At 71.9% G+C, this 51,568-nt stretch carries 65 protein-coding genes and 1 riboswitch (2 of these 66 only partly in view); of the genes, 36 read left to right on the top strand and 29 right to left on the bottom strand.

Going from position 1 to position 51,568, the window contains the following annotated elements; translation table 11 throughout:
* On the bottom strand, window positions 1–290 hold the 5' portion of the coding sequence (locus tag P3T35_RS17895) for a helix-turn-helix transcriptional regulator (protein ID WP_101380614.1). It extends 514 nt beyond the left edge of the window; 290 of the gene's 804 nt are visible here — the first part of the coding sequence; the start codon lies at window positions 288–290; the stop codon falls past the left edge of the window.
* Between the two features lie 86 nt (window positions 291–376).
* On the opposite strand from P3T35_RS17895, the gene P3T35_RS17890 reads away from it, so the two are divergent.
* The 3 genes from P3T35_RS17890 to P3T35_RS17880 all read left to right on the top strand — a co-directional run bounded on the left by P3T35_RS17890 (window position 377) and on the right by P3T35_RS17880 (window position 3,661).
* On the top strand, window positions 377–814 hold the full coding sequence (locus P3T35_RS17890) for a hypothetical protein (RefSeq protein ID WP_101380613.1): 438 nt from the start codon (window positions 377–379) through the stop codon (window positions 812–814).
* 73 nt (window positions 815–887) lie between these two features.
* On the top strand, window positions 888–1,919 hold the full coding sequence (locus P3T35_RS17885; RefSeq protein WP_280706683.1) for an NAD(P)-dependent alcohol dehydrogenase: 1,032 nt from the start codon (window positions 888–890) through the stop codon (window positions 1,917–1,919).
* 227 nt (window positions 1,920–2,146) lie between these two features.
* Window positions 2,147–3,661 carry a globin domain-containing protein gene (locus P3T35_RS17880; protein WP_280706681.1) on the top strand — a complete coding sequence of 505 codons (1,515 nt, stop codon included), beginning with the start codon at window positions 2,147–2,149 and terminating at the stop codon, window positions 3,659–3,661.
* Between the two features lie 18 nt (window positions 3,662–3,679).
* On the opposite strand, the gene P3T35_RS17875 is transcribed toward P3T35_RS17880, so the two are convergent.
* Window positions 3,680–4,243 carry an NUDIX hydrolase gene (locus P3T35_RS17875; protein WP_101385042.1) on the bottom strand — a complete coding sequence of 188 codons (564 nt, stop codon included), beginning with the start codon at window positions 4,241–4,243 and terminating at the stop codon, window positions 3,680–3,682.
* A gap of 179 nt (window positions 4,244–4,422) precedes the next feature.
* Between P3T35_RS17875 and P3T35_RS17870 the strand changes: the two genes are divergently transcribed.
* Window positions 4,423–4,854 carry an SsgA family sporulation/cell division regulator gene (locus P3T35_RS17870; RefSeq protein ID WP_101380611.1) on the top strand — a complete coding sequence of 144 codons (432 nt, stop codon included), beginning with the start codon at window positions 4,423–4,425 and terminating at the stop codon, window positions 4,852–4,854.
* Between the two features lie 79 nt (window positions 4,855–4,933).
* Here P3T35_RS17870 and P3T35_RS17865 read toward each other — a convergent pair whose 3' ends face one another.
* Window positions 4,934–5,314, bottom strand: coding sequence for a phage holin family protein (locus P3T35_RS17865; RefSeq protein WP_101380610.1), 381 nt, complete (start codon window positions 5,312–5,314; stop codon window positions 4,934–4,936).
* 59 nt (window positions 5,315–5,373) lie between these two features.
* Between P3T35_RS17865 and P3T35_RS17860 the strand changes: the two genes are divergently transcribed.
* The 5 genes from P3T35_RS17860 to P3T35_RS17840 all read left to right on the top strand — a co-directional run bounded on the left by P3T35_RS17860 (window position 5,374) and on the right by P3T35_RS17840 (window position 8,732).
* On the top strand, window positions 5,374–5,691 hold the full coding sequence (locus tag P3T35_RS17860) for a cupin domain-containing protein (protein ID WP_101380609.1): 318 nt from the start codon (window positions 5,374–5,376) through the stop codon (window positions 5,689–5,691).
* Window positions 5,692–5,758: 67 nt separating this feature from the next.
* The gene (gene tenA, locus P3T35_RS17855) at window positions 5,759–6,427 is read left to right on the top strand and encodes a thiaminase II (RefSeq protein ID WP_101380608.1); all 669 of its coding nucleotides are present in this window, start codon (window positions 5,759–5,761) and stop codon (window positions 6,425–6,427) included.
* A 178-nt stretch (window positions 6,428–6,605) separates the two neighbouring features.
* Window positions 6,606–6,806, top strand: a complete 201-nt coding sequence (locus P3T35_RS17850) for a DUF5326 family protein (protein ID WP_101380607.1) — start codon at window positions 6,606–6,608, stop codon at window positions 6,804–6,806.
* A 205-nt stretch (window positions 6,807–7,011) separates the two neighbouring features.
* On the top strand, window positions 7,012–7,731 hold the full coding sequence (locus P3T35_RS17845; protein ID WP_101380606.1) for a VC0807 family protein: 720 nt from the start codon (window positions 7,012–7,014) through the stop codon (window positions 7,729–7,731).
* A 5-nt stretch (window positions 7,732–7,736) separates the two neighbouring features.
* On the top strand, window positions 7,737–8,732 hold the full coding sequence (locus tag P3T35_RS17840; RefSeq protein ID WP_280706673.1) for a hypothetical protein: 996 nt from the start codon (window positions 7,737–7,739) through the stop codon (window positions 8,730–8,732).
* Window positions 8,733–8,849: 117 nt separating this feature from the next.
* On the opposite strand, the gene P3T35_RS17835 is transcribed toward P3T35_RS17840, so the two are convergent.
* Together P3T35_RS17835 and P3T35_RS17830 are read right to left on the bottom strand one after the other, a co-directional pair.
* Window positions 8,850–10,319, bottom strand: a complete 1,470-nt coding sequence (locus P3T35_RS17835; RefSeq protein ID WP_101380605.1) for a flotillin family protein — start codon at window positions 10,317–10,319, stop codon at window positions 8,850–8,852.
* A 203-nt stretch (window positions 10,320–10,522) separates the two neighbouring features.
* A complete protein-coding gene (locus P3T35_RS17830) occupies window positions 10,523–10,729 on the bottom strand; it encodes a hypothetical protein (protein ID WP_101380604.1) in 207 nt (68 codons plus the stop codon).
* A gap of 169 nt (window positions 10,730–10,898) precedes the next feature.
* Window positions 10,899–11,033: riboswitch (TPP riboswitch) on the top strand.
* Here P3T35_RS17830 and thiC point away from each other — a divergent pair.
* Window positions 11,029–12,852 (top strand): phosphomethylpyrimidine synthase ThiC, encoded by a 1,824-nt coding sequence (gene thiC, locus P3T35_RS17825; protein ID WP_101380603.1) that lies wholly within the window; start codon window positions 11,029–11,031, stop codon window positions 12,850–12,852. (Overlaps the previous riboswitch by 5 nt.)
* A gap of 120 nt (window positions 12,853–12,972) precedes the next feature.
* Here the strand turns inward: thiC and P3T35_RS17820 are convergent, their stop codons facing one another.
* On the bottom strand, window positions 12,973–13,626 hold the full coding sequence (locus P3T35_RS17820) for a GNAT family N-acetyltransferase (RefSeq protein ID WP_280706670.1): 654 nt from the start codon (window positions 13,624–13,626) through the stop codon (window positions 12,973–12,975).
* A 588-nt stretch (window positions 13,627–14,214) separates the two neighbouring features.
* On the bottom strand, window positions 14,215–14,640 hold the full coding sequence (locus tag P3T35_RS17815) for a CBS domain-containing protein (protein ID WP_101380601.1): 426 nt from the start codon (window positions 14,638–14,640) through the stop codon (window positions 14,215–14,217).
* Between the two features lie 87 nt (window positions 14,641–14,727).
* Between P3T35_RS17815 and P3T35_RS17810 the strand changes: the two genes are divergently transcribed.
* Both P3T35_RS17810 and P3T35_RS17805 read left to right on the top strand, forming a co-directional pair.
* On the top strand, window positions 14,728–15,345 hold the full coding sequence (locus P3T35_RS17810; protein ID WP_348533419.1) for a DUF5994 family protein: 618 nt from the start codon (window positions 14,728–14,730) through the stop codon (window positions 15,343–15,345).
* Between the two features lie 6 nt (window positions 15,346–15,351).
* The gene (locus P3T35_RS17805; RefSeq protein ID WP_107503353.1) at window positions 15,352–15,531 is read left to right on the top strand and encodes a BrxA/BrxB family bacilliredoxin; all 180 of its coding nucleotides are present in this window, start codon (window positions 15,352–15,354) and stop codon (window positions 15,529–15,531) included.
* A gap of 71 nt (window positions 15,532–15,602) precedes the next feature.
* On the opposite strand, the gene P3T35_RS17800 is transcribed toward P3T35_RS17805, so the two are convergent.
* Window positions 15,603–16,004 (bottom strand): SRPBCC family protein, encoded by a 402-nt coding sequence (locus P3T35_RS17800; protein WP_101380599.1) that lies wholly within the window; start codon window positions 16,002–16,004, stop codon window positions 15,603–15,605.
* Between the two features lie 16 nt (window positions 16,005–16,020).
* Window positions 16,021–16,377 carry a VOC family protein gene (locus P3T35_RS17795; RefSeq protein WP_101380598.1) on the bottom strand — a complete coding sequence of 119 codons (357 nt, stop codon included), beginning with the start codon at window positions 16,375–16,377 and terminating at the stop codon, window positions 16,021–16,023.
* A gap of 112 nt (window positions 16,378–16,489) precedes the next feature.
* Between P3T35_RS17795 and P3T35_RS17790 the strand changes: the two genes are divergently transcribed.
* The 5 genes from P3T35_RS17790 (at window position 16,490) to P3T35_RS17770 (ending at window position 18,805) form a co-directional block, all read left to right on the top strand.
* On the top strand, window positions 16,490–17,323 hold the full coding sequence (locus tag P3T35_RS17790) for a helix-turn-helix transcriptional regulator (protein ID WP_101385040.1): 834 nt from the start codon (window positions 16,490–16,492) through the stop codon (window positions 17,321–17,323).
* A gap of 166 nt (window positions 17,324–17,489) precedes the next feature.
* Complete coding sequence (locus tag P3T35_RS17785; protein ID WP_101380597.1) at window positions 17,490–17,888, top strand: carboxymuconolactone decarboxylase family protein; 399 nt, start codon at window positions 17,490–17,492, stop codon at window positions 17,886–17,888.
* Window positions 17,888–18,100: a hypothetical protein gene (locus tag P3T35_RS17780; protein WP_143676817.1), complete on the top strand. Its 213-nt coding sequence runs from the start codon at window positions 17,888–17,890 to the stop codon at window positions 18,098–18,100. Before P3T35_RS17785 ends, P3T35_RS17780 begins: the two co-directional genes overlap by 1 nt.
* Before the next feature lie 41 nt (window positions 18,101–18,141).
* The gene (locus P3T35_RS17775; RefSeq protein WP_101380595.1) at window positions 18,142–18,369 is read left to right on the top strand and encodes an AbrB/MazE/SpoVT family DNA-binding domain-containing protein; all 228 of its coding nucleotides are present in this window, start codon (window positions 18,142–18,144) and stop codon (window positions 18,367–18,369) included.
* Window positions 18,359–18,805: a type II toxin-antitoxin system VapC family toxin gene (locus P3T35_RS17770; protein WP_101380594.1), complete on the top strand. Its 447-nt coding sequence runs from the start codon at window positions 18,359–18,361 to the stop codon at window positions 18,803–18,805. The genes P3T35_RS17775 and P3T35_RS17770 overlap by 11 nt, the downstream gene beginning before the upstream one ends.
* 242 nt (window positions 18,806–19,047) lie before the next feature.
* On the opposite strand, the gene P3T35_RS17765 is transcribed toward P3T35_RS17770, so the two are convergent.
* Complete coding sequence (locus P3T35_RS17765; protein ID WP_280706664.1) at window positions 19,048–19,932, bottom strand: CoA transferase; 885 nt, start codon at window positions 19,930–19,932, stop codon at window positions 19,048–19,050.
* A 56-nt stretch (window positions 19,933–19,988) separates the two neighbouring features.
* Here P3T35_RS17765 and P3T35_RS17760 point away from each other — a divergent pair, with 56 nt between their 5' ends.
* From P3T35_RS17760 to P3T35_RS17750, 3 genes are all read left to right on the top strand, one after another.
* Window positions 19,989–20,186 carry a hypothetical protein gene (locus P3T35_RS17760; protein ID WP_180356469.1) on the top strand — a complete coding sequence of 66 codons (198 nt, stop codon included), beginning with the start codon at window positions 19,989–19,991 and terminating at the stop codon, window positions 20,184–20,186.
* A 142-nt stretch (window positions 20,187–20,328) separates the two neighbouring features.
* Entirely contained in the window at window positions 20,329–20,550 is a 222-nt protein-coding gene (locus P3T35_RS17755) for a type II toxin-antitoxin system VapB family antitoxin (RefSeq protein ID WP_101380592.1), read from the top strand.
* Window positions 20,547–20,969: a VapC toxin family PIN domain ribonuclease gene (locus P3T35_RS17750; protein ID WP_101380591.1), complete on the top strand. Its 423-nt coding sequence runs from the start codon at window positions 20,547–20,549 to the stop codon at window positions 20,967–20,969. The genes P3T35_RS17755 and P3T35_RS17750 overlap by 4 nt, the downstream gene beginning before the upstream one ends.
* 28 nt (window positions 20,970–20,997) lie before the next feature.
* Here the strand turns inward: P3T35_RS17750 and P3T35_RS17745 are convergent, their stop codons facing one another.
* Window positions 20,998–22,296, bottom strand: a complete 1,299-nt coding sequence (locus P3T35_RS17745) for an NAD(P)/FAD-dependent oxidoreductase (protein ID WP_101380590.1) — start codon at window positions 22,294–22,296, stop codon at window positions 20,998–21,000.
* Between the two features lie 80 nt (window positions 22,297–22,376).
* Here P3T35_RS17745 and P3T35_RS17740 point away from each other — a divergent pair, with 80 nt between their 5' ends.
* Window positions 22,377–22,988 carry a TetR family transcriptional regulator gene (locus tag P3T35_RS17740; RefSeq protein WP_101380589.1) on the top strand — a complete coding sequence of 204 codons (612 nt, stop codon included), beginning with the start codon at window positions 22,377–22,379 and terminating at the stop codon, window positions 22,986–22,988.
* A gap of 4 nt (window positions 22,989–22,992) precedes the next feature.
* On the opposite strand, the gene P3T35_RS17735 is transcribed toward P3T35_RS17740, so the two are convergent.
* Window positions 22,993–23,580, bottom strand: coding sequence for a helix-turn-helix domain-containing protein (locus P3T35_RS17735; protein ID WP_101380588.1), 588 nt, complete (start codon window positions 23,578–23,580; stop codon window positions 22,993–22,995).
* A gap of 147 nt (window positions 23,581–23,727) precedes the next feature.
* Here P3T35_RS17735 and P3T35_RS17730 point away from each other — a divergent pair, with 147 nt between their 5' ends.
* The gene (locus P3T35_RS17730; RefSeq protein WP_280706660.1) at window positions 23,728–24,375 is read left to right on the top strand and encodes a peroxiredoxin-like family protein; all 648 of its coding nucleotides are present in this window, start codon (window positions 23,728–23,730) and stop codon (window positions 24,373–24,375) included.
* Between the two features lie 63 nt (window positions 24,376–24,438).
* On the opposite strand, the gene P3T35_RS17725 is transcribed toward P3T35_RS17730, so the two are convergent.
* The 4 genes from P3T35_RS17725 to P3T35_RS17710 are packed head-to-tail and all read right to left on the bottom strand — an operon-like array spanning window position 24,439 to window position 28,651.
* The gene (locus tag P3T35_RS17725; RefSeq protein ID WP_101380586.1) at window positions 24,439–25,110 is read right to left on the bottom strand and encodes a response regulator transcription factor; all 672 of its coding nucleotides are present in this window, start codon (window positions 25,108–25,110) and stop codon (window positions 24,439–24,441) included.
* Window positions 25,107–26,390, bottom strand: a complete 1,284-nt coding sequence (locus tag P3T35_RS17720) for a sensor histidine kinase (protein ID WP_101380585.1) — start codon at window positions 26,388–26,390, stop codon at window positions 25,107–25,109. The genes P3T35_RS17725 and P3T35_RS17720 overlap by 4 nt, the downstream gene beginning before the upstream one ends.
* A gap of 25 nt (window positions 26,391–26,415) precedes the next feature.
* Window positions 26,416–27,672, bottom strand: coding sequence for an acyltransferase (locus tag P3T35_RS17715; protein WP_101380584.1), 1,257 nt, complete (start codon window positions 27,670–27,672; stop codon window positions 26,416–26,418).
* Window positions 27,665–28,651, bottom strand: a complete 987-nt coding sequence (locus tag P3T35_RS17710) for an alpha/beta hydrolase (RefSeq protein WP_101380583.1) — start codon at window positions 28,649–28,651, stop codon at window positions 27,665–27,667. The genes P3T35_RS17715 and P3T35_RS17710 overlap by 8 nt, the downstream gene beginning before the upstream one ends.
* A gap of 252 nt (window positions 28,652–28,903) precedes the next feature.
* Between P3T35_RS17710 and P3T35_RS17705 the strand changes: the two genes are divergently transcribed.
* Complete coding sequence (locus tag P3T35_RS17705) at window positions 28,904–29,353, top strand: hypothetical protein (RefSeq protein ID WP_143676816.1); 450 nt, start codon at window positions 28,904–28,906, stop codon at window positions 29,351–29,353.
* A gap of 18 nt (window positions 29,354–29,371) precedes the next feature.
* On the opposite strand, the gene P3T35_RS17700 is transcribed toward P3T35_RS17705, so the two are convergent.
* Both P3T35_RS17700 and P3T35_RS17695 read right to left on the bottom strand, forming a co-directional pair.
* Entirely contained in the window at window positions 29,372–29,956 is a 585-nt protein-coding gene (locus tag P3T35_RS17700; protein WP_101380581.1) for a MarR family transcriptional regulator, read from the bottom strand.
* A 75-nt stretch (window positions 29,957–30,031) separates the two neighbouring features.
* Complete coding sequence (locus tag P3T35_RS17695; protein WP_101380580.1) at window positions 30,032–30,541, bottom strand: NUDIX domain-containing protein; 510 nt, start codon at window positions 30,539–30,541, stop codon at window positions 30,032–30,034.
* A 218-nt stretch (window positions 30,542–30,759) separates the two neighbouring features.
* Here P3T35_RS17695 and P3T35_RS17690 point away from each other — a divergent pair, with 218 nt between their 5' ends.
* Window positions 30,760–32,010 carry a sensor histidine kinase gene (locus P3T35_RS17690; RefSeq protein WP_101380579.1) on the top strand — a complete coding sequence of 417 codons (1,251 nt, stop codon included), beginning with the start codon at window positions 30,760–30,762 and terminating at the stop codon, window positions 32,008–32,010.
* Complete coding sequence (locus tag P3T35_RS17685) at window positions 32,007–32,723, top strand: response regulator transcription factor (RefSeq protein WP_101380578.1); 717 nt, start codon at window positions 32,007–32,009, stop codon at window positions 32,721–32,723. Before P3T35_RS17690 ends, P3T35_RS17685 begins: the two co-directional genes overlap by 4 nt.
* Before the next feature lie 66 nt (window positions 32,724–32,789).
* Here P3T35_RS17685 and P3T35_RS17680 read toward each other — a convergent pair whose 3' ends face one another.
* From P3T35_RS17680 to P3T35_RS17670, 3 genes are all read right to left on the bottom strand, one after another.
* Complete coding sequence (locus P3T35_RS17680; protein ID WP_101380577.1) at window positions 32,790–33,557, bottom strand: GNAT family N-acetyltransferase; 768 nt, start codon at window positions 33,555–33,557, stop codon at window positions 32,790–32,792.
* Window positions 33,558–33,748: 191 nt separating this feature from the next.
* Window positions 33,749–34,930 carry a metallophosphoesterase gene (locus P3T35_RS17675; RefSeq protein WP_101380576.1) on the bottom strand — a complete coding sequence of 394 codons (1,182 nt, stop codon included), beginning with the start codon at window positions 34,928–34,930 and terminating at the stop codon, window positions 33,749–33,751.
* Window positions 34,931–35,024: 94 nt separating this feature from the next.
* Window positions 35,025–36,182 (bottom strand): LacI family DNA-binding transcriptional regulator, encoded by a 1,158-nt coding sequence (locus P3T35_RS17670; protein WP_101380575.1) that lies wholly within the window; start codon window positions 36,180–36,182, stop codon window positions 35,025–35,027.
* 350 nt (window positions 36,183–36,532) lie between these two features.
* Here P3T35_RS17670 and hisC point away from each other — a divergent pair, with 350 nt between their 5' ends.
* Window positions 36,533–37,612, top strand: coding sequence for a histidinol-phosphate transaminase (gene hisC, locus P3T35_RS17665; protein ID WP_101380574.1), 1,080 nt, complete (start codon window positions 36,533–36,535; stop codon window positions 37,610–37,612).
* 40 nt (window positions 37,613–37,652) lie between these two features.
* Here the strand turns inward: hisC and P3T35_RS17660 are convergent, their stop codons facing one another.
* Window positions 37,653–38,048, bottom strand: a complete 396-nt coding sequence (locus tag P3T35_RS17660) for a VOC family protein (protein WP_101380573.1) — start codon at window positions 38,046–38,048, stop codon at window positions 37,653–37,655.
* Window positions 38,049–38,167: 119 nt separating this feature from the next.
* On the opposite strand from P3T35_RS17660, the gene P3T35_RS17655 reads away from it, so the two are divergent.
* On the top strand, window positions 38,168–39,307 hold the full coding sequence (locus P3T35_RS17655) for a hypothetical protein (protein WP_101380572.1): 1,140 nt from the start codon (window positions 38,168–38,170) through the stop codon (window positions 39,305–39,307).
* An 18-nt stretch (window positions 39,308–39,325) separates the two neighbouring features.
* The gene (locus P3T35_RS17650) at window positions 39,326–39,877 is read left to right on the top strand and encodes a sugar O-acetyltransferase (RefSeq protein ID WP_101380571.1); all 552 of its coding nucleotides are present in this window, start codon (window positions 39,326–39,328) and stop codon (window positions 39,875–39,877) included.
* 197 nt (window positions 39,878–40,074) lie between these two features.
* On the opposite strand, the gene P3T35_RS17645 is transcribed toward P3T35_RS17650, so the two are convergent.
* Window positions 40,075–40,773: an N-acyl homoserine lactonase family protein gene (locus P3T35_RS17645; RefSeq protein WP_101380570.1), complete on the bottom strand. Its 699-nt coding sequence runs from the start codon at window positions 40,771–40,773 to the stop codon at window positions 40,075–40,077.
* 120 nt (window positions 40,774–40,893) lie between these two features.
* Between P3T35_RS17645 and P3T35_RS17640 the strand changes: the two genes are divergently transcribed.
* Entirely contained in the window at window positions 40,894–41,991 is a 1,098-nt protein-coding gene (locus P3T35_RS17640; protein WP_218976795.1) for a MerR family transcriptional regulator, read from the top strand.
* Between the two features lie 42 nt (window positions 41,992–42,033).
* Here P3T35_RS17640 and P3T35_RS17635 read toward each other — a convergent pair whose 3' ends face one another.
* Complete coding sequence (locus P3T35_RS17635; protein WP_101380568.1) at window positions 42,034–42,636, bottom strand: TetR/AcrR family transcriptional regulator; 603 nt, start codon at window positions 42,634–42,636, stop codon at window positions 42,034–42,036.
* A 51-nt stretch (window positions 42,637–42,687) separates the two neighbouring features.
* On the opposite strand from P3T35_RS17635, the gene P3T35_RS17630 reads away from it, so the two are divergent.
* The 5 genes from P3T35_RS17630 (at window position 42,688) to P3T35_RS17610 (ending at window position 46,805) form a co-directional block, all read left to right on the top strand.
* Window positions 42,688–43,572, top strand: a complete 885-nt coding sequence (locus P3T35_RS17630) for an alpha/beta hydrolase (protein ID WP_101380567.1) — start codon at window positions 42,688–42,690, stop codon at window positions 43,570–43,572.
* 69 nt (window positions 43,573–43,641) lie between these two features.
* Window positions 43,642–44,580, top strand: coding sequence for an ATP-binding cassette domain-containing protein (locus P3T35_RS17625; RefSeq protein WP_101380566.1), 939 nt, complete (start codon window positions 43,642–43,644; stop codon window positions 44,578–44,580).
* Window positions 44,581–44,620: 40 nt separating this feature from the next.
* Window positions 44,621–45,400 (top strand): ABC transporter permease, encoded by a 780-nt coding sequence (locus P3T35_RS17620; protein WP_101380565.1) that lies wholly within the window; start codon window positions 44,621–44,623, stop codon window positions 45,398–45,400.
* A 47-nt stretch (window positions 45,401–45,447) separates the two neighbouring features.
* Window positions 45,448–46,224: a MerR family transcriptional regulator gene (locus P3T35_RS17615; protein ID WP_101380564.1), complete on the top strand. Its 777-nt coding sequence runs from the start codon at window positions 45,448–45,450 to the stop codon at window positions 46,222–46,224.
* Window positions 46,225–46,376: 152 nt separating this feature from the next.
* Window positions 46,377–46,805: a protein-tyrosine phosphatase family protein gene (locus tag P3T35_RS17610; protein ID WP_101380563.1), complete on the top strand. Its 429-nt coding sequence runs from the start codon at window positions 46,377–46,379 to the stop codon at window positions 46,803–46,805.
* Window positions 46,806–46,821: 16 nt separating this feature from the next.
* Here the strand turns inward: P3T35_RS17610 and P3T35_RS17605 are convergent, their stop codons facing one another.
* From P3T35_RS17605 to P3T35_RS17595, 3 genes are all read right to left on the bottom strand, one after another.
* Window positions 46,822–47,160 carry a DoxX family protein gene (locus P3T35_RS17605; protein WP_101380562.1) on the bottom strand — a complete coding sequence of 113 codons (339 nt, stop codon included), beginning with the start codon at window positions 47,158–47,160 and terminating at the stop codon, window positions 46,822–46,824.
* Between the two features lie 106 nt (window positions 47,161–47,266).
* Window positions 47,267–48,094: a patatin-like phospholipase family protein gene (locus tag P3T35_RS17600; RefSeq protein ID WP_143676815.1), complete on the bottom strand. Its 828-nt coding sequence runs from the start codon at window positions 48,092–48,094 to the stop codon at window positions 47,267–47,269.
* 53 nt (window positions 48,095–48,147) lie between these two features.
* The gene (locus tag P3T35_RS17595) at window positions 48,148–48,822 is read right to left on the bottom strand and encodes a TetR/AcrR family transcriptional regulator (protein ID WP_101380560.1); all 675 of its coding nucleotides are present in this window, start codon (window positions 48,820–48,822) and stop codon (window positions 48,148–48,150) included.
* Between the two features lie 105 nt (window positions 48,823–48,927).
* Here P3T35_RS17595 and P3T35_RS17590 point away from each other — a divergent pair, with 105 nt between their 5' ends.
* Window positions 48,928–50,298, top strand: coding sequence for a serine hydrolase domain-containing protein (locus P3T35_RS17590; RefSeq protein ID WP_101380559.1), 1,371 nt, complete (start codon window positions 48,928–48,930; stop codon window positions 50,296–50,298).
* A 15-nt stretch (window positions 50,299–50,313) separates the two neighbouring features.
* On the opposite strand, the gene P3T35_RS17585 is transcribed toward P3T35_RS17590, so the two are convergent.
* Together P3T35_RS17585 and P3T35_RS17580 are read right to left on the bottom strand one after the other, a co-directional pair.
* Complete coding sequence (locus P3T35_RS17585; RefSeq protein WP_101380558.1) at window positions 50,314–50,703, bottom strand: hypothetical protein; 390 nt, start codon at window positions 50,701–50,703, stop codon at window positions 50,314–50,316.
* A 9-nt stretch (window positions 50,704–50,712) separates the two neighbouring features.
* The gene (locus tag P3T35_RS17580) at window positions 50,713–51,504 is read right to left on the bottom strand and encodes an alpha/beta fold hydrolase (protein ID WP_101380557.1); all 792 of its coding nucleotides are present in this window, start codon (window positions 51,502–51,504) and stop codon (window positions 50,713–50,715) included.
* Between the two features lie 61 nt (window positions 51,505–51,565).
* On the opposite strand from P3T35_RS17580, the gene P3T35_RS17575 reads away from it, so the two are divergent.
* On the top strand, window positions 51,566–51,568 hold the start of the coding sequence (locus tag P3T35_RS17575) for a GNAT family N-acetyltransferase (RefSeq protein ID WP_101380556.1). It continues 432 nt past the right edge of the window; the window shows 3 of its 435 coding nt (coding positions 1–3); its start codon is at window positions 51,566–51,568; its stop codon lies off the right edge, out of view.

The following is a 51,568-nucleotide window of genomic DNA, read 5'->3' as shown; positions in this document are numbered from 1 at the left end:
GCTGACCGCGTCGGCGCCAGGTGCGGTGCGTCCCAGTCGGACTCCGCGTACACGGGGGCGTAACCCGCAGCCAGCAGCAGCGCGTTGCGCTCCCGCAGCGACAGCCCCAGCGACTCGGCCAGCCGCAGGACCACGGTGCGCCCGGGCCGGGACCGGCCCTGTTCGAGGTAGCTCACATAGCGCTGCGTGGTGTCCGCACGGATCGCCAGATCCAGCTGGCTGAGCCGGCGGGTGCCCCGCCAGCGGCGCAGTTCCCGGGCGAACAGCCCTGGTTCCGTCACAGTCGTCATTGTGTCAATGATCAACGTCGCCCGGGCAGTTCGCCATTCCCCGCAGGGAATCGCGTGGCCGCCGGCCGCGCCGCAGACTCCTCGGCATGAGCCACGAACTCCACGACACCGAACTGAAGCAGCTGATCGACCGCTGGATCGCCCAGTGGAACGAGCCCGACGCGGACCAGCGCCGGTGCCTGATCCGCGAGGTCTGGGCCGAGGGCGGCCACCAGGTGCTGGTCAACCCGCCCGAGGGCATCCGCGACACCGCTGCGGCGTACGGCCTCCCGTTCCCGGCCGTCGAGGTCCGCGGCTACGACGCCATGTACCAGCGGGTCACCCGCGCCTACGAGATGTTCATCGCCCCCGGTGAGTACGTGTTCGAGCAGGCGGGGGAGGTGGTCCGGCACGCGGGCGCGGCGGTGGCGCTGACCTGGGTGATGCGCTCGCGGCGGGACGGGAGCGTGGCCGGCTCCGGCCTCGAAGTGCTGACCTTCGCCGCCGACGGGCGGGTCCGTTCCGACCACGAGTACGTCGCGTGAGCGAGCGAAGCGAGCTCATCATCAAGAAGTGCGCGTGCGCGAAGCGCTCGCCGAGCGCTAGCGAGGTGGGCGCATGAGCGCGGGCGGGTCGATGAACTCCGTCGCCTACCACCTGGACCCGCTGCCGTCGCAGCTCTTCGGCCTGGCAGCACGGCCGCGGCTGGTCCCGGAACCCGGCCCGGACCAGGTCCTGGTCCGGGTGCGGGCGGCCTCGCTGAACCGCCGGGACCTGATGCTGATGGACGGGACCTACCCGGTCCCCACCGAACCCGGGGTCGTCCCACTCTCCGACGGCGTCGGCGAGGTGATCGGGGTGGGTGCGAACGTGACCCGGGTCGCGGTCGGCGACCGGGTCACCTCGACTTACTTCCTGCACTGGATCGACGGGCCGCAGCGGCTGTCCCTGGTGCAGGAGCAGTTCGGGGCCAACCACGACGGCTGGCTGGCCGAGCACCTGGTGATGCACCAGGACTCGGCGGTCCGGGTGCCCGAGCACCTCACCGATCCCGAAGCGGCGAGCCTGACCTGCGCCGGCCTCGCCGCGTGGGCGGCGCTGACCAGGCCGCTGCCGGTCGAATCGGGCGCCACCGTGGTGACCGTCGGCACCGGTACCGTCGCGCTGTCCGCAGTGCAGTTCGCCCGCATCCACGGGGCCCGGGTCATCTCGGTGACGTCCAGTCCGGAGAAGGCGAAACGGCTGCGGGAGTTGGGTGCCGACGAGACTATCGACCGGACCGGGACGCCCGACTGGGAGCGGGCGGTGCTGGACCTCACCGACGGCGAGGGCGCCGAGCACATCGTCGACGCGGTCGGCCTGAACACCCTGCCGAAGTCGGTCGCCGCCGGCGCCTACAACGCCCAGGTCACCCTGATCGGCGCCTTCCCCGGTGGGGAGCCGGTCACCAATCCGTTCGCCGGCCAGTACCTGTCGATCCGCCGGATCGCGGTCGGCAGCCGCACCGAGTTCGAGGCGATGAACCGGGCGATCGCCGCACACGGCACCCGCCCGGTGATCGACCGGGTCTTCGGGTTCGACGAAGCCGCCGACGCCTACCGGTACTTCCGGGACGGCAGGCCCTTCGGCAAGGTGGTCATCCAGCGCTGACCGCGCGCGGGGCCGTGCCCGCCACGGCAGCGGTTCGTCATCGGGTCAACCGTCGTTGTCAGCCGCTCGATCGGATGACCAGCGCCCACCCGCCCGCGCGAAAGGGGCGACCTTAGCGCGCGGGACGGGCGTTCGTCCGGGGTTTGAGCGATTTGTCGGATCAGCTTTCCGGCCGGTGCCACGCTACCCACGGCGTTGCTGGGACGACCGGAGGCGAAACGATTCTCTTGAGTACGCGTCAGGTAGCAGGGAAGTCGCTCGCCGCGCTGCTGGTCCGGTCCGCCCGGGGCTCGGCGGCGGCCACGGCGGTGCCGGGGCTGGCCGGGGCGGACGGCGGGGTGCAGGGTGCCCCGGGGGTGCCGAGGCTGGTGGTGCCGCCCAAGCCCGTTGAGCCGCCACGGGTGCCGCCGCCACCGGCGGAAACGATTCGGCCCGAGCCGGCCCCCGCAACCCCCGAGCCCGAGCGCCCCGCCATCGAGCCGCTGTTCGCCTGGGCGCCCGGCCTCAACTGGGCGGGGCCCGGCGACCATTGGGCCCAGGCCTGGGACGCCGAGCAGCACCCCGTCCCCGACCCGGCCCCGCTGACCGCGCCGATCCCGGGCAGCGCCGCCGACCTCCCGCCCACCCCGCGCGACCTGGAGCTGATCGCCGCCACCCTGGCCGCGGTCGAACCGGTCGCCGACCGCGCGACCGCGCACTTCTACGCGCTGCTCTTCCTGCACTATCCGCAGCTGCGCTCGCTCTTCCCGGCCGCTATGGACGTGCAGCGCGACCGGCTGTTCCGCGCCCTGCTCCTGGCGGCCCGCGGTGTCGGCGACCCGGTCGCGCTGACCGCCCAGCTGGGCGCCCTGGGCCGCGGCCACCGCAAGTACGGCACCCTGGCCGCCCACTACGGCCCGGTCGGCGAGTGCCTACTGGCGGCGCTGGCCAGGTACGCGGGCGGCCGCTGGGACGCCGAGGCCGAGCTCGCCTGGCGCCGGGCCTACCGGATGGTCTCCCAGATCATGATCGACGCCGCCGAGCAGGCGGCCCGCACCGCACCGCCCTGGTGGCAGGGCGAGGTGGTCTCGCACCAGGTGCGCGGCCGGGACGTCGCGGTCCTCACCGTCCGCCCCGACCAGCCGTACCCGTACCGGGCCGGCCAGTACGCCACTCTGGAGACCCCGTGGTGGCCCCGGGTCTGGCGGAACTACTCGTTCGCCACCGCGCCGCGCCCCGACGGCCTGCTGACCTTCCACGTGCGGGCGGTGCAGGCCGGCTGGGTGAGCAACGCCCTGCTGCGCCGGGCGCGCCCCGGCGATGTGCTGCGGCTCGGCCCGCCCGCGGGCCGGATGGTGCTGGACCACGCGGATCCGACTCCGCTGCTGTGCGTGGGCGGCGGCACCGGGATCGCGCCGATCTCCGCGCTGGTCGAGGACGTCGCCGAGCACGGTTCGGCCGGCCGCACCGTCCAGGTGCTCTACGGCGCCCGCCGCGCCGATGACCTCTACCAGCTCGAAGCCATGCGCCAACTGGAGCGCCGGCACCCGTGGTTGGCGGTCCGCCCGGTGCTCTCCGAGCCGGGCGGCACGGCGGGGGAGCCGGGCGGGCTGCTCAGCGATGTGGCTGCGCAGCTCGGTCCTTGGGACGGCCACCGCGCCTTCCTGGCCGGCCCGGCGGCGATGGTGCGCCGGGCGGTGGCGGCGCTGGCCCGCTCGGGGGTCCACCCGGAGCTGATCCGGCACGACCTGCCCGAGGAGTAGGGGCGGCCGTGCGGCGGCTCACAAGTCGGGTGCCAGCAGGGCCCGGACGCCCTCGATGTTGGCGGCGAGATAGGCCCGCAACGAGGGCGGGACCAGGTTGACCGCGGTGACGCCCTCCCGGGTGAACGGCAGCCGGACGATCTCGTACTCGCCGCGCGGCTCGTCGACCTCCGGTCCGTGCCGCCGGGCCGGGTCCAGGCTCACCAGCCGGCAGACGAAGAAGTGCTGCACCTTGACCCCGTGCGGGTGTGCCAGGGTGCCGTCCTCGTGGTGGGAGTGCGCGACGGTGTCGACGAAGGCCGGTACCGCGTCGGCCACCTTGCCGCCGAGTTCCTCGTCCACCTCGCGGTGCAGCGCCTCGGTGACGGTGCGGTCCTCGGGCTCCACGCCGCCGCCGGGGGTGATCCAGTACGGATCGCAGCCGGGCCTGGTCCGCTTGATCACGATCAGCGCGGCGGCGCCGTGCCGCGGGTCGTCGCCGGGAAGGTCCAGCAGGATCGCGCGGGCGGTGCGCTTGACCACCGGCCGCGGCTGCGGCGTCGGCCCGGTGGGCGTCGCAGTCCCTGGTGTTCCCGGCGTGATCCCTGGAGCCACCGACCTCACCTCCGCGAGCGTTGTGCGGGAGCATCCCGCAGCTCAGCACGGTCGAAACTCGCACACATGGACGAAATGGAGTGGTGGCTTCCGGCGCGGTCCCAGGCCGGGTGAATCGGAACGTCTGTACCGATACGGGCACTTTGGAGCGAGAGGGGTACTGGCGCATGCAGAGCACAGTCCAGGGACAGGTCGTGATGAGCCTGGTGGTCTCCAACGAGCTGTCCTTCCGCCTGGTGGCCGACCTGGAGTATGCCGCGGCCGACCCGTACGCGGTCCGGCTCACCTTCCACCTGCCCGGGGACGCCCCGGTGAGCTGGGTGTTCGGCAGGGAGCTGCTGGTCGACGGGCTCAGCGGGCCCAGCGGTGAGGGGGATGTGCGGGTGCGGCCGCTGGAGGGCCCGGGCGGGGTGCCGGAGATCGCCATCCTGCTGCGGGCACCGGGGGGCGACGCGCTGCTGCGCTGCGCGGGGCCGCCGCTGGTCGCCTTCCTGGACCGGGCCGGCCGCCTGGTGCCGGTCGGCGAGGAGCCGACCGCGGCCTCGCTGGACGCCGCGCTGGCCGCGATCCTCAGCCGGGGCTTCGAGAACCAGGGCTGACAGTGAGGATCCCGCACGCACGGCGGCCCGCCTCCCCGCGCTTCGGGCAGGGAGGCGGGCCGCACCGGCGCGCGGGCGCTCAGTCCCGTTCGTCGCCCAGCGCCAGGTGCAGGCCCCAGGCGACCAGGCTGATGATCAGCGAGCCGAACAGCGCCGGCAGGAAGCCGTTCACATGGAAGTCCAGCTTCAGCCGGTCGGAGGCGAACGAGGTCAGCCAGAGCATCAGCGCGTTGATCACGAAGGTGATCAGGCCGAGCGTGAGGATGAACAGCGGGAACGAGAAGAACTTCACCAGCGGCTTGATCAACCAGTTCACCACCCCGAAGATCAGCGCCACGGCGATCACGGTCAGCGCCTGCTTGCCCCAGGAGCCGCCGGACAGGGCTATCCCCTTGACCAACCAGGCGGCCACCCAGATGGCGACGGCGTTGACCAGTGTCTTCAGAACGAAGTGCTTCATGCTCCCGCATGGTGGCAGGCTCGGGCGGTCGACGGAAGCATCTGGCAGGAAGCAGGGCGATGAAGGTTTTCCGACTGGATCAGCTGGACGCGGAGCGGGCCGCCGAACAGGGCGCCTACCTGCGGTTCCTCAAGGAGCGCACGATGTCGGTGGGCCTGTACGCGCTGGCGCCGGGCGAGGCCGACACGCAGAGCGCCCACCAGCAGGACGAGCTCTACCAGGTGGTCAGCGGGCGGGCGTACCTCACCGTGGGCGACGAGACGGAGACGGTCGGTCGGGGCAGCGTGGTCTTCGTCCCGGCCGGGGTGCCGCACCGGTTCCACCACGTCACCGAGGAGCTGCGGGTGCTGGTGGTCTTCTCGCCGCCGGAGCCGTGAGGCCGCTCACTCGGGGCCGCTCTGCCCGCCCGGCGTGATCCATCAGAGCCGGCCCTAGGCTCGGGGCATGACCCAGACCCTGACCGAGCAGCTGTGGGCCGCCGTCGAGCCGGTCTACGCCAAGATCCTCGACCACCCGTTCCTGGCCGGCCTGACCGACGGCACGCTGCCCCGCCCGGCCTTCCGGCACTTCGTGGTGCAGGACTCCCACTACCTGCGGGACTACGCCAGGGCGCTGGCGGTCTGCGCGGCCAAGGCGCCGGGCGAGGCCGAGGTGCGGGCCTTCGCGGACGACGCGATCGGCGCGCTCGCCGCCGAGCAGGGCATGCACGCCGAGTTCCTCACCGCCTTCGGCGAGACCGCCGAGCAGGCCGCCGCCGAGCCGGTGCTGCCCACCACCCGCGCCTACACCAGCTACCTGCTGGCCACCGTCTACGGCGGCTCGTTCGCCGAGGCGGTGGCCGCGGTGCTGCCCTGCTACTGGGTCTACGCCCGGGTCGGCGAGCAACTGCTGGCCCGTTCCTCCCCCGACCCGCTCTACGCCCGCTGGATCGCCGTCTACGGTGACGAGGCGTTCCAGTCCGTGGTGCGCCGGGTGCTGGCGCTCACCGACCGGCTCGGCGAGCAGCTCTCGGAAGCGGAACGGGGGCGGGTGTTCGAGCACTTCACCACCACCACCCGCTACGAGTGGATGTTCTGGGACGCGGCCTGGCGGGGCGAGCAGTGGCCGGTGTGACCGAACCGGCCCTCAGGTAGGGGCCGACCCGAGGGGTGTCCCTCAGGGCTTTATCCGGGTTCTCTCGGGGGCGGAATCGCTCGTCACCGCTGCTCGGCACTCCTACGATCGAAGTATCGAAAGCGGACAGGGTGCGGCACCGCAGAGCCGACCCGAACGGGAGACAGAGGTAACGGACATGGCTGGGATCTGGAAGTCGCTGCCGGGCTTTGTGCGCAACATCGTGGTGCCGATCATCGTTCTGGTGATCGCCTTCAACATCATCGGTGCGGTGTTCGGCCTGATCGGTGCGCTGGTGGGATTCGCGATCAAGGCCTTGGTGGTGGTCGGCATCGCGGCGGCGGTGGTGATCCTGGTGAAGAAGGCCGCCCGAGGCTGACCCTCCCCGCACCCTCCGCTTAGGCGCCCGCCCCCAGTTGGGGCGGGCGCTCGGCGTTTGTGGTGAGCCGTGGCTGTGACGAGCCGCTGCCCGGGGGTGTGACAGCTGTCATGAGGAGCTCCGCACAGATTGCACTGACGTCCGGTCAGTTCCAGCTGCGATTCTTGATCACGTCAAGGGACGCACGGGGGAAGGAACCACCGAGATGAGCACCGCAGAACTGCCGGCCGGCTCCACCAAGACCCGCAATCCGCTGCTCGACGCGCTGCTGCCGCTGGCCGTGGACGTCGTGGTGCCGCTGGGCACCTACTACGCGGCGCGGGCGTTCGGGGTCGGGATTGTCCCGGCCCTGATCATCTCCAGCGTGGTCCCGGCCGTGCGCACCGTCTACGGGCTGGTGCGATCGCGCCGGGCCGGAGCCGGGAGCAGGTCCGGTGCCGGCCTGGCGCCGCTGATCCTGGTGGTGAACGTGGTGGGCCTGGTGACCACCTTCATCACCGGCGACCCCCGGCTGATGATCGCCAAGGACGGGCTGGTCAGCAGCGCGATCGGGATCGGCATCCTGGTCTCGGTGGTGCGCGGCCGGCCGGTGATGAGCGCGGGTCTGCGGCCCTTCCTGACCAAGGGCGACGCCGCGCGGGAAGCCGCCTGGGAGGCCCTGCGGACCGGTTCCGGGCAGGTCGCGACCGCCGGCTCGGCCGCGTTCCGCCGCAGTGAGCTGGCCCACTCGGTGGTCTGGGGCGTGGCCCTGGTGCTGGAGTGCGCGGCCCGGGTGGTCGGTGCCTACACCCTGCCGCTGGCCACCATGGCCTGGCTGCCGACCGTGCTGCTGATCGGCGCGATCGGGGTGGCGAGCATGGTCAGCGGCCCGTGCACCGAGCGGATGAAGAAGCTGATGGACCAGCAGATCAAGAACGGGGAGTGAGCATCATGACCGGCAAGCCGATACGTGGGCGTGGCATCAACTACGACACCGGGTTCGCCCCGATGGGAGACCTCTCCCGGCCCCGGTTCGACCCCGCCGAGGTCGCCGAGGAGCTGCGGGTGATCGCCGAGGAGCTGCACTGCACGGCGGTGCGGATCTCCGGGGGCCTGCCGGAGCGGATCGAGCTCGCGGCCGAGTCCGCCGCCGCACACGGCCTCGAGGTCTGGTTCGCGCCCTTCCCCTGCAACATGACGCTGGATCAGCTGGTCCCGTTCTTCCTGGACTGCGCGCGGCGGGCCGAGCGGATCCGCCGCTCGGGCGCCGAGGTGGTGCTCGTGCTGGGCTGCGAACTCAGCCTCTTCGCCGAGGGGTTCATCCCCGGCGACAGCTTCGCCGGCCGGATGGCCGCGCTGGCCGCACCCGACCGGACGCCGCTGGTCGGCACCGGGGACCGGGTGAACGCCTTCTTCGCCGGACTGCTGCCGAAGGTGCGGGCCGAGTTCGGCGGCCGGATCAGCTACGCCTCGGGCGTCTGGGAGAAGCCGGACTGGTCGGGCTTCGACCTCGTCGGGGTGGACGCCTACCGGGACGCGGGCAACGCCGACCACTTCCGGCAGCTGCTGGCGGGTGCCTTCGAGCACGGCAAGCCGGTGGCGGTCACCGAGTTCGGGTGCTGCGCCTACCAGGGCGCGGGCGCCCGGGGCGGGATGGGCTGGGCGGTCGTGGACCACGAGACCGAGCCGGCGCGCATCACCGAGCCCCTGGTCCGGGACGAGCAGGAGCAGGTGCGGTACCTGCGGGAGCTGCTCGCGGACTTCGAGGAAGCGGGGGTCGACTCGGCGTTCTGGTTCACCTTCGCGCACTTCGAGGCCCCGCACCGGCCCGAGGACCCGGCCCACGACCTGGACCTCGCCAGTTACGGGGTGGTGGCGATGCTGCCCGAGGGCGGCCGGCAGCCGAAGGCGGTCTTCGCCGCACTGGCTGAGGCCTACCAGCGCTGACTCAGCCGCCGCAGGCGGGTTTCGGCCCGTCAGAAGCCGAACGCGGCCGCGCTCGGTCCCTCCGGGGGGAGGGATCGGTCGCGGCCGCGTTCTCCGTGTGCCTGACGGCCGTTCAGCTCACTGCGCGTCCTGCAGCGGGATCGACTGCGACGCGGGCTTGGCCGGCTTGGCCTCCTTGGCCTCCTCGCCGGTGCCCGGGTTCATCGTGCCGAGCAGCTGGCGGGCCAGCCCGAGACCGGTGCCGCCCATGGTGAGCGCCTTGGCGAACATCTCGCCCATGCCCTCGGCGCCGTTGAGCAGCACCATGTGCTCCACGTTGCCGAAGGCGTCGGCCCCGGCCCGGACGATCTCCGGCCAGTTCTCGGCGAGTTGCTGGGCGACCACGGCCTCCTGGTTCTCCGCCAGCGCGGCGGCCCGGGCCTTGATCGCCTCGGCCTCGGCCAGACCGAGGGCGCGGGCCGCCTCGGCGGCGGCCAGACCCTTGGCCTCGGAGGCGGCGGCCTCGGCCTGACCGGTCGCCCGGGTGGCCTCGGCGGCGGCCAGACCGCGGGCCTTGGTCGCCTCGGCCTCGGCCTGCGCGGCGATCTTGACCCGGTTGGCCTCGGCGCCGGCCTTCAGCTCGGTCTCCTTGGCCTGCGCCTGGGCGGACGAGATCCGGGCGTCGCGGTCGGCCTCGGCGTGGGTCCGGACCTCGTAGGCGCGGGCGTCGGCCGGCTTGCGGACCTCGGCCTGCAGCTGCTGCTCCTTGCGCAGACCCTCCAGCTCGGCGACCTTGGTCTCCTGGACCACGACCTCCTGCCGGGAGGCGGCCTCGGCGAGCGGGCCGGCCTGCAGCGCGCGGGCCGCGGCGGTGTCCATCTCGGCCTGGTAACCGGCCTGCTGGATGCCGGAGTTGCGGGTGGCCTCGGCCTTGCGGGCGGACGCCTCCTGCTCGGCCTCGGTGGCCTGCCGGTCGGCCTCGGCGGCCGCGATGCGGGCGTCCCGCTGCACGGCGGCGGCGTGCGGCGCGGCCAGGTTCTTGATGTAGCCGGTCGGGTCCAGGATCTCCTGGATCTGCAGCGAGTCGATGATCAGGCCGAGCTTCTCCATCTCGGTGCCGGAGGCCGCCCGGGTCTCACCGGTGAGCCGCTCGCGGTCGCGGATCATCTGCTCGACCGTCAATCCGCCGACGATGGAGCGCAGATGACCGGCGAACACGTTGTGCACCCGCTGGCCCATCTGCTTCTGCTGGTCCAGGAAGCGCCGCGCGGCGTTGGCGATCGACACCGTGTCGTCGCCGACCTTGAATATCACCACGCCCTTGACCCGTACCGGGATGCCCTGCGAAGTGACGCACTCGACGTCCAGCTCGGCCTCGTTGAGGTCCAGGGACAGCTTGCGCACGGTCTGGATGCCCGGGGTCACCAGGGTCCCGCGGCCCGTGACGATCCGGAACCCGAGCCCCTCGCCCACACCCTCGGTGCGGTGCTTGGAGCCCGAGATGATCAGTGCCTCGTTCGGCTCGGCGACTCGCCAGCAGAGCTTGAAGAGCACGATCAGAAGAATGACGGCGGCGACGACGGCCCCCGCGATGATGCCGATCAACATCGGCTGCTTCCCCCTTCAGGGCACACCGCTCCGTGGCTGCGCTCGGTTGTGCAGGATTGCGCGGAACGCGGTGGCGAGTGGAGATTCTGCGCTTGATCCATTCGGTTGGGAATACCGGGGCGGCGTGTCGCCGATGTTGTCACTCAGAGGTGACAAAGTGCGGACCCGCTGCCCCTGCACCGCGCCCGCCGGCCGGTGCCGCGTCAGCCCGTGGTCGGGGCCACGAAGACGGTCCGCGGCGGCTGGTACTCGACCACCACCACCGGTGTCCCGACCGGCAGTTGGTCGCCCGGCACCGCCAGGTAGGCAAGGAAGGCCTCGGTGCCGACCCGCTCCGGTACGTGCACCATCACCTCGCCGACCAGCCCTTCGCCGACCCTGCCCGTGACCCGTCCGCTGTACCCGATCACCGTTGCGTCCCCCCGTCGCTGCACCTTCGCCGTCCGTCGGCGAGCTCCCAGTGTGCCCCCGGGCACCGACGGCTGCCCAGGGCAGGGCCGCCGGCTCGCCGACCGCACCCCCTCTGGACGCTCCGCCGGAGCGCCCGTTACCGTGGTGAGGTCTTCAGGCAGGCACTTCCGCCTGCCGAACGGGAGCTCGGAGCACCGGGCTGAGAGGGCGCTGAACGATCCGTCGACGGACGGGCCGACCGCTGCGCCGACCGCAGGAACCTGACCGGGTAATGCCGGCGTAGGGAGTAGAAGGTCTGATGACCAGTTTGGATGACGCACGTCCGGCCACCACCGAGGACCGGACCGCAGTCAGCAGCGCCGCCACCGGGTACCCCACCCCGGCCTGGCGCAAGGCCTACCGCCAGGGCTCCCGCCCCGATCTGCGGGTCCCCTACCGCGAGGTGCACCTCACCAACGGCGCCACCGTGCCGCTGTACGACACCTCCGGGCCGTACACCGACCCCGACCACCAGCCCGACGTGCGCCGCGGCCTGCCCGCGCTGCGCGACTCCTGGATCCGCCAGCGCGGCGACGTCGAGGAGTACGACGGCCGCGAGGCGCGGCCCGAGGACGACGGGATCAAGCACACCTCGCCGCGCGGTGGCGACCTGCGCAACCTGGACGCGGTCTTCCCCGGCCGCCCGCGCCGCCCGCTGCGCGCCCGCGACGGGGTGGCGGTGACCCAGCTCGGCTACGCCAAGCGCGGGATCATCACCCCCGAGATGGAGTTCGTGGCGCTGCGCGAGGGCCTGGAGCCGGAGTTCGTCCGTGACGAGCTGGCCCGCGGCCGCGCCGTGATCCCGGTGAACGTCAACCACCCGGAGGTGGAGCCGGCCATCATCGGCACCAACTTCCTGGTCAAGATCAACGCCAACATCGGCAACTCGGCGGTCACTTCCTCCATCGAGGAGGAGGTGGAGAAGATGACCTGGGCCACCCGCTGGGGTGCCGACACCGTCATGGACCTCTCCACCGGCCGCAACATCCACACCACCCGCGAGTGGATCCTGCGCAACTCCCCGGTGCCGATCGGCACCGTGCCGCTCTACCAGGCGCTGGAGAAGGTGGACGGCCGGGCCGAGGAGCTGAGCTGGGAGGTCTACCGGGACACCGTCATCGAGCAGTGCGAGCAGGGCGTCGACTACATGACGGTGCACGCCGGCGTGCTGCTGCGCTACGTCCCGCTGACCGCCCGCCGCAAGACCGGCATCGTCTCGCGCGGCGGCTCGATCATGGCCGCCTGGTGCCTGGCGCACCATCAGGAGAACTTCCTCTATACCAACTTCGAGGAACTCTGCGACATCCTGCGCGCCTACGACGTCACCTTCTCGCTGGGTGACGGCCTGCGCCCCGGCTCGACCGCCGACGCCAACGACGAGGCCCAGTTCGCCGAACTGCAGACCCTCGGCGAGCTCGGCCGGATCGCGCGGGCCAAGGACGTCCAGGTGATGATCGAGGGCCCGGGCCACGTCGCGATGAACAAGATCAAGGAGAACATGGATCTCCAGAAGGAGATCTGCGACGAGGCCCCCTTCTACACCCTGGGCCCGCTCACCACCGACGTGGCGCCCGGCTACGACCACATCACCTCGGGCATCGGCGCCGCGATGATCGCCTGGTGGGGCACCGCGATGCTCTGCTACGTCACGCCCAAGGAGCACCTGGGCCTGCCCAACCGGGACGACGTCAAGACCGGCGTGATCACCTACAAGATCGCCGCCCACGCCGCCGACCTCGCCAAGGGCCACCCCGGCGCGCGCGACTGGGACGACGCCCTCTCCGACGCCCGCTTCGAGTTCCGCTGGGAGGACCAGTTCAACCTGGCCCTCGACCCGGAGACGGCTCGCGCCTTCCACGACGAGACGCTGCCCGCGGAGCCGGCGAAGACGGCGCACTTCTGCTCGATGTGCGGGCCGAAGTTCTGCTCGATGAAGATCTCGCAGAAGATCCGCGACGAGCACGGCGACGGGTCCAGTGCCGTGAGCTCCGAGTTCGACGCCGAGGCGCTGGCGGGCATGGCGGAGAAGTCCGCCGAGTTCGCGGCCCAGGGCAACCGGGTGTACCTGCCGCTGGCGGACTGACAGCTGAAGCGCCGACCTGGGGATCTCCACCTTCAGGTCGGCGCTTCGCTGTTCCGTGCGGCCGGTGCAAGGACGGTGCAAGGGCGGTGTACCCATCCACCCCGCCGGGGCCTCGGCGCGTCAGGAGGAGCTCTCCGACGGCTCGAACCACACGCTGGTCATGGGTGAGTGGGTGGTCCAGCCCAGCGTGGAGTAGAGCGCCTGCCCGTCAGGGGTGCCGACGAGCACGCCGGTAGTGGCGCCGGCTGCGTGGGCAGTGTCCTGCAACGTTCGCATCACCAGGCCACCGAGCCCGCGACGCCGGTGTTCCGGGGCGGTCTCGATCTGGTCGATGACGGCGCTGCGGCCGGTCGGGGCGACCTGGCCGCGGGCGGCGAAGTGCCCCTCGGAGGTGCGGACCAGCACGCGGGTGACGCCGCCCCGGGTCCAGCGGGTCAGGGTGTAGCCGGCCGGAACTTCGGGCCGCTCGGGGGCGAGCGGCACGGTCATCAGGAATGCGACCTGGTCGAACTGCCAGCCGGGGCCGAGCCATGGCCGGACGACGCCCTCCGCCGCGAACAGCTTCAGCCACGTCCCCGGCGCACTCGTATCGGCCACGATCTTGCGCACCTCTGCCTCGCCGGGAGCGGGCAGCACATGCCGCGACACGTGCGTGGCCTGCCCCATGTCGATCGTCCAACCCCATGGCTGCTCGATCGGATCGGACGCGCCGCGCGAGACGATCCAGCCGTCAACCCACATCCGTACGAGCTCGCCAACCGTGACGTCGTGCACTGCCGCCCCCTAGTATGTAATAGGTGCAACGCTACCGCATCACTTACGGGTGATGTGGCCGGCGGCTCTCGGTCAGCCGATCCTGCTTGATCCGCCGGGCCGTTGTCGACGCGGCTGCCCCGTTTGCCCCTGGCGCGACCTGCTCCTTGCGAAAGCTCTCAAAGTCTCTCCTGTTGTGGGTAGTTGGTGGTTGAATCGCTGCGCGGGGGCAGCCGGGGAGGCGGCATCGCTATGCGCGAGATCGAGGTTCGGGGCGGGAGTTGGTCTCACGCGGCAACTACTCTCCCAGGCAGCGGGGCTGGGCGTTCCTGAGGAGTAGGCCCGCTGGTGGACGCGCTTCTGGCGACAGTCGAGGACGGTCCGCCGCCGCAGGACGCACCGACAGGCGGCGGTACCGGGGCGGCCTGAGATGGCGCGTCCGCTTGAGGGTCCGTTCAGCGCTCCGTCCAGCACGACCTTGCGGTTCGCCGAGGTCGCCGCCCAGGGCAACCGGGTGTACCTGCCGCCGACAAACTGACGGTCGTTCATCGTTGGACCTGCTCTGGGGCTGGAGGTGCTTCACGGAGCAGGTCCGCGGGTGTTTGACGGTCATGCGGGCGCGCCGGCGAGCACGCCGGTGGCGCGGTCCGCCGTGAGCACACCGAGGATGTAGCCGTCGTCGTCGACGACGGGCCAGACCGCCAGGCGCTTGATGCGCATCGCGAGCGCGGCCAGGGTCAGACCCATGGTCGGCCAGGCGAACGGGCCGCGCTGGTGCGAGGTGGCGCTGATCGCGGTCCGCTCGGTGTACCAGGAGCTGGCAAGGAACGGGTGGAGTCCGGTGCGGGTGACCAGCCCCTCGCAGCGGCCGTTGTGGTCGCGGACGAGCAGGTACTCGACGTGGGCGCTGTGGAGGATGTCGTTGGCCCGGTCGACGGTGTTGTCGTCGGCTATCTGGTAGTCGCAGGTTTCCATGGCGTCGGCGACCGTGAGGCCGTGGTCGCGCTGTGCCGACTGCGGTGAGTGAGTGGTCACGGTTTTCACCGTTTCCCGTCTCCGGCTGCCCGCTCGGGGGCCGCCGGGCTGTCCTTCACCCAGAACGAAGCCGGAACGAGTACCGGAATGCGGGATGCCCTGGATGTCTTCGAGGCTACTCCGGTGGCGGGCGGCCCCGGGGAAGGGCGCTGCGGAGTACGTTGGGAGACAACCAAGGACATTCCGTACACCGGCATCAGCGTCGACGTCGCCCTGGGTCATGATTGGTCCCTTCGCGGACCAGACGGGCGGCTCCATATGATGCCGACTCTCTTCTTCCCTGCCCCTGCCGGGCCGTGGTCATCGGCCGATGAATCGCTGCTGCCGCGGCTGGTACTGGAGCCGTCGATGTCGCGTGAGGGTGTCTTCGACGGTGCTTGGTGGCCCCGCTCGAACCACCTGGTCGGCGAGCTGCCGGACTTGATCACCGCGCTCGGTGCCCACTTCGGGCGCATCATCCGGGTCGGCCTCGACACCACGGCCTGGGAGGGCGTGCCCCGGTCCGTCGTGGTGAACAACCTGATGATCAGGATCAACTGGTTCACCGGCAGCGACGCGACGATCAGTCTCACACGGGGCTTCCAGGACCACTTCCTGCTGCTGGTGGTGCCGCCCGGCACCGACCCGGCCACAGCCGCCTCGGCGATGGCCGGAGCCGCCACGACCGGAAACCACACCCCGGCAGCCGAACTCCTGCTGGTTTGATGACCGATGGCCGGCATCGGGACCGGCCGCGGCTACATCGCGGACATCCGGTCCTCCCAGCCGTCGTTCGCCCTCTTCAAGGACGGCGAGCTCGTCTACTTCATCCCGCGTCACCGCATCGAGGCCCGCGACCCGCAGGCGGTGGCAGCCGACCTCACCGCGGCGTTCGACGAGTTCGGCGAGTAGGCCCGGCCGGCCGTTCCGGGTGAGTGATGCCCCGGAACGGCCGCCCAGGCAGGGGCAGTTCAGCTACCCGGTCACGCGGCCTCCAGGGCGCGCCGGATGACCGCCGAGCCGTGCTCCATGGACTCGGCGATCGGTGCGGCCAGGGCGTCGGGGAGGACGTCGGTGTGCCACACGAATCTCGTCCGGCCGTCGGCTTCCGGCAGCGCCTGCATGGAGGCGTGGTGGTGGGACGGGTGGAGGCTGCCGCCGATGACCGTGTAGGCGACCCGCATCGCCTGGTGGTCGAGGTCGACGAGCCGTTCGAGGACGATCGTGCCGTCGGCGAAGGTGACGGTGCGGGTGTCCGAGTTCAGATGGGTGTCGATGACGAACCCGGGTGCGAGGCGCTCGTGTACCGCGCCGTAGTCGCTGAGCACCGCCCACACCACCTCGGGGTGGGCGTCGATGATGAGTTCCTTGTGGATCGAGGCCATGGTGATCGACTCCCGGTCAGGCTGAAGCGAGGCAGAACAGGTGGCCTTCGGGGTCGGCGAGAACGGTCCACTGGTCCCCGCCGGGCTGGAACTCGGGCTTGGCCGCTCCCGCCGCGAGCAGTTCCTGCACCGCGATCTCCGGGTCGGCGACCGTGAAGTCGAGGTGGGCGTGCTTGGCGATGTCGGGCCAGCTCGGCCCTCGGTAGTCGGCGATCCGCTGGAAGGCCAACTGGACTGTCCCCTGGCCCAGCTGGACGAAGTCGTCGTCGGCCTGCCCGATGTCCCAGCCGGTGAGCTTCCGGTAGAAGTCGGCGAGCGCCCGGGGATCGGCGCAGTCGATGGTGATCGCGGTGAGCTCTGCGTGGACGGCCATGGATGGTTCCCTTCGTGTCATCAAGTGCCCCAAGGATCCGGGGTGATGGCCATGACGGTCTTGAAGATCCTTGCGGGCCGTTCTGTCGTACCCGGCGGCTACCGTTCGCGGCATGCTCTCGGCTTCCACCCTCGCCGCCCGGCCCGAGTTCACCGTGGCCGTGGTGGGGTGCCGTTCCGATCACCTCCGCTGGTCGGAGCCGGAGACCCGTGATGACCACCGCCTGGTGCTGGTGCGGCGCGGCAGGTTCCGGCGCCGGGTCGACGGCGCCGAGGCCGATCTGGATCCGACCATGGCCTACCTGGGCGCACCCGGTGAGGAGGAGCGCTTCGCGCACCCGGCCGGCGGCGACCTCTGCACGTCGGTCAGTTTCAAGCCCGCCCTGCTGGGACGCCCTCCCACTGCGGCGACCGTCTACGTGGACGCACGCGTCGATCTCGCCCACCGCCGTCTCGTCGCCGCCGCGGGCACCGGCGACGTCGACTACGCGCTGACCGAGGAACTGCTGCGCCTGGTCGCGGCGGCGGCCGGTGAGCCGTCCGTCCAGTCGCGTCCGCGTCCGCGTTCGCAGCCGGCCGATCGGGCGCTGGCTGCCGCGGCGCGGGAGGCGATCACCGAGGAGGCGGCGGAGGCGGCGGGGCTGTGTGGCCTGGCCGCGCTGCTGGAGGTGTCGCCCTACCGGCTCAGCCGGGTGTTCTCCCGGGAAACGGGTGTCTCCCTGACCCGCTACCGCAACCGCGTCCGCGTCACCCGGGCCATGGACCGCATCGCCGAGGGCACACCCAGCCTCGCCGACCTGGCCGCACAGCTCGGCTTCGCCGACCAGGCGCACCTGACCCGCACCATCCGCGAGCACGTGGGACACACGCCGACCGCGCTGCGCCGACTGCTCGCGCCGGGGGCTGGGCCGGGGGATTGCCGCAGGTCGCCCGACCTTCGACGCTAGCCGGGGCGGATCCCGGCTGGTTACGGTAAGAGCAGGGTCCGATGCCGGTCCTCGCGCACAGAGCCCCACCAGGGCGGTGCGGCGAAGGCAGGGCTCGGCCTCGGGAAGTCTTCGGGCCACGCGGACTGGGCTGAGCCGGGCATCCGGGACCCAAGAGGAGGCCGTTATGGCCACCACGGTCAACCGTGCCGAGATCGAGGCCGACATCAAGGAGACGCTGGGCCTCGTCCCGCACTTCTTCACCAAGATCCCCACCGAGCTGCTCGGGCCGGAGTGGGAGATCTTCAAGCGGATCGAACTCGGCGAGACGCTGATCCCGAACAAGTACAAGGAACTGATCGGGGTCGGGCTGCACGCCGAGACCAAGTGCCGCTACTGCTCCCTGTTCCACACCGAGGCCGCCAAGCTCTTCGGCGCCACCGACGAGGAGATCCAGGAGGCCGTCCACTACGCCAAGGCCAGCCTCGGCTGGAGCGCGTACATCAACGGCATGCAGGAGGACTACGACCAGTTCGAGGCCGAGCTGAAGCAGGTCACCGACTACGTCCGCGCCAAGGCCGCGTGATGCAGCTGGAGAGGGTGCGGCCGATGGTGCTGCGCGGCACGTTCCACGCCTACGAGCTGGCCGCGCTCACCGCGGCCGCGCGGTACGTGGTGGAGTCCGCGCCCGCCGACATACCGGCGGAGTCGCTTGAGCAGCTGGCGAGTGTGCTGGCCGACTACGACGAGCAGGTGCGGAGCCTGTCGGCCCCGTCCGAGGCAGCCGAGGGGAGCTAGTATTACGTGGTAGAGGTAATACGGGATACCGGAGGCCCGAGGTGCGACTCAACAGCAAGGGGCAGGTCACCATCCCGGCGGAGCTTCGCGAGAAGTGCGGCTTGCGCCCTGGGGACGAGGTGGACGTGGTCGAGGAGGACGGCGGCCTGCGGATAGTGCGCCGGGTCGGGGAGGGCACGCGCGGACAGCGGTTGGCACGGCGAATGCGGGGCAGCGCTGCCGGGGGGATGACCACCGACCAGATCATGGAGCTGCTGCGTGGTGAGTAGCCGGCTGCGGCTGGTGGACCAGCACAAGGACAGGACGGTGACCCTCGTCGACTCGTGCGTCCTGCTGGATCTCATGACGGATGACCCCACCTGGGCCGACTGGTCCGAGGCCGAGCTGGCCAAGGCACAGGACGAAGGGCCGGTGGTGATCAACCCGATCGTCTACGCGGAGGTCTCGGTGGCGTATGCCGCGATCGAGGACTTGGACGCCGTGTTGCCGGTCGAGGACTTCACCAGGGAGCCATTCCCCTACGAGGCGGGATTCCTGGCAGGGAAGGCGTTCTTGCAGTACCGCAGGCGCGGTGGACGGAAGACCGCGCCGCTGCCGGACTTCTACATCGGTGCCCACGCGGCGGTCCGGGGCCATCGGCTGCTCACGCGTGATGCCACCCGGTACCGCACCTACTTCCCGACCGTCGAGCTGATCTGCCCGTAGCCGGTCCGCTCGACCGGGCGGTGGGGCCGGGAGCACCGTCCCGGCCGCGCCGCCGGTCAGCTCAGCCGCCGGTCACCTGGGGCCACAGCGGGCCGCCCTCCACCACTTGCCGGCCGATCCTCCGGCACCAGGCCTGTTCGGTGCCGTCCTCGTCGCGCCAGGACCACAAGCGGGTGGTGGCCAGGCGGAGTTGGCTGAGTTCGGTGAAGCCGACGGCGCCGTGGAGCTGGTGGGGTGCGGGCTCAAGCGGACGGGCGGTGGCCGATCTCGGCGAAGACCTCGTCGGTGTGTTCGCCGATCCGCGGGCAGTGCCGGTGCAGGCGGGCCGGGGTGGTCTGGAAGCGCACCGGCTCGCCGATCAGGTGGTAGGCGCCCTCGCTGGGGTGCTGGGCCGTCCGCAGCAGGCCGCCTTCGGTGGCGTAGGCGCTGTTCGCGGCCTCCGCCAGGCTCAGCACCGGGGCGGCCGGGATGCTGGCCGAGTCGCAGAACGCCTGCCACTCGGCGGTGCTGTGCCGCGGGGTGAACTCGGCTGCCAGCAGATAGAGTTCGTCGGCGTTGCGGGCGCGGTCGGGGAGCGTGCCGAAACGCGGGTCGTCGGCCAGTTCCGGGCGGCCGACGAAGGCGAAGAAGTCACGCCAGTTGCGGTCGTTGTAGGGCAGGATGCACATCCAGCCGTCCGCCGTGCGGGCCGCCCGGCGCTGGGAGCTGAGCGCCCGCGAGTAGCCGATCGGGCCTTCCGGCGGGTCCAGGGTCGCCGCTGCCAGGTGCTCGACCAGGTTGAACGCCAGCATGGTGTCGGCCATCGGCACCTCGACGTGCTGCCCCTGGCCGGTGCGGTCGCGGTGGTGCAGCGCGGCCAGCACCGACTGCGTGATCACCAGGCCGCAGATCTTGTCGGCGAGCACGGTGGGGACGAAGTACGGGATGCCGCTGACCTGTTCGTTCAGCCACACCAGGCCGGAGGCTGCCTGCACGATGTCGTCGTAGGCCGGGCGGCTGCCGAGTGCGGAGTCGCTGCGGAAGCCCTGGGCGTTGAGGTAGACCAGGCCGGGGTGGCCGGCCGCCACGTCCTCGTAGCCCAGGCCGAGGCGTCGCAGGGCCTGCGGGCGGAGGTTGGTGATGAACACGTCCGCGGTCGCGATCAGGGCGAGGAGTGCGTCGCGGCCGCCCGGGGCCTTGAGGGTTGCTCAGCTACGTCGCCGCCGACCTCTGCCTTGCGCTCGCGCCCGAGCAGGTGCGCACCCTGGGGATCCCCGGGGTGACCTACCGCCCGCTGCGCGGCGACTCTCCGTACCTGGAGACCACGGTCGCGGCCATCCACCGCTCGGGCTCCCCGGACGCCGCGGTGCGGGAGGTGCTCGGGATACTCACCGCCCTTTGACCCGCCGCACGGCGGTCACCTCCCGCAGGCTACTGATGCGTATGGCGTTTCGGCCGCCTCTGGTGGATACGTAGAAAAGCCGTACAGGGACCGGCGCTGCTATATTCAACATGGCTATTGGTCTTATATAGCGGAGGTCAGTATGACTGTGACAACCATAGACCTGGATGATGACGCGCTGGCGAAGGCTCTGCGCTTCTCCGGCGGCGCCACCAAGAAGGAAGTGGTCAACGCTGCGCTGCGCGAGTACGCCGAGCGCCATGAGCGGGCAGCCCAGCGGGCTCGGCACTTCCAGGCCGCGCAGCACTGGGACTACGAGGGTTGGCATCAACTCCGTGAGGCCGAGAAGCGGGTCGAGGAGTGATCCGCTACCTCGCGGACTCCACCGCCATCTGGCGGCTTTCGCGCGAGCAGCACCTGAACATCGCGTGGGGCGAGGACATCGACCTGCGAGTCATCGGGTCCTGCGCTCCTCAGCGCACCGAGTTCCGTCGCTCCGCTCGCAACCGGGTCCACTACGAGCAGATGGGCGAGATGTTCGCCGACCTCTACCCGGATGTGCCACTGCCGAAGAACGTCTGGGGATGGGTCGAATCGGCGCAGTTCCGGCTGGCCCAGGCCGGGGGCGCCGTCCGTGCGCTGTCCACCGTTGACCTGCTGATCTGTGGCACGGCGGCCCATCACGGGCTGATCGTGCTGCACGACGACAACGATTTCGTCACCGCGGCGGGCGTCCTGGCGGATGTATCTCAGTGCAGTGTCCGCGATATTCCTTTTCGGTGAATTGCCGTCAGGCATCCTTGCCAGCAGATCACTTCTCACCGACCCGCGCGAACACCCGGTCCCGCAGCGCCGGCAGCGCGTCGATCGTCCGCAACGCGCCCTTGAAGACGCTCCGCCCCACCCGGCTGCCGCCCGCGAACTGGTCGGCGGTGCGCCGGGATGCGCGGACGGCGGCGAAGCCGTAGCCGCGCATCCGGTGCTCGTAGTCGCCGATGGCCTGCAGTAGCGGGAGGGTGCCGCGGTGGGCGTCGGTGAGGGCGCGGCAGAGCGTGTCGGCGTCGCGCAGGGCGGTGTTGGCGCCGATGCCGCGCATCGGGGTCATGGCGTGGATGGCGTCGCCGAGCAGGGTGACCCGGCTCGGCGTCCAGGGGCGGATCGGCACGCTGGTGCGGATCGGCAGCAGTGAGACGGTGTCCGGGTCGGAGCGTTCGACCACCGTGCGCAGGTCGGGGTGCCAGCCGCGCACCAACTCGGCGACGACCGCGCGTAGTTCGGAGCCGTCAAGGGAATCCAGGCCGGGCGGGAACCGTTCGGTCCGCCTGCCGTACGCCCACATCAGGTAGCTCGCGGTGTTGTCGAACAGAGCCCCGGGGTCGTGGGTGGCACCGAAGCCGTCGGCGCGCGGGACGTGCTGCTCGGCGTAGATGTGCGGGGCGAGGAACATGCCGGCGTCGGCCGGCGGGATGACGTTGGTGGCGCCCGCGAACAGCCGGCCGTCGACGGCCCGGCGGTGCTCGGGAGTGAGCAGGTACTTGCCGGCGATGGTGCGGATGCCGGTGTCGACTCGCTGGGCGTGCGGCAGATACTGGTGCCGCACGGGGGAGTTGCCGCCGTCCGCGCCCACCAGCACGTCCGCGACGGCGGTGCTGCCGTCCGTGAAACGGCACTCGATCCGGCCGTCGGGGAGCTGCCGGTAGCCGGTGAAGGTCCGGCCGAAGTGCACGGTGTCGTCGAGCCCGGCGAGCAGCACCTGGCGCAGGGTGATCCGGCTGACCGAGTGGTGGGCGCGGACCGGGTCGGCCTGCTGCGGTAGCCGGATGCTGAGCAGGGTCTCCAACTGCTCGGTGCGCATGGTGAAGCTCTGCGCCCCGTGGTCCCCGGTGGTGGCGAGGAAGGCCTGCCACAGCTCGTCGGGCAGGCAGGCCCGCAGGGCGCGGGCGCCGTGCGGGTTGATGTGCACCCGGTAGCCCTGCAGGCGGTCGGTGGGGGTGCGGTCGCGCTCGTGGACGTCGACCTTGATGCCGTTCTTGGTGAGGCCCTGGGCGAGGGAGAGGCCGCCGATGCCGCCACCGATGATCGCGACGGTGAAGTCCCGTGTGTCGGTCATGCTCTGACTATCAATCAGTGAGTTGATTGTGTCAATCAGTTGATTGATTGTGCTCTGGCATCGACTGATACGCTCGACGGGTGACCCAGCAGCAGCGACGCCGCGCCCCCGAGGCCGGCCAGCGGCAACGCGACCCGGAGCGCACCAAGCGGCTCATCCTCGAAGCGGCCACCGCGGAGTTCGCGGCCCACGGCTACGCGGCCACCCGGATCAGCGACATCGCCGGCCGCGCCGGGGTGAACAGCCAGCTGATCTCGTACTACTTCGGCGGCAAGGACGGCCTGCACCAAGCCGTGCTGCGCCAGTGGTGGGACGCCGACGCCCGGATCGCCGACCCGGCGCTTCCGCTGGGCGAGGTGGTTGCCGGATACCTGCGCTCCAATACCGAATTCCCCGAGCTGGGCCGCCTGTTGATCTGGTCCGGCCTCACCGGTGAGGGCACCGAGGAGCCCGGCCTGCGGGCCCAGATGCAGCAGCACCTGGACGACCTGCGCCGCCGCCAGGCCGCCGGGGAGCTCGCCGCCGACCTCGACCCGGCCTACGTGCTGGTCGCTCTCTTCGCCGCCGCCTCTGCCCGGCTCGCCTTCCCGCACATCGCCCGGGCCGTCACCGGCCTGGAGCCCGACTCCCCCGAGTTCACCGACCGCTACGCCGACCAACTCGCCCGCATCGTGGAGCGCTTGGCGGACTGACCGGTCATGGCTCCAAGAGCGCGAGGGTGCCGGTGACTGTGCGTAGCAGGGTGGGGGCGTCGGCGCCGGTGCGGGAGTGGAGGTTGACGCCGTAGGCGAGGAGGGCGAGGGTCTCGGCGGCGGTGTCGGGGGCGACGTGCGGGGCGAGCTGGCCGGCGCGGCGGGCGGTTCGCAGGGCGGTGTGCAGGGCGTCGCGGAGTTGGCGGTGGTGCTCGGCGAGGAGGGCCAGGACCGCCGGGTCCTGGTGTTCGCCGCCCAGGTGGGCGTTGACGACCATGCAGCCCCAGCCGGCGTGCTCGCCGGAGCAGCGCACCTCGATCAGTCCCGCGAAGAAGTCCCGCACGGCGGGCAGGCCCCGGTCGTCGTCGGCGAGGTGGCGGAAGGCGGGTTGGGCGCGGTGGTGCAGGTAGCGGCGGATGGCGGCGAGGTAGAGCTGCTGCTTGCCGCCGAAGGTGGCGTAGAGGCTGGAGCGGTTCAGTCCAGTGGCGGCGACGACGTCCTGGATCGACGCCTCGGCCGCGCCGCGCTGCCAGAACAGCTTCTCGGCGCGCTCCAGCGCGAGCTCCGGGTCGAAGTGCTTGATGTCGGGCATGTCGGACCGCTCTCGGGTACTTGAAATGATTGTTCCAAGATAGTCCTTGACGTGGGGTCTGACGAATCATCATCCTGGAACGACTGGTTCAAGTTCATGGATCACGACACCCGAGCACGACGCTCCATCAGAGAAACGGCGGCACCTGTGAGCCTTCACGAACAGCTGCGTGGCGTGTACGAAGACGGACGCCGGAGGATTCCGGCGGAGCTCGCCGAGATCATGGACCGCAACGGGCGCGAGCTGGCCGCCTCCGGCCTCGCGGAGCGCGCACTCGGCGTGGGCGCCCCGGCCCCGCGGTTCACGCTGCCCGCGGCCACCGGGCGGCAGGTCGCCCTGGACGAACTGCTCGCCGACGGGCCGGTGGTGCTGACCTTCTACCGCGGCGCCTGGTGCCCCTTCTGCAACCTTGCGCTGCGGGCCCTCCAGGAGCACCACGACACGATCACCGCCCGCGGCGCCCGCCTGGTGGCCGTGTCGCCGCAGATCCCCGACGAGAGCCTGACCCTGGCCGAGAAGGAGCAGCTGGCCTTCGACGTGCTCAGCGACCTCGGCTCGGAGGTCGCGGCGCGGTTCGGCATCGCCTTCGACCTCTCGGACGAACTGGGCGGCCTCTACGACCAGTGGGGCTTCGACCTGGAGCGCGTCAACGCCGGCCACTCCCGCACCCTGCCGCTGCCGGCCACCTTCGTGATCGACCGCACCGGCGTCATCCGCTGGACGTTCGTGGCCGCCGACTACGCCGTGCGCGCCGAGCCGGCCGACATCCTGGCCGCCCTGGACGCGCTCGGCTGAGCTGTGCCGTGGGTCGATTGTCGAGGACTCGTCACCGAGGAAGGCACGGCAGGTGACGGCTGCTCAGTAGCCGGTGGGGCGCACCAGGCCCGTCTCGTAGGCGAAGACCGCCGCCTGGGTGCGGTCGCGCAGGCCCAGCTTGACCAGGATGCGGCTGACGTGGGTCTTCACGGTCTGCTCGGCGACCAGCAGGGTGGCGGCGATCTCCGCGTTGGACAGGCCCTGGGCGATGAGGGAGAGCACCTCGGTCTCGCGTTCCGTCAGGTCGCCGATGCGGTCCTTGAGCGGGGCCTTGGGGGCGCTGGTGGTGCGGGAGAACTCGGCGATCAGGCGCTTGGTCACGCTCGGCGCGAGCAGCGCCTCGCCGGCCGCCACCACCCGGACGGCCTGGGCGAGTTCGGCGGCCGAGGCATCCTTGAGCAGGAAACCGGAGGCGCCCGCCCGGAGGGCCTCGTAGACGTACTCGTCGAGGTCGAAGGTGGTCAGCACCAGGACCTTGACGGTGGCGCCCGGCGGCTCGGTGATCAGACGGGTGGCCTCGATGCCGCCGAGCTCGGGCATCCGGATGTCCATCAGGACGACATCGGGGGCGAGTTCGGCCACCTTGGCGACGGCGTCGCGGCCGTCCACGGCCTGACCCACCACCTCGATGTCGGGCTCGGCGTTGAGTAGCACGGTGAAGCCCTGACGGATCATCATCTGGTCGTCGGCGATCAGTACGCGGATGTCGGTCACAGGGCGTCCTCAAGGGTGTCCGTAGCGGGAGTGGCGGTGCTGGGCAGGACGGCGGTGACTTCGTAACCGCCGTCCGGGGTCGGCCCGGTGGCCAGCTCGCCGCCCACCATGGCGATCCGCTCGCGCATGCCGAGCAGGCCGTGCCCGCTGCCCGGGCTGGGCGAGGCCGGGCGCTTCGGCGGGCTGTTGACCACCCGGAGGGTGAGGCCGCCGGCCTGGTAGCCGAGCTCCACCCGCACCGCGGCATCGGGCGCGTGCCGGATCGCGTTGCTGAGCGCCTCCTGCACGATCCGGTACGCCGAGAGGTCGACCCCCGGGGCCAGCGGGAACGGACGGCCGGTGGTCTCGGTGCTGACGGTGAGCCCGGCGGCGCGCACCTTGGCGAACAGCTCGTCCAGGCGCGCCAGGGTGGGCTGCGGGGCGTGCCGGGCGGCCTCCGGGCCGGCGTCCTCCGCGCGCAGCACGCCGAGCACCCGGCGCAGTTCGGTCAGCGCCTCGACGGCGCTGCCACGGATGCCCGCCAGGCTCTCCTTCAGCTCGTCGGAGGGATTCTCGGCCAGGTGCACGGCGACCTGCGCCTGCACCGAGATCACCGACATGTGGTGGGCGACCACGTCGTGCAGCTCGCGGGCGATCCGGCTGCGCTCCTCCAGCAGGGTGCGCCGGGCCCGCTCGTGGGCGTTGAGCTCCTCCTGGGCGATCAGTTCGTGGCGGGCCTCCTGGCGGCCGTGCAGTGCGGCGCCGAGCGCGGTGGCGACGAACTGGAAGACCACCATCGGCTTGCCGTTGCCCGGTTGGGCCAGCAGGCCGACGAAGACGTCCATCAGGAGGCAGGCCGCGAGCATTTCGACCGCCACGCGCAGTCGGACCTGCAGGGCCAGCAGGAACAGCAGGATGGCCTGCGTGACCAGCAGCACGGTGGTGAGTGCCATCGGCCCGGCGGAGCCGGCCCGCCAGCAGTAGGGCGCGACCACCAGCATCACCAGCAGCGAGATCCACCAGGCTCGGTGCGGCCGGAACAGCGCCACCACCAGCACGGACGCATTGAGGAAGGCGAGCGGCAGGCCGAGCGTAATGCCCATGCCGTAGCCGAAGACGAGCATGTTCGTCTGGGCGATGCCGAGGAGGACGGCGATCAGCACCACCGGTACCACTATCGCCGGGAACCAGTCCCCGCCCAGCCGCCTGGTGCGCGGCGCCCGTGTGACGGCCTGCGTCCACAGGTCATCGCGCAGGTTGTGCGGCAGCGCCCGCAGTGCGGCTGCCCATCGTTCGGTCATGTCCCCCCGCTTTCCAAGATCCACCTTAGGCATGCGGCACCGCCGGCGACAGGGTCCGAGCGGCCACGGCCACGGCCGTGGGACGGTCCGGCTCTTGGCCGCGATCCGGCTCGGGCGTGCGGCTCCGCTGCCGGCGGTCCCGCTCATGGCGGCGGTCCCGCGCCTGGCCGTGGTCCCGCTCAGGGCGGCGGCCCCGCTCATGGCCGTGGAAGGCGGCCCAGCACCCGAGCAGTGCCAGCGCGAACACCGGCAGCCAGGCCAGCCGGGCGAGCACCCAGCCGGCGCCGTCGGGTGCGGTGTGCAGGCCGGGTAGCGGTCCGGCGACGCACAAGCCGATCACGGTGACCGCCATCATCGCGGTCTGGTGCCAGAGGAAGACCGTCATCGCGAACAGGTTCAGCACGGCGACCGGCGCCCACGCGGCCGGGCGCCGCATCAGCCGCCGCAGCGGGCCGAGCAGCAGCAGCGCCGCGCCGCACTGGGCGAGGCCGAAGGTGACGGCCGCCAGGGTGACCGGGCCGAGGTTGGAGAGGCCGGAGCCGGGCACCCCGACCATGGCAGCGGGGTAGCCGGCCCACCGGACCAGTCCGGCGGTCGCGGCGGCGCCGCCGAGCAGCAGCACCCAGCCGGTGGCGCGGCCGCGCAGCTCGCCGCGTGCCCAGGCCGCGCCCAGGCAGTACGGGACCAGCCAGCCGGCCGCCTCGTTCAGGTAACCCAGTGCGGCGGGCCCGCCCAGCCCGAACCGCGCGGCGTCGACCAGCACCACGACGGCGAGCGGCCACCCCGGGTGCAGCCTGCCGACCAGCGGGGTCGCGGCGGTGAGCGCGGCGAAGACCAGCAGGAACCAGAGCGGCGAGACCGCCAGCCTGGTCAACGTGCACACGGTGCTCCAGCCGACCCCGGCGACGAGCATGGCGACCGCCGCCGCGCTCCATACCGCCAGCAGCACGGCCACCGGCCGGAACAGCCGGGTGAGCCGGGTGCCGAGCCACTGCCGGTAGCCGGTGCCGCTGGCCCGGGCCGTCCGGTAGCTCCGCTCGGCCACCAGGCCACCGGTCAGGAAGAACACCGCCAGGGTCTGGAACAGCCAGGAGACCGGGGTGAATTGGGGCAGCCGCTGGAGCGGGCTGGCGTCCAGCAGGTCGCCGCTGTCGGCGACCAGCGCGGTCACCAGCCAGTGCCCGAGCACCACGCCGAGGATGGCGAGGGCCCGCAGCGCGTCCACGGCGCGGTCGCGGTCCGGGGAGGTCGCGGCGTCGATCCGCCGCACCAGCTCACGCATCGCGGCCCGCCGGAGTGCCTGCCGGGGCGGGGGTCTGGCCGAGCACGATCCGGGCGATGCCGGTCAGCGCGGGGCTGCCCGGCTTGAAGTAGTCGCTGTGGCCGCCGCTGCCGGCCGCGAAGACCCGGGCGCCGAACCCGGGCGAGACCGGGTCGGTGCCGAACCCGACCGTGGTGAAGGGGAGTTCGAGCTTCAGATGGGGCACGTCGGCGATCCAGTCGGTGGCGCCCCGGCCGGCCCAGACGGTGGCCTTGGTGTGCAGCGCGGCGACGTCGTCGTAGCCGGTGCCGGGGCTGCCGAACAGCACCAGATCGGAGACGTCCAGGCCGGAGGCGGCCCGACCGCAGACCACGGACCCGTAGGAGTGGCAGAGCACCGAGAGCCGGCTGCCGGGCCGGGCGGCGCGCAACTGGGCGACGAACCGGTCCAGTTCGGGTGCGGCCCGGTCGGCGCGGTCGGCGGTCAGGATCGCCGGCTCCTTGGTGCTGGGCGTCTTGTAGCCGAGCCAGGCGATGACGGCGGATCCGTCGCCCAACTGCCGCTGGAGCGCGGCGGCGTCGGCCCGCAGCCGTGCGTAGCTGTCGAAGTCGGTGTCCGCGCCCGGGACGAGCACGGCGATCCGCTGGGCCGTCGCCAGGTCGCCGAAGACCTCGCCGCTGCGGCCGCCGTCCCGGCCGTCGAAGAACAGGAACTGCCGTGCCGGGTCCGCCATCTCCGTCAGCGCGGTGGCCCGCCCCTGGTCGCCGTGGGCCGCCGCCATCCGCTCGGCCGCCACGATGTCGGTGCGGGTGGCGGCGTACCGCTCGGCGAGCGTCGCGGTGCTGACGCCGCTCAGCGCGGCCGGAGCTGTCGGAGCGGGCGCGGGCACGTCCGCCGGACCGGCCGCCCCCATCGCCGGAACGGCCAGCGCCGCGGTGACGAGCGCGGCGGACAGGGTTCGTCGCAGACGGCTGCTGAGCGGACGAAGGCGGGGCACCATGGCGGATGGTCCTTCCGGGGCCGGAGGTCTCTTGCGTTTCCGACCCTGAACTTATGGATCCCGCTCGGTGGTTGGCGTCCCGCTGCGGAGGGCTCTGTGCGGGTAGCTCTCAAGTACTACGGGTGCTACGGCGCCGGCTTTGGCCGGGCCGCTGATTCGTTGAGGATTCGTCACCACAAAGGTGGAGACATCTTGTGTGCGGACCGGGTACTGTGCGCGATCGTCCGAACATGATGCTTATCTGATCCTTATGTGAGAATCTCTGTGAATCTCGACTTCAGCGCTCAGCCGCTGTTCTCCTGGTATGTGGTGCTGCTGCTGGTCAGCGGGGTGGCCATGGTGGCCATCGGGGTGCTCAACACCGGTGGCGCGCTGAGCGCCGGGTGGCGGGCGTTCAATGTGCTCGCGGGTCTGGGCTTCGTCGGGTACGGCATCTACCTGGGGTTCATCTCCCAGAGCGGGTCGTACATCATCTTCTTCAAGGCGTTCATCCTGCCCGTGGTGCTGATCGGCCGGTGGGTCCGCTCACTCGGTGCCCGCAAGAACGTGCAGCAGCCGGTGACCGCCGCCCAGTACCAGCAGGCCGCCGCCTACCAGCAGCAGGCTCAGGCCAACCCGTACCAGCAGCAGGGCCAGCCCAACCCGTACCAGCAGGCCGCACAGCCGGCCCAGCCGCAGCAGTCGTACGACCCCAATCGCTGACCCGCAGTCAGAAGCGGTTCAGGACAGCGCGTCCTCGGTGAGTTCGAGGTACTGCGCCAGCCGCTGCCGGTTCTCCACCAGCCGCAGCGCCAGGTGGCGCAGCTGGATGAGGTCGGCGGGGCTGAAGCCGGCGAAGAGGCTGGCGATGGCCCGCTGGGCGGGTTGGCGGTAGGCGTCGAGCCAGCCGCGCCCGCTGGGGGTGATCCTGGCCGGCGGGGTGGCCGGGTGCTCCGGGTCGGGGATCCGTTCGACCAGGTGGTGCCGCGCCAACTCGTCGAGTGCGGCGGTGATGTCGTGGGTGCCGAAGCGGGCGGTGTGGCCCAACTCGGCCATCGGCAGTGCCTCGCCGCTGGTGGCGTTGAGCCGGAGCAGCAGGTCCACTGCTCCGGCGCTCAGCGAACGGCCCTTGGCGTCCCGCAGTCGCATCTGGTCCACGGCGTGGTGCGCGGCGCAGACCGCGGCGGCGGCCTCCAGGTCCAGCGTCTCGTCGCTCAGTGTGAACTCGGCCATCACGGTTCTGACGGTCGGGTCGAAGAGGCAGTCATCGGCGTCGTGCGCCAGGGTGCTCTGGGGCGCCAGCGGAGACTCGTGTACCTGCTTCATAATGAAGTCATACTTTAGTAGCGAAGCATGACGGTGCGTCAAACATGCAGGTGAGAGGCCGCCTCATACGTCGCCTCAGGCGGTGGTCACCGGCCCCAGGACGGTGTCCAGACCGGAGAAGGCATACGCCGTCTGCCCCGTGAAGCCCAGCGCCAGATCCAGCCGCTCGCGGCTGTAGCCGTCCATGTCGGGCAGCTCGTCCTGGGCGAACCAGGCCACCTCCAGTGACTCATCGTCATTGACCCGGGCCTGTCCGTCCACCACCGAGCAGCGGAAGGTCAGTTCCAGGTACTGCACCTGGTCCCCGTTGGGATAGGTCACCAGCGGCGAGACGGTCACCGAGGTCAGCTGCTCGGGCGCCACCCGCACCCCGGTCTCCTCGAAGCACTCCCGCACGGCGGCGTCGGCCGGCTGCTCGCCCGGGTCCACGATGCCGCCGACCAGTGCCCAGCAGCCGGTGTCGGCCCGCCGCCCGAGCAGCACCCGCTGCTGTTCGTCAAGGACCACGACACACGCCGCGGTGAGCCAGAGCGGCCGGGTGCCGACCAGGGTGCGCAACTCTGCGAGGAAGGGGGGAATCGCCATGGGGAGAGCCTAGACGGCGATCGCTTCCGCCCGGCCCGGAAACGTGAAACCCCCCAGGTCCGGCCCGGACTTGCGACAGTACGCCGGGCGCGGTGGCAGCCTGCGGACAGTCGGCCGGGTTCGCTGGCGGCCGGCCGGGTGACGAGCGAGGCTGGGGAGCCGAAAGGGCCGTCCGACGGCTGCGTGCGGTGCGGCCGCGGGGGAGATGAGGTGGCCAGATGAACGTCGACAACCCTGAGCAGACGACACGGCAGGACACCCTGGAGGTCCCGGTCCTGCTCCCCGAGCCGCTGGCGGTGCTGCCCCTCGCCGACCCGGCCGAGCTGGCGGCCCGTCGGCTGCTCGCCCAGGAGCCCGAGGTGCTGGCCGGCTACCAGCAGGCGCTGCGGGAGATCAACAGTCCGCTGGTGGCCGACCCGCACGCCTGGGAGCAGTGCGTGGTGCAGGCCCGGCGGACCCTGATGGACTGCGCGGTCAGCCTGGCCGAGGGCCGGGCCACGGTGACCGGCACCGAGATCGCCGAGGTGGTGAACCTGGGCGGCGAGCGGATCCGCCACGGTCTGCACCTGACCCACTCGATAAGAGCCGGGATGCTGCTGCTCGACGTGGTGCTGAGCGCGCTGGCCACCGCCGTCACCGAGGCCGGCCTGTCCGAGGCGGACCCGGACCACGAGGAGGCGGACGGGCGCTGCCCGGAGTGCAGCGCGCCCGACCGCTGGGCCGAGGAACTGGCCGCCGCCCGCTGCGGGCACTGCAGCGGCCACTACACCGCCGCCGTTCGCTCGCTCCAGGAGGGCGTGAGCCGGCGGCTGGCGCTCGGCTCGATGGGCTACGACACCTTCCTGCTGGGCAGGGTGCAGGAGCTGAACGACCTGGGCCGGCTGCGGCTGGCCCGGGAGATCCACGACCAGCTGGGCAACTCGCTCAGCCTGGCGCTGCGCCAGCTGGAGCTGGCCGAACTGCGCGCCGAGCCGGCCGCCGACCCGCACCTCAAGGCGGCCCGAACGGCCGTGCTGGAGGCCATGGACACCACCCGGCAGCTGGTCACCGAGCTGCGCCACTGCAATGTCGCGGGATCGCTGGAGCTGGCGCTCAAGAGCTTCGCCTCCGCCATGTCCGAGGCCGGCGGCGCGGTGCGGATCTGGGTGAAGGGCTCCGACGACTGGGTGCCGGCCGAGCTGGCCGAGGAGCTGTTCATCATCGTGCGCGAGTGCCTGCGCAACTCCCTGCGGCACGCCCAGGCGGGCAACATCGTGGTGCACGTGGACATCGCCCCGCACGAAGTGCAGGCCGAGGTGCTGGACGACGGCCGCGGCTTCGACCCGGCCGCGCCGCCGGGCAGCTCCAACGGCCTGACCGGGATGCGGGAGCGGGTCCAACTGCTGCACGGCACGCTGGACATCGCGTCCACCCCGGGCAAGGGCACCCAGGTGATGATCTGGATCCCGATCGAGGAGCGGCCGGCATGACCGCCCCGGTCGCGCCCGAACCGCCCACCGGGGTCCCCGCGGCCGAAGGCCCGGCCGCGGTCCGGATCCTGGTCGCCGACGACCACACCCTGCTGCGCGAGGCGCTCTGCGAACTGCTCGCCACCGAGCCGGGCTTCGAGGTGGTGGCCCAGGCCGGCACCGGCACCGAGACGGTCGCGCTGGCCGCCCGGCACCGCCCGGACGTGCTGCTGCTGGACATCGAGATGCCGGAGAACGACCCGCCGGTGACGGTCCGTCGGCTGCTCGCCCAGCAGCCCGAGCTGCGGATCATCGTGCTCAGCATGGACGACGGGCGCCGCCTGGTGCAGGAGCTGCTGGCGCTGGGAGTCTGCGGCTACCTGCACAAGAGCGTCAGCCGCCAGACCCTGGTCTCCACGGTCCGCCAGCGGGACGAGGGCAAACACACGGTGACCGTCTCGGTCAGCCCGGGGAGCGTGTGGCAGGGCGGTGAGGCGGCGGACGACGAGCTGCCGGGCGGGCTGTCGCAGCGCGAGGTGGAGGTGCTGGAGTGGACCGCCCAGGCACTGAGCAACCGTCAGATCGCCTCCCGGCTGGGCATCACCGAGGGCACCGTCAAGCGCCATCTGCGCAACATCTTCGGCAAGTTGGACGCGGTCTCGCGGATCGACGCGGTGAACAAGGCGGTTGAGCTGGAGCTGATCCCGCCGCTCGGCGGCCGCAGCCGCCGCTGAGCAACCAACGGCGGCCGCCGCCACGCAAGCGGGGCCGCCGATCCGTCAACGGCTGCCGCCGCGTCGTCAACGCAGCCGGAGGAAGCTGTAGTTGCGCCCGATCTGCCGGAAGCCGCGGTGGGCGTACCAGTCCTTGGGCCAGTCCGCCGCGTCGGCGTTCAGGAAGAGCTGCGGGATGCCGGCCTCGGCGGCCAGCGCCAGACCGGTGGCCAGCAGGGTGTCACCGTGGCCCTGCCCGCGGTGCGGCTCGGCGGTCACCAGGTCCTCCAGCTGGGCCAGCCCGGCGGCGCGGTCCAGGTAGAGGTCGACCCAGCCGGCGATCTCGCCGTCCGGCGCCCGCACGGCCAGGAAGAGCACCTCCTCGGCGCCGTGCAGCCGGGCCGCGCGCCGCCCGTGCAGCTGCCGGGCCAGCTCCTCGTCCCCCGGCCACCAGCGCAGCTGCTGGGCGAGCACCGCCTCCCGCAGCTCGGCCACCGAGACCGGCTCGGCGGCCGGCTCGGGGCGCACGCACCCGGCGGTGTCCCGGGCCAGCACCAGTTCGACGTCCAGGCCGTACCCGGCGGCGGCCAGCACCGGCTCGGCCCGCCGGCCGAGCGCCTCGTCCAGCACGCTGATCCGGTAGTCCCGGCGGTCCCCCAGGCCCTGCGCGGCGAGCGCGGGGAGCGCCGCCGGGTCGGCCTCGGGCCCGGGCACGACCAGCTGGTTCTGCTCCTGGGAGCGGGGGAAGCCGGGGTGGCGGATCGCGAATGCGCCCGGCAGTTCGACGGTCTCGGGGGCTTGACGGCGGGCGAAGGCGGCGCGGAAGGCGGTCACGCGCTGGAGCAGATCCGACATTCCGCCATCGTGTGATCGTTCCCTGGTCCGGGCAACCGGATTTCCCCTACCCTGCCGGGCATGGGATCACGGGGGTTGCGGGGCGCCTGGTACGCCAACGACGGCCTGGCGTTCCTGCTGGAGCTGGCCGCGCTGGCCTGGCGGACCCGGACCGACGGAGCGTCAGCCCGGGTCGTCGCACTGATGGACCGTCAGTCCACCGGCAGCCGAGCCACCAGCAGCCGGCCCTCCATGGTGACCCCGCCGTCCATCGCCACCGCGAGCTCGTCGGCGTAGATGTACGGGCCGGGCACGTACGGCGGCTCGCCGGTGTCGGCGGTGGCCTCGCCGGTCAGGTACGGGATCGGGCTGTGCCCGTGCACCACCCGGTGGCCGCCGTAGGTGGAGAGCAGCTCGCCGGCCGCCATCGGCCCGCCGGGACCGCGGAACGCGAACCGCTTGGTGAACCGGCGGAACGCGTCCCACCACTCGTCCGCGCCCTCGTCGGCCAGCAGGTTGTGCACCGCGTCGTTGACCTCGGCGATCGAGTCGCCGAACTCCAGGTAGGCGGTGGTGTCGGAGTGCAGCAGCAGGTGGCCGTCCTCCAGCGCGATCGCCGGCAGCCGCTTCAGCCAGCTGATGTGGTGGCCCTGCAGCCGCTCCAGGTCGTGCTGCTGGCCGCCGTTGAGCAGCCAGGCGGCCCGGAACGAGGCGGTGCCGGCGGTGGACTGCACCGGCTCGTCGCCGTACCGGTGGGCACCGAGGAAGAGCAGTTCGTGATTGCCCATCAGGGCCCGGCAGTAGCCGCCGGCCGCGGCCGCCTCGGCGGCCAGCTGCATCACCAGGTCGATGACACCGATGCCGTCCGGACCGCGGTCGGTGAAGTCGCCGAGGAACCAGATCCGGGCCCGCCCGGCCGACCAGTGGCCGTCGGCGTCCACCAGGCCCTGCTGGTGCAGGGCGCCGAGCAGCTCGTCCAGGTAGCCGTGCACGTCGCCGACCACGTAGAGCGGGCCGACCGGGCCTGGCTCGCCGATCGGCGGTAGCTGCGGCGCGGGGCGCAGGTCGTCCTCGCTGATCGGCGGGCCGAGCTCGATGGTCGGCGGGTCCTCGGTCTGCATGGCGGGCGGCTCGGGCGCCTGGAAGATCGGCTGGGTGGGTGTGGCGTGCCCGGTCACCGGCCAGTGCTGCTCCAGGTAGCGCGCGCCGCCGTACCCGCTGTAGGTGGCGTCGGTCCCGGTCGGCCGGCTCTCCGGGTCGCCGGGCGAACCGGGGTAATCCGCAGGGGTGTTGGGCTCGTAGTACGAGCCGTACGGCAGCACGTCGAGGTCCTGGTGCGGGTGGCGGCCTGAGTGGTGCGGTTCAGGCCCGGGGAAGCGGTCCTCGGGTGTCATCCGCCCATCATAGGAAGACCACTCTCCCGTCGTCCTCACCCGGTGGCCATCCAATCGATTTAGGGGGAATCTCTGCGAACGGCCCCGCGCGGTGTCAGACCTCGCCGGGGGCGCGTGGAGCGCTGACGGTGGTTCGGGGGCTGCGGCGCTGCGAGGAGGCCCGCACGATCAGCTCGGTCGGCATCAGCGTGCCCGGTGGCGGACCGCTGCCGGCGGTCCGGTAGCGGGGCTGGAAGAGCCGCGAGACGTCCACTCCGGTACCGGAGTCGACCCCCTCGATCGCGTCGATCAACAGGTTGACCACGGTGGTGCCGATCCGGCGCGGCTTGAGCGAGAGGGTGGTGATCGGCGGCTCGGTGCCTGCGTAGACGTCGCTCTCGCTGCAGCAGACCAGCAGCAGGTCGTCCGGCACCCGCAGGCCGTAGCGGCGGGCGGCGGCCAGCAGGTCGGTGCCGTTCGGGTCGAAGAGGCCGTAGACCGCGTCCGGCCGGTCCGGGCGGGCCAGCAGCCGGTCGGCCGCCACCGCCCCGGCGGCCGGGTCGTGCGCCGGGTAGGCCTCGTAGACCGGCTCCTGGCCGACGTGGGCGCACCACGCCAGATAGGCCTCGGTACTGAGTCGGGTGTAGGTGTCGGTGCTGGTGCCGGTGAGCAGGCCGATCCGGCGGGCGCCGGCCTCGCTGAGGTGGTCCAGGATCTCCAGCACCGCGGCCTCGTGGTCGTTGTCCACCCAGGCGGTGACCGGGCAGTTGCCCGGCTTGCCGTCGCTCACCACCGGCACGCCGGACCGGTAGAGCTCGCTGACCAGCGGGTCCTGGTCGGCCGGGTCGATCACCACGGTGCCGTCCAGGGCCACGTTGCTCCACACGTCGTGCCGGGAGGAGGCGGGCAGCACCACCAGGGCGTAGCCGCGGCCGAGCGCGGCGCTGGTGGCGGCCCTGGCCATCTCGGCGAAGTAGGCGAACTCGGTGAAGGTGAACGGCTCCTCGCCGTAGGTGGTGACGGTCAGTCCGATCAGCCCGGAGCGGCCGGTGCGCAGCGTCCGGGCGGCGGCGGACGGCCGGTAGCCGAGGCGCTCGGCGACCTCGCGCACCCGGCTGCGGGTTTCGTCGGGCAGGCGGCCCTTCCCGTTCAGCGCGTCGGAGACGGTGGTGATCGACACTCCGGCGGCTGCTGCCACATCCCGGATGCCGGCCCGTTCCAGACGTCGTGAGGTGGTGGCCCGCCGACCGCTCTGGTTGGCTGCTGCTGTCATGGCGCCACCGATCGTATGGTGCGTCAGGCATTGGTTGAACCACCTGTGCCGCGGCCTCGGAAGAACCGTTTCTCCTCGCTGCCGACGCATTCGACCCCTTGGATCGATGGTCTGATTTAGGCCGAATACCTCTGACATGTGCCATTGGAACGAGCGACAATGGCTGATCTGGGGCGGTGCTCCGGCCGGACATCTCACTCTGACGGGTGAGCGTGCTCGGTATCGTTCTGAGCACCCGACCGGGGACCGAACGCCGCGTGTGCCACCGGCGCGCAATTGAGCGCCGGGGCGCGCACGCAGCCTTGGTGCACGCCCTACCGGGCGTTCCCAGAGAGTGAAGGAGCACCATCGTGAGCGGTACGGCAGACCAGGGCCCGCGCCTGAGGCCGAGCCTCGACGGCATTCCCAGCTACAAGCCCGGCAAGCCGGCCGGTGCTGACGCGTTCAAGCTCTCCTCCAACGAGAACCCCTACGAGCCGCTGCCCGGCGTCCTGGAGGCCGCCGTCGCCGCCGCCGGCGCCATCAACCGCTACCCGGACATGGCCGCCACCGAGCTCACCGAGGAGCTGGCCAAGCGGTTCGACGTGCCCGCCGAGCACATCGCGCTCGGCACCGGCTCGGTCTCGGTGGCCCAGTCGCTGGTGCTGTCCACCGCCGGCCCGGGCGACGAGGTGATCTTCGCCTGGCGCTCCTTCGAGGCCTACCCGATCATCACCCAGGTCGCCGGCGCCACCCCGGTCCAGGTGCCGCTCACCGCCGACGAGGCGCACGACCTGGACGCGATGCTGGCCGCGATCACCCCGCACACCCGGCTGGTCTTCGTCTGCAACCCGAACAACCCGACCGGCGTCGCCATCCGCCGCGCCGAGCTGGAGCGGTTCCTGGACGCCGTGCCGAGCGACATCCTGGTCGTGGTGGACGAGGCCTACCGCGAGTTCCTCCGCGACGAGCAGGTGCCGGACGGCATCGGGCTCTACCGCGACCGCCCGAACGTCTGCGTGCTGCGCACCTTCTCCAAGGCCTACGGCCTGGCCGGCCTGCGGGTCGGCTTCGCGATCGCCCACGAGCCGGTGGCCACCGCGCTGCGCAAGACCGCCGTCCCGTTCGGCGTCAGCCAGCTCGCCCAGGACGCGGCGGTCGCCTCGCTGCACGCCGAGGACGCGCTGCTGGTCCGGGTGGCGGCGCTGGTCGAGGAGCGCACCCGGGTCGCCGCCGCGCTGGCCGAGCAGGGCTGGACGCTCGCCGACTCGCAGGCCAACTTCGTCTGGCTGCGGCTCGGCGACCGGACCATGGACTTCGCGGCGGCGGCCGCGGCGGCCGGTGTGATCGTCCGACCGTTCCCCGGCGAGGGAGTCCGCGTCACCATCGGCGAGACGGCCGCCAACGACATCTTCCTGTCGGTGGCGCAGGCCTTCCGCGCCGAGCTCTGATCCGGGTCCGGGGTGCCCGCCCGCCGGGCACCCCGGGCGCTCACTGCCGGGCGGCCGCGCGCTCGATCGAGCTGCGCTCCACACAGAACTCATTGCCCTCCGGGTCGCCGAGCAGCGCCCAGCCGAGGCCGTCGGGCCGGCGGTGGTCGGCCAGCAGGGTGGCGCCCAGGCCGAGCAGCCGGTCCACCTCCTCGTCCCGGGTGCGGTCGCCGGGCTCCAGGTCCAGGTGCACCCGGTTCTTCACGCTCTTGCCCTCGGGCACCGGGATGAACAGCAGGTTCGGCAGCGGCGAACCCTCCGGAGCCGCCACCATCACCTCCGGCTGCTCCTCGGTGCCGTCGTTGTGCATCGGCCGCCCCGTCACGGCGGACCAGAAGGCACCGAGCTCGAACGGGTCGTGGCAGTCGAAGGTGATGCTGCGGACGCGGGACGTCATATCGGCCTCCTGGCCTGGCAGTCGACGGTTCGTCAGGTCACACGTACTGTCTCGGGTACTGGTCTCACGTACTCGACACAGTTGATCATGTCCGCCGCCCGGGGCGTAGAGTCGGCGGCATGACCGGGGTGGGAGCGGACACGGCGGCGACGGGTGCGGCCGCCTGGGAGCGGCGGACCGCCGAGCTGGCCGCGCTGCGGGCCGGCGGACGCTGGCCGCACGGACCCTCCACCGCCCTCGCGGTGCTCGGCCAGGGCGGGCTGGAGGCCGCGCACCAGCGCTACCTCGCCTTCCTGCTCGACCCGCACGGCACCCACGGCCTGGGCAGCACCCTGCTCGCCGCCCTGCTGCGCCGCGCCCGGCGACCGGACCTCGCGGCGGACACCGCCGCACTGGCCGAGGCCGGGGCGACGGTCCGGGCGGGCGGCACGCTGCTGGTGAGCAGCCCGCGCTTCACGCTGGTGGTGGAGCTGCGGATCCGGGCCGCCGAGGGCCGGCCCGCCAGGCTCGGCTGCTCCGCGGACCCGGTGCTCGTCCACCTGACCCCGAGCGGCCGCCCCGGGCCGTCCGCCGCCCACCACCCGGTCTCGCTGCTCCAGCTCTCCCGGGACCTCGCCGCCGCACTCCAGACCCCGGCCCGCGGCGGCACCCACGAGGAGCGGGGCCGCGCCCTGGCGCGCGACTACCTCAACGTCCTGGAGGATCTGCTCGGCATGAGTCCGGTGAACGACGCCGCGGCCCGCTTCTGGCTCACCCACGGCCCCGACATGGCGGCCGCCCGGCAGGCGGCCCGGGAGCTGCTGGCCGGCCTGCCCGACCGCACCCACGCGGCGCTCGCCGACCTGGCGCCCCGGCTGGGTGACGGCCTGGAGGTGGCCTGGATCGAGTACCAGGCCTTCGACGGTCCGGAGGTGGCGGTGGTCCTCGGCCGCCGCGAGTGGCTGGCCCCCGGGCAGCCCCGCTGCGGGTTCGGGCTGGGCCAGCGGCGGGTCGAGGGCGGGTCCGACGGCGAGTGCGCGCCGTTCGTCGGGTTCTACTGCGAGGACGACCGGACGCGGGACGCCGTCTCCGCGCACTTCGGGCGCGAGCAGCGGGGCCGCCACTGGGCCCGCTGGGCACCGCTGCCGCTGCGCCCCGAGCCCCGGATGCCGGTGCTGGAGGGGCTGGCCCGCCGGGTCGCGGAGAGCGTGACCATGGGGTGGCGGGAGGACGGCGAGGTGATGGAGCGGCTCCGGGCGAGCGGAACCGCCGGGCACTGACGGTTCGTTAGAAGGCTTGTGGGAGTCAACAAGGAACGCATGCTGGCCGGCGACTGGTACGTCCCCGACGACGAGGAGCTGGCCGCCGACACCCGGCGCCGGGCCGAGCTCTGCGCGGCCTTCAACGCGGAACCGCCCGCCGAGGAGCGCCGCCGGATCCTGGCCGAACTGCTCGGCTCACTCGGCGCCGACGTCGGGATCCGCCCGCCGTTCCGCTGCGACTTCGGCTACCACATCACCATCGGCGACCGGACGTTCGTCAACTTCGGCGCCGTCTTCCTCGACGCCGCCCCGATCACCCTGGGCGCCGACGTCCAGATCGGCCCCAACGTCCAACTCCTCACCCCCACCCACGAGCTGGACCCCGCCCGCCGCCGCGCCGGCTGGGAGCGCGCCCTCCCGGTGACGATCGGCGACAACGTCTGGCTCGGCGGCGGCGTCATCGTCTGCCCGGGCGTCACCATCGGCCCCGACACCGTCGTCGGCGCGGGGTCCGTGGTCACCCGCGACCTCCCGGCCGGGGTGCTGGCCGTGGGCAACCCGGCCCGGGTGGTACGGGAGTTGGGGTGAGCATTCACTCCGCCGCCGGCGGTGCCGGGCGCCTGGCTGCTCTGGCCCGCCTGGGCGGCGGTACCGGTCACCCCGCTGTCACTGGCCTGCGTGGCGACCGAGCAGCCCCGCTGGCACCGGCTACTGGACGGCCCTAACTCGGAGTCTTAGCACGGAAGTCGACCCAACCGACTTCCCACTCCTGCGGCCCGCCCCCCTCACGACGGCTCCCACACCGAGCAGTCATGTGCGAACAGCACCCGCCGGGGATCGAACTCCATCAGCCGGTCGACCCACCTGCGATAGTTCGGCAGTGGCTGCGCCACCCCCTCCAGCGCCGCCCGCCGCGCGAGCTGGGCCGACGCGAACTCCGAGGCGAAGTCGTGCGCTTGGCCGGCCAGCAGCACCGTCCCGTCCGCTTGCCGCACCACCAGCGACTGATGCCCGGCCGTGTGCCCGGGAGTCGGGATGACCCACACGCCGGGCCACACCTCGGCCTCCCCGCCGAGCTCCTCATAGACCACACCCGGGAAGTCCACCAGCTCCTCGAACGTGTACTCCCCCCGCCGAGCCTCGGCCAGTTCGCCACGCTGCACCAGGATCGGCTTGCCGCCCAGCAGCGGGTTGCCTCCGCAGTGGTCGAAGTGCAGATGGCAGTTCACCACCACGTCGATGTCCGCGACCTCGACCCCCGCCCCCGCGAGCGCGGCCTCCAACGGCCGCCGCCGCGGCCGGTAGTGCGCCTCGGTCTCGGTATCCGCGGCGCCCATCCCGGTGTCGAAGAGGACCAGCCCCTCCGCACGCCGCACCAGATACCCGAGCACCGGCTCCACCCGTGGCTCCGGGCCGCCCGTCTCACCGGCCGGCCGAACGAAGTACCCGAGGTCGAGTCGACGCACCTGCGCGTTCTGCTCCATCCAGCCATCTTGGCCGGGCTCGTGGCGTCGGCACAGCGCTTTACGCGGGCCAGGAGCGCAGCGCTTGACCCTCACGCGGCGTGATGCGGCATTGTCAACGGCGTGGAAGAGCACCTGACCGTGGGACGTGTGGCCGAGCTGGCCGGCGTGAGCGTCCGCACGCTGCATCACTATGACGAGATCGGCCTCGTGCAGCCGTCTGCGCGGTCCGCGATCGGGTACCGGGCCTACTCGGCGGGTGACGTGGAGCGACTGCGGGAGGTTCTCGCCTACCGGCGGCTGGGCTTCGGGTTGCGCGAGATCGCGGATCTGGTGGACGACCCGACAACGGACGCGGTCGCGCACCTGCACCGGCTGCGCGGCCTGCTGCTGGAACAGCGCGACCGCGCTGCCGCCATGGTGGCGGCGATCGACCGGGAACTGGAGGCACGGGCCATGGGGATCAGGACGACACCGGAGGAACAACTCAAAGTGTTCGGCGCGCAGTTGTACGAGGCCATCGGATCCGCCTACCCGGCGACGCGGCGCACCGAGCCGCGGATCGCCGCGCAGATCTGGGACGCGCTCGGGGACGCACAGACGGTGCTGAACGTCGGGGCCGGCACCGGCTCCTACGAGCCCGCTGATCGCAACGTGACCGCGGTGGAGCCATCGGCCGTCATGCGGGGGCAGCGGGCTGCCGGCTCGGCGCCGTGCGTGGCCGCCGCCGCGGAGAGCCTGCCGTTCGAGGACCAGTCCTTCGACGTCGCGATGGCCGTCTCCACCGTTCACCACTGGGGGGACCCGATAGCGGGGCTGCACGAGATGCGGCGCGTGGCCCGCCGCGTGGTGGTGCTCACGTTCGACACCGACGAGCCCGGCTGGCAGGACCGGTTCTGGCTCACCCGCGACTACCTGCCCGAGTTCGCCGGCGTCCTCGCAGGATTTCCCTCGCTTGCCGGCATGGCTGACGCGATCGGCGCCCGCGCTGAACCGGTGCCCATCCCGTGGGACTGTGCTGACGGCTTCTTCGAGGCCTACTGGCGCCGGCCCGAGGCGTACCTGGAGGAACACGTGCGCCGCGCGATGTCCGTGTGGACCAGGGTCGGGCCCAAGGTCGAGCAGCGGGCAGTCGGCAGGCTCCGCGAGGACCTTGCCTCGGGCCGGTGGGAGGAGCGCAACCGCGACCTCAGCGGCCTGGACGCGGCAGATCTCGGACTCCGCCTTCTCGTGGCCTGAACCGTCGTGTGCGAGTGGGTGGATCACGGGCTCAGGTCGAGGTCATTCCCCGAACAGCTCCTCCAGGTGGTGCCGCAGGATCGCCAGCGCCGCCTCCCCGTCTCGCTGGCCCCCCAGCACACTTGAGCCCAGCCCGTTGACCATCGCCAGCAGTCCGGCGGCCGTCATCTCGGGGTTCCTCGCCGCGTCGACCTCCCCGGCCTCCTGGGCCGCGCGGATCTGCTTGGCGAGGAACCCCTCCAGCAGGTCGGGCTGGGCGGCGCCGTGCTTGGCGAGCACCTCGGGATCGTTCAACACCAGGGCGTAGTAAGCGGCGTAGGTCCTGGTGATCCGGCGGCTCTCGGCGTCCGTGGGCAGGATGCAGGACAGCACCGCCGTCACGTTGCCGCGCGGGGTGGGCGGGGTGCCGGCCGCGGTGATCCACTCGGCCATGCGGGCCTGGAGTTGGGTGCCGAGGCGCTCCAGGGCGTCGAGGAGCAGGCCTTCCTTGGTCGTGAAGTAGTACTGCACCAGCCGGAGGGAGACGCCGGCCTCGGCGGCGACCGCGCGCATGCTGGCCGACTGCAGGCCCTGGGTGTCGGCGATCCGCAGCAGCGCTTCGGCGATCTGGCGCCGGCGTTCCTCGTGTTCGACTCGCGCGGTCATGCTGCGATACCTCCCTGGTACACCCGTATCATGCCGTGATACAGATGTATCATGCGAATCAGCCAGTTCAAGAACGCCAAGGCCGAGGACCGATTCCGCACCGCCTACGAGCGGACGCTGGCAGAACTGTGGCCGGGCCCGCGCACCGCCGTGGACGTCCCGACCGCCTTCGGCACCACCCGCGTCTACCGAACCGGCCCGCAGCGCGGGGAGCCCATCGTGCTGCTGCCCGGCTCGGGCGGAAACGCGCTGATGTGGCACCGCTACATCGACCCGCTGAGCCGGCGGCACCCCCTGATCGCCGTCGACACCATCGGCGAACCGGGCGCGAGCGTGCAGACCGCCGCAATCGCGGACGGGCGGGACGGCGCCGCGTGGCTGGAAGAACTGCTGGCCGCACTGGAAGTGACGTCCGCTCACCTGGTCGGCTGCTCCTACGGCGGTTGGCTCGCCCTGGGCCACCAGATCCAGCACCCCGGACGGACCGCCTCCCTCACCCTCCTCGACCCCGCGGGCTTCGCCACCTTCGGCCCCCGCTTCTACGCCTGGCTGATCGCCGGCGGGCTCGCCTCCGCCGCGCCGCGCCCGCTCCGCCCCCGGCTGGCCCGCCTGGTGGGCAACAGCGCGATCCTGGAGACCGAACTGATGAGCCTGATGCGCGCCTCGATGGGATTCAGCCGCGCCCTCCCGGTGCCCCCGGTCTTCTCGGACGACGAACTGCACCGGCTCGGCGACGTGCCGTCCCTGTTCCTGCTCGGGGCCCGCAGCGCCCTCCACGACTCGGGCCAAGTCGCGGACCGCATCCGCTCGTCGGTGCCCTCGGCCCGGGTGGAGATCGTGCCCGGCGCCGGTCACGCACTGCCGACCGACCAACCGGACCTGGCGATCGACCGCATCCTCCGCGCCGTCGCGAACGCCTCCCGCAACCGCCTGTGAAGCCCCCCGAAGGCTGACGCCAAGTCTGGGCTTGACCTTGACCCTGCGTCAGCCTTCGAGCATGGGGACATGACGACGACGCAGCCCCCGCAGCCCGCTCTGACGGCCACCGGTCTCCGCAAGTCCTACGGCCCCAAGACCGTCCTCGACGGCATCGACCTCACCGTCCCGGCCGGCACGGTGTTCGCGCTCCTGGGCCCCAACGGCGCGGGCAAGACCACCACCGTCCGCATCCTCTCCACCCTCATCCCCGCCGACGCCGGCCAGGCCCGGATCGCCGGCCACGACCTGGCGGCCGCGCCCGAGGCCGTCCGGGCGGCGATCGGGGTCACCGGGCAGTTCTCCGCCGTGGACAACCTGCTCACCGCCAAGGAGAACCTGGTCCTGATGGCGGACCTGCACCACCTCGGCCGCCGCCCGGGCCGCCACCGCGCCGCCGAGCTCCTCGAACGCTTCGCGCTCACCGAGGTCGCGGACAAGCCGATCTCCACCTACTCCGGTGGCATGCGGCGCCGGCTGGACCTGGCGATGACGCTGGTCGGGTCGCCGCAGGTGATCTTCCTGGACGAGCCGACCACCGGCCTGGACCCGCGCAGCCGCCGCGACCTCTGGCAGATCGTGGGTGAGCTGGTCGCCGACGGGGTCACCATCTTCCTCACCACGCAGTACCTGGAGGAGGCCGACCAACTGGCCGATCGGATCGCGGTGCTGGACGGCGGCCGGATCGTCGCCGAGGGCACGGCGGCCGAGCTCAAGCGGCTGATCCCGGGCGGGCACATCACCCTGCGGTTCGCCGACGCGGCCGCGCTGGCCACGGCGGCCCGGGCCCTGGAGGCGACCGCCGTGGACGAGGACGCCCTGACCGCGCAGATCCCCAGCGACGGCGGCGTGGAGTCGCTGCGGTCCGTGCTCGACCGGCTGGACGCCGCCCGCGTCGCCGCCCAGGAGCTCTCGGTGCACACCCCGGACCTGGACGACGTCTTCCTGGCCCTGACCGGCGATCGCTGACCCCCGGCCCCACTCACCCCTCACCCTCGAAGGACTCCCGATGAGCACCCACACCGTCACCGACACCCTCACCCTGCTGCGCCGCAACCTCCGGCACACCCTGCGCTATCCGTCCATGACGATCGGATCGGTCTTCGGCCCGGTGATCATGCTGCTGCTGTTCGTCGGCGTCCTCGGCAAGACCCTCGGAGCCGGGCTCGCCGGCTCCCACAGCGGCGGCTACATCAGCTACATCGCGCCGGGCATCATCATCACGGCGGTGGCGTCGGGCAGCATGGCCACGGCGGTCGCGGTCTGCGTCGACATGACCGAAGGCATCGTCGACCGGTTCCGGACCATGCCGATATCGAGGGTCGCCATCCTGGCCGCCCATGTCATCAACAGCGTCCTGACCACCGTGGTCAGCACCGCCTCGGTGATCGCCGTCTCGGTGGCGCTCGGCTTCCGCCCGCACGCCGACCTCGCGCACTGGCTGGCCGCCGCCGGTCTGATGCTCGCGCTGACCGTCTCGCTGACCTGGCTGGCGGTGGCGATGGGCCTGGTCTCCGAGACCCCGGAGGCGGCCAGCAACGCGCCGATGCTGATCGTCTTCCTGCCCTTCATCGGCAGCGCGTTCGCTCCGGCGTCGTCGATGCCGGTCGGGGTCCGCCAGTTCGCCGAGTACCAGCCCTTCACGCCCGCCATCGAGACCATCCGCGGCCTGCTGACCGGCGCCCCGGTCGGCCACAACGCGATCATCGCGCTGGCCTGGTGCGTCGTGATCGCGGCGGCCGGCTACACCTGGGCCGTGGGCTCCTTCAAGCGCGGTCGGGCACACTGATGACCTTGATCACGAGCCGGCGCCGCCGCCGGTCCAGGGGGTTGTCGATGCTGACCATCAAGCGGCTTGCCGAGTACGTCGGGGTGACGGTGCGCGCGGTGCGGCACTACCACCAGACCGGGCTGCTGGCCGAGCCCGAGCGCGACGCCTCCGGCTACCGGCGGTACGACGCGCAGGCAGTCATCGACCTGATCCGCGTCAAGACCCTGGCCGAGGCGGGCGTCCCGCTGACCCGGGTGCAGGAGCTGATGGCCGCCGACCCCGAGCAGTTCGCGGCGGCCGTCACGGAGATCGACAAGGCGCTGGCCCAGCAGATCCGCGAGCTGAAGGAACGCCGCCGCCGGGTCGCCCACCTCACGGCCGGCGAGCAGCTCTTCCTCCCGCCCGAGATCGCCGACTACCTGGCGGAGCTGCGGGCCCTCGGGGTCAGCGACCGGGGGCTGGCGATGGAGCGGGACGGCTGGATCATGCTCGCCGCCAACTACCCGGAGAAGGCGCTGGAGTGGATCGCGCTGAAGCGCGCCGACCTGACCGACCCGGACTACCGGCAGTCCTACCTCGCCTACGACCAGGCCTACGACTGGGACCCGGCCGACCCCCGTCTGGAGCAACTCGCCGACGCCATGGCCGGCCGCTTCGTCCAGCAGGTCCAGGATGCGGGCGCGGACCTCGCGGAGCTCTCCGACCGTCAGGTCCTCTCCGCCGACGAGCAGTCGCTCCTCTCCGCCCATGTGAACGACTACTCCCCGGCCTGGATCCGCCTGAACGAACTCATCGCCCACCGCGTCCACCGCGTCCAGGCGGCGGCGTCCGGCGGTGAGTGACGGTGGCCTGCGATGTTTCACGTGAAACCTCGCGGGCCTCGGCCGTTTGAGCGAGCAGTGTCGGCCGGGTGGCCAGGACATCCGTGCGGACGGCGAGTGGGCCGACCCGGTCAGACCGCTGCTGTGAACCGGGGGCCGTTTATGCTCGCGGGATGACGACCACCTGGGAGCCTGGGACCGCAGGTCTGCTGCGACTGCCGTCGGGGCGGCTGGTGCGCGGCAGGGGGCTGCTGAATCCGTTGCCGGTGGGGCAGTTGCCGACGTTCGGGCTCTACCTGCTGGACAACCGACCGCCTGCCGCGGAGTGGGAGTCGGACTGGCTGCGCTGGCCGGACTTCGGGGTGCCGGCTGACAACGCTGAGGTCGCGGCCGTCCTGCGCGAGGTGTGGCACCGGCTCGGGGAGGAGCGGGTCGAGCTGGCCTGCGCAGCAGGGAAGGGGCGGACCGGGACGGCGCTGGCCTGCCTCGCCGTGCTGGACGGGGTGCCGAACGGCGAGGCAGTGGCCTATGTGCGGGAGCACTACTCCCCGGAGGCGGTGGAGACGCCCGCGCAGGGCCGCTATGTGGCGCGCTTCCACTGAGATTCCGCTGAGCGGGTCAGGCCAGCAGCAGCGAGGCGAGCGCGGGGGCCAGGTAGACCAGCGGGAACGGGATGTGGCCGTAGGCGCGGGCCCGGGCGCAGGTGATGGCGGCGCCGAGGAAGTACAGCACCAGGCCGATGCCGGCCAGGGTGCCGATGACCGGCACGGCCAGGCCGACCAGCAGACCCACGGCGCCCGCGACCTTGGCGGCGCCGAGGAACGGCCACCACGAGCGCGGGACGCCGTACTGGGTGAGCGGCTCGACGACGAACTTGGCGCGGGCGACGATGGATCCGCCGGAGAAGCCGGCCATGACGGCGGCCAGGACGGTGACGACGGTGTAGGTGGTGGACATCGGGTTCTCCTCGTTCGCTTTGTTCGGTGTGGTGCTTCCGTGCGGCTTCGCTGAGATGACCCCGGGCCGCGCGGGAATGTGACAGAACGAGGAGAAGTTTTTTTCGTCAGTCCGTGAGAGAAGCCAACTCCCAGGCAGTGCGCACCCGTTCGGCGACCTCATCGGCCTGGCGCAGGCCTGCGCGGTAGGCGGGGACTTGGGCGGCCGGGTCCATCGGGTTGGCGCCGAAGGCACGCACCGACTCCTCGTCGGGTCCGATGCTCAGCTCGGTGTCGGTCTCGGCGGCGCGCTGCGGGTACTGATGGGCCATCGGCTCGATCGCGACCAGCCGCCGGGCGCCGGCCGCGAGGTCGGCGTTGCTGCCGGCCCGCAGCGCGCCGTCCAGGTACCGCCTGCCGTTGACGGTGACCGGCGGCGCCGTGCCCGGGAACGCACTGCTGGCCGCGACCGCTTGGGACAGCGGCACACCGGAGTCGCGGTCCCACACCACCGGTTCGCCGTCCTCGGCCGCCACGGCGGGGATCAGCAGCCGCCGCTCGGGCCAGTCGTCGGTGCCGATCAGCGCGCGGCGCCCGGCGATCAGGGCCTGCTCCAACTCGGGGTCGGCGGTGGCGAGAGCGATGGCACCCACTCGGCGCCGCGCCTCGCCCGGCTCCTGCCCCGGGGTGCCGAGCACCGCGAACACCTCGCCGAGCCGGCTGCCGTCCAGCCGCCCCTGCGGCCCGGACCCGCTCGGGGGCGTGTCGAACACCTCCAAGTCCTGCCCGGCGCACAGCATCCCGGCCACGATCGCACCGGCCGAGGTCGCCACGACCAGGTCGGCCTCCGCCAGGTCCACGCCCGCCCGGCGCAGGCCGACCAGCAGGCCGGCCGTCCAGGCGGTACCGACCTGACCCCCAGGGCCCAGCACCAGGGCGCGGTCGATGGTGTTCATGATCATCCCCCGTCAACTATCGTGCATGCGAAGCGACTTGATCATCATATGCGTTACCTGCTCAGACGTGCCGCCAATCCGTCGAGGATCACCTGCAGTCCGAACTCGAAGGCGCCGTCGGGGGCTGCCGCGTAGTCGGTGGCGGCGGCGGTGTCGATCCGCTCGCGCAGGCGCGGGAGGTCGCGGGCGATCTCGGTGCTGCGGGCGACGGCTTCGGCCATACGCTGCTCGGCGTCCTCGCCGGCGCGGTTGAGGCGGCGGGTGAGGGAGACGTCGGCGGCGGGGCCGAGCGCGTTGCCCAGGACGTAGAGGAGGACGGTGGCGGCGGCCCGGTCCGCGTCGGCGGGGGCGAAGCCGGCCTGCTCGTAGAGGGCGAGGGTGTGGTCGTCGTGGCGGGCCATGGCCGGGCCGTACATCAGGTGGCTCCCGAAGGCCTGGCTGAGCCAGGGGTGGCGGCCCAGCATCTCGTGCAGGCTGGTCGCCATCGCGGTGGCGGCGGTGCGCCAGTCGGTGGCGGCGAGATCGGGCAGTCGCACCTCGTCCCAGACCGTGTCGGCGGCGAGCCGGACCAGTTCGTCCTTGGTCTTGATGTGCCAGTAGATGGCGGTGGCGGCCGCGCCGAGGCGGCTGCCGAGGCTGCGCATGTTGAGCCCGTCCAGGCCTTCCCGGTCGAGGAGTTCGATGGCGGCGCGGACGATCTGGTCGGCGGTCAGCGTGTTGCGGGGCATGGCACGCAGTCTAGTTGAACTTAGTTCAGGCGAAGGTCTTGCACTTAGTTCAACTGGCGGGCTACCTTCTTCTCGTACTTAGTTCAAGTTCTCAAGGGGGAAGACATGAACCAGCACGAGCAGCTCGCCGCCTTCGTTGCCGCCACGGCCGAGGAGTTCGGCGTGCCCGGCCTCTCCGTCGGCATCCTGACGGACGGGCAGGAGCTCACCGCCGCCCACGGCGTGACCAGCGTGGACAACCCGCTGCCGGTGACCGCCGACACGCTGTACCCGCTGGCCTCGGTGTCCAAGACCGTCACCGCCACCGCGGTGATGCGGCTGGTCGCCCAGGGCCGGGTGGAGCTGGACGCGCCGGTGCGCCGCTACGTGCCCGAACTGCGGCTCGCCGACGAGACGGCCGCCGAGCGGATCACCGTGCTCACCCTGCTCAACCACACCGCCGGTCTCGACTGGAACCTGGTCGGCGCCGCGGCGGGGGACGGGTCGCTGGCGTCCTTCGTGGCGGCGATGGCCGAGCTGCCGCTGATCGCCGAGCCGGGAGCCCGGGCGTCCTACAGCCAGGCCGGCTACAACCTGCTCGGGTTGGTGATCGAGAAGGTCACCGGGCTGCCGTTCGAGAAGGCCGTGGCGGAGCTGGTGTTGGAGCCGGTCGGGCTGCGGAACAGCTTCTTCGACACGGACGACATCATGGTTCGGCGGTTCGCCGTCGGCCACAACCGCGGCGAGGACGGGGAGTTGCGACCGGCCACCCCCTGGCGGGCGTTCCGCTCCGACGACCGCGCCAACAACCCGGGCGGCGGCCTGGTCTCCTCGGTGAGCGACCTGCTGCGCTGGGCCCGGTTCCACCTCGGCACGGGCGACGGCGTGCTGCCCGCCGAGCTGCTGCGCGGCATGCGGGAGCAGACCGTGGAGCTGCGCGCCAGCAGCTTCGGGGACGGCATTGGGATCTGCTGGTTCCTGCGCGAGGTGGGCGGTGCGCGGACCATCGGGCACGGAGGTTCGGGCAACGGCCAGTTCACCGAGCTGCTGATCGTGCCGGAGCGGAACTTCGCGGTGGTCTCGCTGGCCAACGTCGGCCCGGACGGCTACAACGCCAACCAGCGCGTGGTCGCCTGGGCGCTGGAGCACTACCTCGGCCTGGTCGAGGAGCAGCCGGAGCCGGTTGCCCACGACGAGGCGAAGGCCCGCGAGGTGGCGGGCCGCTACGAGAACGATGCGATGGTCGTGGACGTCGCCACCGACGGCAGCGGGCTCACCCTGGCGGTCGGGATCAAGCCGGAGATCCGGGCGGCGGCCGACGAGGAGATGCCGGCGGACTACGAGCCGGCCGCCTTCGGGTTCCTGGCCGAGGACGGCGACGAGTACGTCATCACCGAGGGCGGGCTGACGGGGCAGCGCGGCTACTTCAGCCGGGACGCGGGGGGTGCGGTGACCGGGGTGGACCTGGCCGGGCGGCTCTTCACCCGCAGCGCCTGAACCCGCAGCGCCGGACTAGAAGCCCGGGAACCCCCGGAAGACGCCGTCCTCCTCGACCTCCCGGGCGACGTCGTCGAACTCCAGGTTGGCCAGCGAGAGCTCCGTCTCCACGGACTGCAGTTCGCTGGCCACCACCCGGATCGACCGCTGCTCCAGGAGATCGACGAGCAGAACCGGAAGTTCGTGCGAGGAGAACGTCACTTGGTCGGCCAGTGCCACCAGCCGCTGGGCGACGTCCTCGGGCAGCAGCGGGATGACCTGTTCGGTGCTCAGGCCGGCGTACCCGGGCTCCTCCACCAGTGCCACGTCGGCAACGGAGCCCTCTTCGGACGGGGTGCGGACGGCGCTGCACAGGGCGTCCCAGCCGGCCTGGTCGGCGAAGTCGGTGCGGATCAGCAGGGTCACCGCTCCAGGTTAACCGAGCAGAGCTGACACGGCGTCAACAAGGAGCTGGGGCGCGCGGAGTGGCGGCAGATGGTCGACGCCGGGCAGCACGGTGAGCCGGCAGCCGGGGAGCCGGCGGGCCATCTCCAGGTTGAGCTCGATCTGCGGCGGCCAGTCGAGGTCCCCGACCAGCAGCGCGCTGGGCACCGCGACCTCGCCCAGCCGGTCGTAGCTCGGCGGGTCCTCGCGCAGGAACTCGTCCTCCCCGGGCCAGGCCTTGGCCGCCGAGCGCAGCTGGGCCACCGCCGCCGGGTCGGAGCCGGCCGCTCCCCACACGCGCAGTCCCCAGGCGGTGAGCCCGTCGAGGTCGCCGGCCGCGACCAGCGCGTCGTACTCGGCGTCCAGTTCCGGTGTCGGCGGCCACTCGTAGCCGCTGACACCGGGGCAGAGCAGGGCGAGCGCGCTGACCCGCTCGGGGTGCTGCAGTGCCAGGGCGAGCGCGGTCGCGCCGCCCATGCTGCAGCCGACCAGCGGGACCCGCTCCAAGCCGAAGTGGTCGAGCACCGAGACCAGGTCGGCCGACATCGAGTACGGGACGGTCGGGGCCGGCGAGTTGCCGTAGCCGCGCACGTCGTAGCGGATCACCCGGTAGCGGGCGGTCAGGCCCGGCAGCATCGGCTCCCAGATGCGTGCGTCGCCGACTCCCGGGTGCAGTAGCACAACTGGTGGTCCGTCACCGCCGCTGTCATAGGCCCGGACGGTGCCGCCCGCGACCGTGACGTCATGCGCCGTGGTGTCAAGTGCCGTGCCGTCCAACGCCATACGGGTTCCCTCCGCGATTTCCGATTCCCCCGGCCGCGAGTGTGGCGCAACAATGAGCCGCATG

This window comes from Kitasatospora sp. GP30, assembly GCF_029892145.1.
GTDB classification, from domain to species: domain Bacteria; phylum Actinomycetota; class Actinomycetes; order Streptomycetales; family Streptomycetaceae; genus Kitasatospora; species Kitasatospora acidiphila.
This window is presented reverse-complemented; position numbering and strand designations above follow the sequence as displayed.

What these genes read in the sequence shown, in the direction of transcription:
- P3T35_RS17840 (WP_280706673.1), top strand. Translation starts at nt 7,737, where the DNA reads ATGACCGGCAAGCCGATACGTGGGCGTGGCATCAACTACGACACCGGG.
- P3T35_RS17590 (WP_101380559.1), top strand. Translation starts at nt 48,928, where the DNA reads ATGAACCAGCACGAGCAGCTCGCCGCCTTCGTTGCCGCCACGGCCGAG.
- P3T35_RS17680 (WP_101380577.1), bottom strand. Translation starts at nt 33,557, where the DNA reads ATGTCGGATCTGCTCCAGCGCGTGACCGCCTTCCGCGCCGCCTTCGCC.
- P3T35_RS17885 (WP_280706683.1), top strand. Translation starts at nt 888, where the DNA reads ATGAGCGCGGGCGGGTCGATGAACTCCGTCGCCTACCACCTGGACCCG.
- P3T35_RS17790 (WP_101385040.1), top strand. Translation starts at nt 16,490, where the DNA reads ATGCTCTCGGCTTCCACCCTCGCCGCCCGGCCCGAGTTCACCGTGGCC.
- P3T35_RS17780 (WP_143676817.1), top strand. Translation starts at nt 17,888, where the DNA reads ATGCAGCTGGAGAGGGTGCGGCCGATGGTGCTGCGCGGCACGTTCCAC.
- P3T35_RS17695 (WP_101380580.1), bottom strand. Translation starts at nt 30,541, where the DNA reads ATGGCGATTCCCCCCTTCCTCGCAGAGTTGCGCACCCTGGTCGGCACC.
- P3T35_RS17605 (WP_101380562.1), bottom strand. Translation starts at nt 47,160, where the DNA reads ATGTCCACCACCTACACCGTCGTCACCGTCCTGGCCGCCGTCATGGCC.
- P3T35_RS17675 (WP_101380576.1), bottom strand. Translation starts at nt 34,930, where the DNA reads ATGACACCCGAGGACCGCTTCCCCGGGCCTGAACCGCACCACTCAGGC.
- P3T35_RS17620 (WP_101380565.1), top strand. Translation starts at nt 44,621, where the DNA reads ATGAGCACCCACACCGTCACCGACACCCTCACCCTGCTGCGCCGCAAC.
- P3T35_RS17870 (WP_101380611.1), top strand. Translation starts at nt 4,423, where the DNA reads ATGCAGAGCACAGTCCAGGGACAGGTCGTGATGAGCCTGGTGGTCTCC.
- P3T35_RS17610 (WP_101380563.1), top strand. Translation starts at nt 46,377, where the DNA reads ATGACGACCACCTGGGAGCCTGGGACCGCAGGTCTGCTGCGACTGCCG.
- P3T35_RS17580 (WP_101380557.1), bottom strand. Translation starts at nt 51,504, where the DNA reads ATGGCGTTGGACGGCACGGCACTTGACACCACGGCGCATGACGTCACG.
- P3T35_RS17685 (WP_101380578.1), top strand. Translation starts at nt 32,007, where the DNA reads ATGACCGCCCCGGTCGCGCCCGAACCGCCCACCGGGGTCCCCGCGGCC.
- P3T35_RS17800 (WP_101380599.1), bottom strand. Translation starts at nt 16,004, where the DNA reads ATGGCCTCGATCCACAAGGAACTCATCATCGACGCCCACCCCGAGGTG.
- P3T35_RS17625 (WP_101380566.1), top strand. Translation starts at nt 43,642, where the DNA reads ATGACGACGACGCAGCCCCCGCAGCCCGCTCTGACGGCCACCGGTCTC.
- P3T35_RS17845 (WP_101380606.1), top strand. Translation starts at nt 7,012, where the DNA reads ATGAGCACCGCAGAACTGCCGGCCGGCTCCACCAAGACCCGCAATCCG.
- P3T35_RS17710 (WP_101380583.1), bottom strand. Translation starts at nt 28,651, where the DNA reads ATGGTGCCCCGCCTTCGTCCGCTCAGCAGCCGTCTGCGACGAACCCTG.
- P3T35_RS17795 (WP_101380598.1), bottom strand. Translation starts at nt 16,377, where the DNA reads ATGGCCGTCCACGCAGAGCTCACCGCGATCACCATCGACTGCGCCGAT.
- P3T35_RS17660 (WP_101380573.1), bottom strand. Translation starts at nt 38,048, where the DNA reads ATGACGTCCCGCGTCCGCAGCATCACCTTCGACTGCCACGACCCGTTC.
- P3T35_RS17755 (WP_101380592.1), top strand. Translation starts at nt 20,329, where the DNA reads ATGACTGTGACAACCATAGACCTGGATGATGACGCGCTGGCGAAGGCT.
- P3T35_RS17600 (WP_143676815.1), bottom strand. Translation starts at nt 48,094, where the DNA reads ATGAACACCATCGACCGCGCCCTGGTGCTGGGCCCTGGGGGTCAGGTC.
- P3T35_RS17670 (WP_101380575.1), bottom strand. Translation starts at nt 36,182, where the DNA reads ATGACAGCAGCAGCCAACCAGAGCGGTCGGCGGGCCACCACCTCACGA.
- P3T35_RS17715 (WP_101380584.1), bottom strand. Translation starts at nt 27,672, where the DNA reads ATGCGTGAGCTGGTGCGGCGGATCGACGCCGCGACCTCCCCGGACCGC.
- P3T35_RS17630 (WP_101380567.1), top strand. Translation starts at nt 42,688, where the DNA reads ATGCGAATCAGCCAGTTCAAGAACGCCAAGGCCGAGGACCGATTCCGC.
- P3T35_RS17865 (WP_101380610.1), bottom strand. Translation starts at nt 5,314, where the DNA reads ATGAAGCACTTCGTTCTGAAGACACTGGTCAACGCCGTCGCCATCTGG.
- P3T35_RS17860 (WP_101380609.1), top strand. Translation starts at nt 5,374, where the DNA reads ATGAAGGTTTTCCGACTGGATCAGCTGGACGCGGAGCGGGCCGCCGAA.
- P3T35_RS17835 (WP_101380605.1), bottom strand. Translation starts at nt 10,319, where the DNA reads ATGTTGATCGGCATCATCGCGGGGGCCGTCGTCGCCGCCGTCATTCTT.
- thiC (WP_101380603.1), top strand. Translation starts at nt 11,029, where the DNA reads ATGACCAGTTTGGATGACGCACGTCCGGCCACCACCGAGGACCGGACC.
- tenA (WP_101380608.1), top strand. Translation starts at nt 5,759, where the DNA reads ATGACCCAGACCCTGACCGAGCAGCTGTGGGCCGCCGTCGAGCCGGTC.
- P3T35_RS17890 (WP_101380613.1), top strand. Translation starts at nt 377, where the DNA reads ATGAGCCACGAACTCCACGACACCGAACTGAAGCAGCTGATCGACCGC.
- P3T35_RS17720 (WP_101380585.1), bottom strand. Translation starts at nt 26,390, where the DNA reads ATGACCGAACGATGGGCAGCCGCACTGCGGGCGCTGCCGCACAACCTG.
- P3T35_RS17850 (WP_101380607.1), top strand. Translation starts at nt 6,606, where the DNA reads ATGGCTGGGATCTGGAAGTCGCTGCCGGGCTTTGTGCGCAACATCGTG.
- P3T35_RS17745 (WP_101380590.1), bottom strand. Translation starts at nt 22,296, where the DNA reads ATGACCGACACACGGGACTTCACCGTCGCGATCATCGGTGGCGGCATC.
- P3T35_RS17805 (WP_107503353.1), top strand. Translation starts at nt 15,352, where the DNA reads ATGGCCGGCATCGGGACCGGCCGCGGCTACATCGCGGACATCCGGTCC.
- P3T35_RS17635 (WP_101380568.1), bottom strand. Translation starts at nt 42,636, where the DNA reads ATGACCGCGCGAGTCGAACACGAGGAACGCCGGCGCCAGATCGCCGAA.
- P3T35_RS17615 (WP_101380564.1), top strand. Translation starts at nt 45,448, where the DNA reads ATGCTGACCATCAAGCGGCTTGCCGAGTACGTCGGGGTGACGGTGCGC.
- P3T35_RS17690 (WP_101380579.1), top strand. Translation starts at nt 30,760, where the DNA reads ATGAACGTCGACAACCCTGAGCAGACGACACGGCAGGACACCCTGGAG.
- P3T35_RS17645 (WP_101380570.1), bottom strand. Translation starts at nt 40,773, where the DNA reads ATGGAGCAGAACGCGCAGGTGCGTCGACTCGACCTCGGGTACTTCGTT.
- P3T35_RS17735 (WP_101380588.1), bottom strand. Translation starts at nt 23,580, where the DNA reads ATGCCCGACATCAAGCACTTCGACCCGGAGCTCGCGCTGGAGCGCGCC.
- P3T35_RS17785 (WP_101380597.1), top strand. Translation starts at nt 17,490, where the DNA reads ATGGCCACCACGGTCAACCGTGCCGAGATCGAGGCCGACATCAAGGAG.
- P3T35_RS17700 (WP_101380581.1), bottom strand. Translation starts at nt 29,956, where the DNA reads ATGAAGCAGGTACACGAGTCTCCGCTGGCGCCCCAGAGCACCCTGGCG.
- P3T35_RS17810 (WP_348533419.1), top strand. Translation starts at nt 14,728, where the DNA reads ATGCGGGATGCCCTGGATGTCTTCGAGGCTACTCCGGTGGCGGGCGGC.
- P3T35_RS17655 (WP_101380572.1), top strand. Translation starts at nt 38,168, where the DNA reads ATGACCGGGGTGGGAGCGGACACGGCGGCGACGGGTGCGGCCGCCTGG.
- P3T35_RS17595 (WP_101380560.1), bottom strand. Translation starts at nt 48,822, where the DNA reads ATGCCCCGCAACACGCTGACCGCCGACCAGATCGTCCGCGCCGCCATC.